We start from the raw sequence: 56,048 nt of genomic DNA, 5'->3' as shown, positions 1-56,048 counted from the left end.
TGCGGTTCCGGTTCAACGAAAAAACTGGAGATAGAAGAAATAATTAAGTACACTTAGAGGCACGAATTCCGATTGTACGGGCCCCCAAGAAGGCCATCATCTGATGACATTGTTCAGATACACAAAGAAACGCGACTGAAACAACTTGTAACACTGCTTGTATCTGAGGTGCGGTAAGGTGTGCGTGGCCTGATGAGAGCGCAACCTCATCGGGTTTGGCTGGGACGCCGTACCTAAACTCCGGCGTCCCAGTCACCGCCTCGGCGATCATCCAGAGCCGCGCCTCGCGCTCGGTGAAGGGCTTCGGCACGAACACCGGATGCTTGGACACGTCGCAATCGACGGCGATGAATCCGCGTATGGTCATGGGAAGCTCTCGCCTATTTGCGACGGTCGGACGATCATGAGACCGTCCGGCAAGGTCACGGCGAGATATGCGGGCCGGAACTGATCCTGGATCATGTCAGCCAACTTCTTCGACGTTCTGGCGGACCTGGATGCCCCCGGCGGCGAGGTTGCGGAAGGAGCAGCCGACGAGCTCGATATAGCCCTGCGAGGGGTTCTCGCCGGCATAGGTGGTGGAGTCGGTCTGGTGTGCCCGTCGCACAGGCGGCGTGGGATCCGCTTGCCTTGTCATCGAGTGCAACCCGTCAGCCCGGATTCTGCTTCTGCATTTCCCGCATCTTGGCGATGGTGAAGGTCTCGTCAGCGCGGCCCCAACCGCCATCGACGACCTCATCGACAAGAACCATGGTGTAGGGACGAACGCTCTCGCCGAAATATTCGACGAACATGGCGGTCGTCTTGTGGATGATCTCTTCCTTCTGCTTCTCGTCCAGCGTTCCCTGCGGAAACTTGAAATTAGCAAAGGGCATGGATGGCACTCTCCTACCTCCATCAGTTGCTCGATTTGACAGCGGCCAGGCTTCGCGGCGGTTACTTGCCACTCTCCTCACAGGATGAAGTCGAAACGTCCGAGCCGGCCGTCGCTGGTATTGCTGATCTCCATCAGCAGACTGTCGTCGAAGATCGGATCGCGGGCATTCCTCGGTTCATCCGGGAAGAAGATTTGGGTCGTGAGGACACTTCCGCCGGGGCGCTGTACCTTGAAGTGGAAGTGGCGCGTGCGTCCGGGATAGAGCGCCGGCACGATGGTGTTGAACCACCAGCGCCCGCGTTCATCGGAGAACTGGTGCCCTCTCAGCCGGAAGCCGATCCGGTCATAGACGCCGCTCTCATCCGCGTGCCAGATCTCGACAAGACTCCCCGGCAGCGGACGGCAGCGGTCGTCGACGACATAGCCGGCGACGGTGATGCGCTCGCCTCCCGGCGATTCCGGAAACAGGTCGTGCCTGAGGGGCGCGTTTGGCTTGAAGAAGGGGCCGGCTTCCCGCTCGAGCGTCGGTTCGTCGTCGTCATGACAGGCACGGGTCAGCGGCAGAGCCGGCAACGCTTGGCCGATGGCACCCGCGCTGCACATCTGAAATAGCGGAGCGGCGAGGAACGCCGAGAGAAGCGACCGTCTTGTCGTATTCATCACATGCTCCTCCGGGTTGCGGTGCAGTCGGTTTCTCCGGGATGCACCCGATCCGCCCCCGCCTCCGGACCCGGTCAGCCAAGCAGCAGGATACCGCGGATAGCGGGATAAATTGCCCAGCCACGTCCATCGCGAGAAGCCGGTTGCGCCTGGATGAGCCGTGCGCCTCAGCTTAACAATCCACCTTCAATTCGACAGAATGTGGTTGCGGTGCGCGAGAAGCTGCACGCGAACCCGGCCCTATTTACGGCTGGGCATCCCGGTGTCTCACCACCGGTCGTCCGCGATCCGCGATCCGACAGCTGGCAACAAAATCGAGAAATGCGCGCATCGCCGAGGGCATCTGCCGGCGGCTGGGATAATACAGATGCCATTCAGGGATGCGCGGGCACCACTCGTCGAGCACCTGAACGACCTCCCCGGCATCGAGGAACGGCCGCGCGTAATCTTCGAGCACCCGCCCGAGGCCGACCCCATCACGGACGCCGCGCGTCACCTGGTGGGCATCGTTCACCGTCAGCCGACCTTCCGGCGTGATGGCAACGACGCGTCCTTCCTTCTCGAAGCGCCAGAGGAACAGCGTCCCGCCGGGAAAGCGCTGGCGGATGCAGTTGTGGTTGAGCAGATCGTCGGGCTCTTCGGGCGTGCCGTTCCGGCGCAGATAATCCGGCGCGCCGATCACGATATAGCGCAGCGGCGGTCCCAGCGGGATGGCGATCATGTCCCGCGCCAGCTCCTCGCCGAAGCGCACGCCGGCATCGAAGCCGCCGTCGACGATGTCGATCTTCGCGGCGTCGCTGATGAGTTCCAGCGCAATATCGGGGTATTCGTCGAGAAAGGCCCTGGCGAGCGGCGCGAGGATGAACTCGATCGCGGGAGAAGGGGCATTGATGCGCACGGTGCCGGCGGGCTTGCGCCGGTAGTCGTTGACGTCGTCGACCGCTTCCGCAACCTCGCGCAAGGCGACGCGCAGGCGGCGCAGGAGCTGCTCGCCCGCTTCGGTCGGCGCCACGCTGCGGGTCGTGCGGTTCAACAGCCTGACGCCGAGCCTTTCCTCGAGATTGCGGATGGTCTGGCTCAGGGCCGACGCCGAGACGCCGCGTTCCGTCGCCGCCCGTCGGAAGCTCCGAGCGTCGGCAACGGCGGCAAACACCTCCAGCTCGGCAAGATTGGCGCGCCTCATTGTTAACCTGACCTAATCATCTCGATAAGAAAGAAGCATATTATCGAACAATCGCACCCGTTCCATCATCAATCCGAATTCTTGCTGGAACTGGATGCAATGACCCCTCCGCCTGTCCGTCGTGACGCGCTCCCTACGCCACTCCCCGGATCCGCACGACGTATCCGGGGCGGCATGTTCGCCTGGGCTCTTGCCGGCCTGAGCGTGCTGGCTCCCCTCGGCGCGCATGCCGAAGAGACTTTGACGCCGGACCGGGCAAGAGCGTTCGTCGCCCCATTCTATGAGGTGCTGACGGCGCGTTCGGCGGAAGCGGTCTCCGAACGGCTGCTCTCGGTGACCACGCCGGCCTGGACGTCCTGCGCGACGAACGAGACATGCGAGCCACGCGATGCCGTGATCGCCCGCTGGTCGCGCCGCATCGCCGTGGTTCCCGACATGCGCTGGGACTTCAAGGAGATACTGGTCGCCGGCGACCGGATCATCGTGCGCGGCGAAGGGACGGGAACGCCCGGCGGCACCTTCCTCGGGGTGCCACGCTCCGGCCGCAGCTTCCGCGTTCTCGCCATCGACATCCATGTCGTGGAAGCCGGGAAGATCGTCCGCACCCATCATGTGGAGGACTGGGCCGGGGCCGCGCGCCAGCTTCGCGGAGAGGGTTTGTGATGACCGAAATCGAGCTCGCCTCGGGTCACGCGCCAGCTTCATCCGCGGTGGATGATGGAGGGCAGCGGCCACAGCACCTGATCCTGCCCTTCCTCGGCCCTCTCTACAGGCGTGCCCAGCCCGTGGCCTATGCGGCCCTGCGCTGCGCGTTCGGCATCGTCGTGCTCACGCATGGCATACCGAAGCTGACGCCTTCCAGCGGTGCCCTGGCGAGCACCACCAACATGATCGCGAACATGCTGCAGCTGCCGTTCGCCCCGCCGCTCGCGTTTTTCGTCGCGCTGTTCGAAACATTCGGCGGCATCGCCATTGCGATCGGTGCCGTCACGCGGCCGCTGGCGGCGATGCTGGCCGTGCAGATGGTCTTCATCGCCGTGGCGATCGGCCCGACTTGGGCCTGGACCCAACGTGGCATCGAATATCCCGTCCTGCTCGCATTCGTCGCCCTGCCCCTCGCTTTCGGCGGCTCCGGCGCCTTGTCGGTCGATCGCAGGATCGGGAAAGAGCTTTGATGAAGGCCCCACGATGACAATGGCATCGACAAGCGCGCGGGTGTTCCTGCCCGTGCTGACGCTACTTGCCTCTTCCGCGTTCACCGACGCCGGCGCACAGGACCTTCAGGGCGAGCGCCTGTTCCGGCAGCGTTGCGCGAGCTGCCACACGCTCCAGCAGGGCCAGAACCGCGTCGGCCCCTCTCTTTCCGGCGTCGTCGGCCGCCCGGCCGGGCAGGTCGAGGACGCCCGCTATTCCGTGGCGCTGCGCGGGCGAGGTGACCTGGGACGAGGCCGCCCTCGATCGTTTCCTGGCCAATCCACGGCAGTTCGCGCCGGGCACGACCATGACGGTGACCGTGCCGAACGCAAGCGAACGCCAGGCACTCATCGCCTTTCTGAAGGCCAATCCATGAGGCGACCGTCCAGTGGCGCCCCGAACGCATATCCCGAGGAATGATCAATGGCCGGCCTGACCATCAATGGACGTACCGTCGACATCGACGCCGACCCGCAGACGCCCCTGCTTTGGGTCCTGAGGGAGCATCTCGGCCTTACGGGCACCAAGTTCGGATGCGGTGCGGGGGTCTGCGGGGCCTGCACGGTTCATCTCGACGGTGAAGCCACCTTCGCGTGCCAGACACCGCTGGAGGCTGCGGTCGGCCACACCGTGACCACGATCGAAGGCCTGTCGCCGACCGGCGAGCATGCGCTGCAGCGCGCCTGGATCACCGAACAGGTGCCGCAATGCGGCTACTGCCAGTCCGGCCAGATCATGCGGGCGGCAGCGCTGCTCAGCGCCAATCCCCAGCCGACCCGCGAGGAGATCGTCGACGAGATGTCCACCAATCTATGCCGGTGCGGCACCTATCCGCGCATCGTGAAGGCCATTGCGCGCGCCGCGCAGGAGGGTTGAGCCATGAACATCGCCGTCAATGTTTCGCGCCGCGCCTTTCTCGGCGGCACGGGCGCGCTGAGCTTCGCCATCCTGGCGGGCGGCGCGCTCGGGGTCTTTCGCGACGAGGCACAGGCGCAAGCCGCCGGTGCAACGACGGTCAATGCCTGGGTGAGCATCGCGCCGAATGACGAGGTCACGATCCGCTTTGCTTCCACCGAGATGGGACAGGGGATCATGACATCGCTGCCGATGATCCTCGCCGAGGAGCTCGACGCGGATTGGCCCAAGGTGCGCGTCGCGCAGGTCGACCAGGGCGATCCGGCGATCTACGGCAACCCGAACACCGGCCGCATCCTGTTCACCGCCGGCAGTTCCTCGATCGAAGGCTATTTCGACATCATGCGGCGTGCCGGAGCCGGCGCGCGGCGGATCCTCGTCCATTCGGCCGCCGCCGCGTGGAGCGTGCCGCCGGCGGACGTGACGACCGAGCCGGGCGCGGTCGTGCATCGCGCGAGCGGCCGGCGCCTCAGCTACGGACAGGTCGCCGGCCTGCCCCGGCTCGTCACCGACGTGCCGGAGATCGCCGATGCCGACCTGAAACCGCGCTCGGCCTATCGTCTGATCGGCACGGATCCCGGCCGCCGCGACATCCCCGGCAAGACGCGCGGCGAGACGACCTATTCGATCGACGTCCGTCTCCCCGGCATGGGCTATGCCGCCTTGCTGCATGCGCCGGTGGAGGGCGAGACGCCGGCCAAGGTCACCGACGGCGCCGCACGGGCCGTGCCCGGCGTGATCGCCATCGTACCGCTGCGCAACGCGGTGGCAGTGGTCGCGGAGCGTTGGGAGACGGCGCTCCAGGCCCGGGACCTTCTCGACGTGGAATGGACGACGACGTCGCCTTTCCGCACCGCCGACAGCGCGGCCGATCTCGCAGCCGAGATCGCGATCGCCCACGACCCCGCCCGGACGGGCACCGCCTGGGAAACCCGTGGCGACGTGGCCACCGCGCTCGCCGCGCCCGGCCGGCATATCGTCGAGGCGGAATACACCACCGAGCATGTCTACCACGCGCAGATGGAGCCGCTCGCCGCCGTCGCCGCCGTGGATCCCGACGGCAAGGGCGCCGAGGTGTGGCTCGGCACCCAGAGCCAGACCCTTTCCATCGCGGCGGCCGCCCAGACGCTGGAGACGACGCCCGACCGCATCCGCTTCCACGCCATGCAGATGGGCGGCGGCTTCGGGCGCCGCACCTTCTTCGCCCGCGACATCCTGCACGACGCGCTGTTGCTGTCCCGCGCCGTCAAGCGGCCGGTGAAGCTGATGTGGACGCGCGAGGACGACGTGAAGAACGGCTGGCTGCGTCCGGCAACGGTCCACACGTTTCAGGCAGCGCTTGACGGTCAGGGGCAGGTCGTCGCCCTGCGCCACCGCGTGACAAGCCCCTCCATCCTCGCCTTCGCCGCCCCGCAGCGCTGGGAGCGCGCCAACAACCGCGACATTCTGGTGATGGAGGGAACGGAAAGCCGCGACTACGCCATTCCCGACTTCCTTGCCGAACATGTCATCACGGAACGACGGGCGCGGGTTTCCGCCTGGCGCGGCATCGGCTGGGGGCCGAACTGCTTCGCGCGCGAGGGCTTCATCGACGAGCTTGCCGAGGCCTCCGGCGATGATCCGGTCGCCTTCCGCCGTCGCCTGCTCGCCCGGAGCCCGCGCGGGCTTTCGGTGCTCGACGCGGTGGTGGCGATGTCGGATTTCGGCAGGCCGCCGGAAGGCCGCACGCACGGGCTCTCCTTCGCCGGCTACAAGACCACGCTCGGCGCCGGCGTGGCGGAGATCTCGCTCGACCGTTCCTCCGGCCAGATCCGCGTGCACCGCTTCTGGGCGGCGGTCGATCCGGGGATCGCGATCCACCCGAAGAACCTCGAGGCGCAGACCGAGGGCGGCGTCATCTTCGGTCTCTCCGGCCTGCTCAAGGAGCGCGTCAGCATCGCGCGGGGGGAGATCGAGCAGAACAATTTCTACGACTACGAGCCGATCCGGCTCAACGAGATCCCGGAGATTTCCGTGCGCATCGTCGAATCCGGCGCGGCGCCGTCAGGGGCCGGCGAAATCGGCGTGCCGATGACCGGAGCGGCTGTCGCCAACGCGTTCTTCGCCCTGACCGGCAAGCGGATCCGCGACATGCCGTTCACGCCGGAGCGCGTGCGCGCGCTGATCGCAGGCTAGGCCGAACTGTCGATGATGGAGGGAGATACGATGGTTCCAGACAGCTTCACGCTGCATCGGCAGAAGCCGGACCGCGCGCCGGACTATATCACCAACCGGATCGCAGCGGCCCCCGATTTCGGCTCGCATTTTGTGGCATGCCTCGTGGTCGGGCTCGCCATGTTCGGCATCGCCTCAATGGCCGAGGCGATCTGCGCCTACAATACGTCGATCGCCTCGGCGTCGCTGGAGCCTGCGCCGGAAGTCACGCCGATCGCCGGCTACTCTCGCCAGATGGCTGACATCTCCGAGCTTTCCATCGATATGGCGAGCATGGTGCCCAGCGGCTTTGGCAAGCCGGTCCCCTGCGCGACCCTCGCGAGTCTCTCGATGCCCGAGGCGCTCTGACGCTCGGCTCGACCGCAGGAGGCCCCGGCCAGTTCGCGCGGTGTGTCGCCGCCCTGCAGATGGACACTTCGCGCGCCGTGTGAGGGGTTATCCGGACGATATTCGGCCTACCGCTCCATAGCGGCATGGAACGCGTCCATCGCGGACGGCGTCAATCTGCCGAGAGGGATGGTTGGCCGTCCTGCCACCGCGCCGTCGACAACCACGGTGCCAGCTATTGAACACCACGCGCGTCGCCCGATGGTTCCTCCAATCGACAGGGCAACGCGCGGCAGCCATGCCCGGCTCGAAAGCTGGGCGAAGATTGCATCTCGCCGCCTCACGCTAGCCGGCCCATTCACCCAGGGATTCTGCGACGTCGCGGACAAGGCCGGGGCCACCCAGCCCCATCCATACGCCAGCGGCGAGCGCCGCAGCCAGTTTCTGCACCCGCATGTCGGTTTCGTCGAACATGTAGCGGGCCTGGGCGGCGGTGTTGAACATGCCGATCACCTCGCCCCTCCACATTACAGGGACATAGACTGAGCAGCCCACGCGGCCGGAGCTCAGTATCTGGCGGAAGATGGCGTCTTCGTCGGTATTCGGGACGACGGCCGCCTGCCTGGTCTGAACCGTGTGGCCGGGCCGGCTGTCGGTGACGCTGATGCGGGCAAAGCGCTGCGTGGCGGGAAAGCCGTTATCGGCAAACAGGATCATGTGATCGCGGCTGGGCGCGATGAAGAAAATCCCCGAGACGACGAACTGCGTTTCGCCCGGCTTCAGCGAGCCGGGGCGCATTGCGGCGTCGGGATCGCCCAGCAACGCGCGCGTTGCGCGGGTGAAATGACGCACGCCGTCTTCGGCATCGGCTTCGCGCCATGCCGCCTCGTTGGCGTCATGGAGTGCCGCGATTGCGCGGGCGTGAAAGTCGGCGGGTCGTGTCATGGGAGCCTCGCAAATGATCAGTGGCTGAAGCGGGCGGGATAGGTGTCGGCCGCGATGTCCATGCACTGGCAGCGGCGAAAGATCCGCTCGTAATGCGGCGATATCCGCTCGACATCGACCTCCGAGGCGGAGAGCTGAGGCTCGATGCGGGCGTGGGCTTCCTGGATCTCCCCGATGATCGCGGCCTCATCGATGCGTGTCAGCTTGCCGTCGCGCTCAATCACTTCGCCATCCACCATCACCAGATCCACCTCGGCGCGGCCGGCGGCATAGACCAGCTGGTTCACCGCATTGTTAAGCGGCGCGAAGGGGATGGCGTCCAGGCGGTAGCCGACCAGATCGGCGATGCGCCCGACCTCGACCGCACCGAGCTCCTCGCTCCGGCCAAGCGCGCGGGCGCCGCCCATGGTTGCCGCGTAGAGCGCTTCGCTCGCGCCGACCCAGCCGGCATGCTCGCCGCGCAGCTTCTGAAGCAGCGCGGTGAGATAGAGCGCGTTCTGCATGTCGGTGCCCTCGATGGAGCCGCAGCCGTCCGTGCCCATGCTGACATTCACGCCGGCGTCGAGCAGCGCGCGGATCGGCGCCAGCCCGGAGCCGACCTTGAGGTTGGAGGGCGGGTTGTGCTGGATCGTCACGCCGGTGCGGGCGAGGATGTCGATCTCGCGCGGGTTCAGCCAGATGCCGTGAATGAACGCGGTCTTCGGCTTCATGAAGCCGATGCGGTCGAGATACTCGACCATGGTGGAGCCATAGAATATCTGGCCCGTCACCACCTGCATCCGGGTTTCCTGCACGTGGATCATCAATGGCAGGTCGAAATCGTCGGCCATGCGCCGGACGTCGAGCAGGAACTCTTCCGTGCAACGCTGGGGCGCCGAGGGCGCGGCCATATAGGCGACGCGATGCTGTGACGGGTGCCGGCTGCGCGCGAGCCCCCGCGCAAAATCCAGCAGTTCGGCACCGGTATACATGCGGGTGCCGTCGAGCTCCGCAAGGAGCGCGGGCGGGAACTCCTCGTCGACGAACGGCACGGCACGGAAGAACGGCCTGTCGAACAGCGTGATGCCGACATTGGCGCGGATGCCGATGTCCTCATAGGCCTGGAACACCTGTTCGACATGCTCGGGGCGGATGCGGGGGCTCTGGTTGGTGTCGTCGCAGAGGGTGGTGGTGCCGCTGCGCACCGCCTCGATCGCCCCGATCATGGTGCGCAGATAGACCTCGCGCGGCGTGAGCTCTATGGGCTTGAGCGGACGCACATAATTCATCCAGAGCTCGAGCGGCAGATTGTCCTTGCGTCCCTTGTAGAAGCCCTCATGGCTGTGGTGATGGCCGTTGATGAGCCCGGCCGCGACCAGCATCCGCTCGCCGGCGATCACCTCACCCTCAGGCACCCGGATGCCATGAGGCCGGATGTCGGCAATGAGCCGACCCTCGATCTCGATGTCCACGAGCCCCTCCGAGGGATGGGCCGCCTCGCCGATGAGAGCCAGGCAGCCGACAATGGTTTTCTTCACGCGGCATCTCCGGTGCTGGTCAGACAATCGCGCAGGTTCGGTGCAGACGGCGGAAGTCGCGCTTCTTCGACCGCGTGGCAGGCGACCCAGGTTTTTCCAACCGGGATCGGCGAGGGGATTTCGCGGGCACACCGCGCGTTCGCGAACGGGCAGCGTGGATGGAAGGCGCAGCCGGAGGGCGGGGATAGCGGGCTCGGCACCTCACCGGAAAGCCGGGGCCGCGCACCGGCGGACCCCTGCGCGCGCGGAGCATGAGGATCCGGCACGGTGTTGAGCAGCAGGCGCGTATAGGGGTGCTGCGGAGTATCGAGGATCTGCGCCGCCTCCCCGCGCTCCACCAGCCTGCCGAGATACATCACGCCGATGCTGTCGGCCATGTGGGCAACGACGGCGAGGTTGTGGGAGATCAGCAGATAGGACAGCCCGCGTTCGCGCTGCAGCTTGCGCATCAGATTGAGGATCTGCGCCTGCACGGAAACATCGAGCGCGGAGGTCGGCTCGTCGCAGACGATGAAAGCCGGGTTCGAGGCCAGCGCGCGGGCGATGGAGATGCGCTGGCGCTGTCCGCCGGAGAACTGATGCGGGAATTTGCGTGCGTCGCTCGGCGCGAGGCCGACGGTAACGAGCAATTCCTCGATCCGACGATCCAGCTCTTGGCCGCGCTTCAGCAACCCGTGCGTGACGATCGGTTCGGCAACGATGCGCCCGACCCGCCAGCGCGGGTTGAGGCTGGCATACGGATCCTGGAAGATCATCTGCAGATTGCGGCGATACGGCATGGAGGCATGCCGGGTACGGAAACCGGCGACATCGATGCCCATGAACGACACGCTGCCCCCGGTCGGGCGCTGCACTCCGGCGATGGTGCGGGCGATCGTCGATTTCCCGCAGCCGGATTCACCCACCAGCGCGAATGTCGTCCCCCTCTCGATCTCGAAATCGACCTCCTCGACCGCGTGAACGGTGCGCCGGCCGCTGCGCGTGAGCAGGCGGGACAGCAAAGGCCGCGATGCGTCGAAGCGCACGGTGAGACGGTCCACCGACAGGATGGTGCCGGGCGCGCTCACGGCCGGCCCTCCGGCAGCGCGGCCGCAGCGCTATCGACCAGCCAGCAGGCCGCGAGCGAGGCACCCGCGACGAAGCCGGGCGGGCGTTCCGTCCGGCAACGCTCCAGCGCCTGCGGGCAGCGAGGGTGAAAGGCACAGCCCGCCACCGGCGCATCCGACCGTGGCATCGCCCCCGGAATCTGCAACAACTCGTCATCCCGCCGCCGCCGCATGGTGGGGATCGAGGCCATCAAACCCCGGCTATAGGGATGGGCGGCGGCCCGCAGCAGGTCGGCGGTGGGGCCGATCTCGACCAGGCGGCCGGCATACATCACCGCGACCCGGTCGGCGGTCTCGGCGATGACGCCCATGTCGTGCGTCACCAGCATCACCGCCGTGCCACGCTCGCGGCACATGCGCTTGAGCAGGTCGAGAACCTGCGCCTGGATCGACACGTCGAGCGCTGTGGTCGGCTCGTCCGCGATGATGAGGCGCGGCTCGCACGAGAACGCCAGCGCGAGCACGATCCGCTGGCGCATGCCGCCCGAGAGTTCGTGGGGATAGCAGTCCAGCCGCTCGCGCGGTGCCGGGATTCCCACTTCCGCGAGCAGGAGCTGGGCGCGCTCGACGGCCTGTGCCCGCGAGATCGGCAGGTGGGTCAGCATCGTCTCGACAAGCTGCCGGCCTATCGTCATCAAGGGATCGAGGCTGGTCAGCGGGTCCTGGAACACGGCAGCGATCTGGCGGCCGCGCAACGCCCGCATCTTCTCGCCGCGCAGATCGTCGATGCGCGCACCGGCGAAGATTATGCGCCCGCCGGCCATGTAGGCGGGACGCTCGAGCAGACCGAGAATCGCCGTGCCGGTCACCGATTTTCCCGCGCCGGATTCGCCGACCACGCCGAGAATCTCACCCTCGGCAATGGAGAACGACACGTCGTCGACGGCCACCAGCGCGCGGGCGCGGGAGGCAATCTCGACCCGCAAGTTCTGAACGTCGAGCAGCGCGCTCATGAGGCAAGCTTCGGGTTGAGCGCGTCGCGCAGCCAGTCACCGAAGAGGTTCACCGAGAGCGACAGCACGACAAGCAGGATCCCCGGGCAGGCACTGATCCACCAGTCGCCGGAGAAGATGAACTCGTTGCCGATCCGGATCAGCGAGCCGAGCGAGGGCTGGGTCGAGGGGATGCCGACGCCGAGGAAGGACAGCGTCGCCTCGGTGAGTATCGCGAGCGCCAGATTGATCGTCGCGATGACCAGCACCGGCCCGACCACATTGGGAAGGATGTGCGAGAGGAGAATGCGCGGCGTGCTGACGCCCGTGACTTTGGCAGCAAGGACATATTCCCGACCGCGCTCCACCAGCACGAGGCTTCGCACCGTGCGGGCATATTGCACCCAGAACGACGCCGCGATGGCCGCGATCAGGATGGGAATGGCGAGTTGCTCATGGGTGGCGCGATCGAGCACGGTGCGGGTGATGCCGTCGATCAGCAGCGCGATCAAGATGGCGGGGAAGCTCAGCTGCACGTCGGCGATGCGCATGATCAACGCATCGATCATGCCGCCGAAATAACCCGCGAGAAGGCCGAGCAGCACGCCGGCCACCGCCGCCAGTGCCACGCTGGAGAGGCCGACGATCAGCGAGGTTCGCAGGCCGTAGATCATGGCGGACAGCATGTCGCGGCCCTGCGGATCCGTACCGAGCAGGTAAAAGTCGCCATAGATGCCGACGCTGCCCGGCGGCAGCCGCGCATCGATGACGTTCGCGCTTGCCGGGTCGAACGCGTCGAACGGCGCGAACACATCGGCGCCGAGCGCGGCAGCGACCAGGAGGAGCGTGACCAGCGCGGAAAGCATGGCGAGCGGCGAGCGCCGGAAGCGATATGCCAGATCGCCGTCCCACCAGACCGCCCGCACCCCGGCCCAGCGGGCACCAATCCCCTGTCCAGCAGCACTCATGTCGCGCCTCGCCCCATGCCGGCGGCCCGCACGCGGGGATCGATGGAGGCGTAGAGGATATCGACCGCGAGATTGATGACCGCGAAGCACAAGGCGATCAGCACCAGATAGGCGGCGAGCAGAGGCACGTCGGCGAACTGGATCGCCTGAATAACGAGAAGGCCGAGGCCGGGCCACTGGAACACGGTCTCGACGATGATCGAGAAGGCGAAGACATTGCCGAATTGCAGCCCGACGATCGTCACCACCGGCACCAGCGTGTTGCGCAAGGCGTGGCCGTATTCGATCGTGCGCGGCCGGAGACCGCGCGCCCGAGCGAAGCGGATGAAATCCGAGCGCATGATTTCCAGCATCTCCGCCCGCGCCAGGCGCATGATCAACGTGAGCTGGAAGACGCCGAGGGTCACGCTGGGCAGCACCAGCGCCTTCAGGCCGCTCCAGGTGAGAAGCCCGGTGGTCCAGCCGCCGACCGACACCACTTGGCCGCGACCGAACGAGGGCAGCCAGCCCAGCCACACCGAGAACACCAGAATGAGCACGATGCCGATCAGGAAGGTGGGCAGCGCCACGCCGATCAGCGAGGCGGCGAGCAGGAACTGCGCCATCCAGCTCCCGCGATGAAGCGCGGTCCAGACCCCGAGCGGGATGCCCACAACGGTGGCGAGGATCATCGCCACCAACGAGAGCTCAAGCGTCGCGGGAAAGCGCTCCACCAGGAGCTGGGAGACCGGCTGGCCAAATCTGTAGGAGATGCCGAAATCGCCGTGCAGGGCACTCCCTAGGAAGCGGCCGAATTGCACGATGACGGGATCGTCGAGGCCGAGAGCGGTACGGATCGCCTCGCGATCCGCCAGGCTCGCCGCCTGTCCCACCATGTTGTTCACGGGATCTCCGACATAGCGGAACAGCGCGAAGCTCACGAAGGCCGCCACAAGCAGGACGAGAATGGTCTGCCCAAGTCTGTTCAGCAGAAAGCTCATGGCGCGCCCTCGCGATCCGGTTCAGTCGAGCGTCACCCATTTCAGCTCGAGGCTGTCGTCCGAGCGCAGCACGACATTGACGCCCTTGCGCACGCCCCAGGCGAGACCGGCCTGGTGCAGTGGGATGTGGCCGTAATCCTCCTTGTCGAGCGTCATGGCCTCGAAGATGAGGGCCGAGCGCTTGGCGGGATCGATCTCGGTCTCGATCTGCGTGGTCAGCGCGTCGATCTTGGGGTTGGAGTAATTGCCGACATTGTAGGTGCCGACCTTGTCCACCGGCGTGTTCATGACGTCCTGGAGCGTCGAGTGGGCGTCATAGCTCAGCGGCTGCCAGCCGAGCATGGCGAACGAGGTGTCGCGCGCCAGCACCTTCTCGAAGAACTTGGTCCGGGTCTGGGCGTTCAGCGTGACCTTGAGGCCGACGCGCGCCAGCATGCCGACGATGGCCTGGCAGATGCGTTCATCGTTCACATAGCGGTCGTTCGAGCAATCCATGCCGAAGGAGAAGCCATTGGGGTAGCCGGCCTCCGCCAGCAGCTTCCTGGAGGCATCGGGATCGTAGGCGAAGCGCTCGTCGAGCTTGGGGTCGTAGCCATTGATGCCCGGCGCGATCATCGTGCCGGCAATGCGTGAGGTGCCGCCCATGACCCGTTCCCGAATGGCCGTCATGTCGATGGCCTGATAGACCGCCTTGCGCACGCGCAGGTCCTTGAACGGGTTCTTGCCCTTCACGTCCGAGGCGATCAGTTCGTCGCGCTTCTGGTCCATGTTCAAGAACATGGTCCTGAGTTCGGCGCCCTTGAGCACGGTGTTGGTGCCGCTGGCGTCGATGCGCGCGGCGTCCTGCTGAGGCACCGGGTAGATCATGTCGACCTCGCCGGACAGAAGCGCGGCGACCCGCGTGGTATCCGCCTGGATCGGCGTGAACACGACCTGGTCGACATTCGACTGCTTCTCGCCCCACCAATTGGCGTTCGGCACGAGGACGGTGCGCACGCCCGCCTGCCGGGCGGAGATGGCGAAGGGGCCGGTGCCATTGGCATTGTTGGAGGCGAAATTCTCCACCTTGGCCTTCACGCTGGCGGGCGAGATGGCGCCGTTCTTCTCGGCCCAGGCCTTGCTCATCATGTAGGTCGAGGTGATCTGCACCGGCAGGATCGGGTTCGGCTTGGCCATCACCAGATCGACCGTGAAGTCGTCGACCTTGCGGATCTCCGTGACCGAGGCGACCGTGTAGGCCATGTCGGAGCCGTCTTTCTTCACGCGCTGCAGCGAGAAGACGACGTCGTCGGCGGTAAAGGGGGACCCGTCTGCGAACTTGACGCCCTGACGCAGGTGAAACCGCCAGACATTCGGTTCGGGCTGCTCCCATTTGGTGGCGAGCGCCGGCACCAGCTCAAGCTTCTTGCCCCGGCCGACCAGCGGCTCATAGACCTGCCCGAGCCAGGACAGCGTGAACGTCTCGGCCAGCGCGTGCGGGTCGAGCGATGCCGGATCGACGCGGTAGGCGTAGCGGAAGGTCTTCATGTCAGTGGGCGCCGGCGCCTGGGCGACGCTCGGCGAAGCCGCGACCAGCAGGACGGAAAGCACGGTTGTCAGCAAGGCCGGGATGCGCATGGCGGAGCTCCATAGCAATTTTGAATTCATTATCGCCTGATCGTGCACCAATTAAGTATTTACTTAAACGACAAATTCTAGGCATCCCGCGCCACCCAACCAGCCCGTTTTGCCGAAAGCCGCGCCAAGCACCGCTCGATTGCTGTGCATAAACCGTATATGAAATCACGCTCGGGTCGCCATCCCGACACGGCTCCGGCGTGAGAAACCACTTGCGCCACCCTCTCGGGCGGTGGCAATTAGGAAGGGGGGAGGCTGCCGTTTCGAGGTGGAATTCCTTTAGCAAAGAGTTATTTTTGCATGCAAAATGATATCCCAGCCAAGCGCCTTATCGGCATGCTGACCCCCTCCTCGAACACGGTGCTGGAGCCCTACACCAGCGCCCTGCTGCAGCCGCTGTTTCCCTCGGTGACGGCGCATTTCGCCCGGTTCAGGGTCACGCGCATCGCGCTCGACGACGATGCCAATGAGCAGTTCCGGCTGGAGCCGATATTGTCGGCGGCCGAACTCCTCGCCGACGCGCGGCCCGATATCATCGCGTGGAACGGCACGGCGGCGAGCTGGCTCGGCTTCGATACCGATGAGCGTCTGTGCCGGGCGATCGAGGATCGCACGGGGGTTGCCGCCACCAGCGCCATCCTCAGCCTGAACCGGCTGCTGAAGGAGCGCGGCATGGAGCGCATCGCGCTGGTCTCGCCCTACACCGGCGATGTCGAGGACCGCATTGCGCAGAATTATGCCGCCATCGGCATCTCGACCGTCGCCCGGCGCCACAGCGGGCTGTCGGACAATTTCTCCTTTGCCGAGGTCTCCGAGCGCGAGATCGAGACGATGTGCGAGGATGTGGCGGCGGCGCGGCCGCAGGCGATCATCATCATCTGCACCAATATGCGCGGCGCGCTCGTCGGCGCGGAGATAGAGCGGCGACTGGGCATTCCGGTGTTCGATTCCGTCTCCTTCACGCTCTGGGGATGCCTGCGGGCGATGGACATGCCGATGGCCGCCCTTGGACGCTTCGGTTCGATGTTCTCCGGCACGATCGCAGCGCCGCCGGCCACAGCGGAGGCCTGAACCTATGCAGACCGACGCCGACGACGCCGTACTCATCGAATCCGGCGGTTTCGAAAACGGCCCGCTGCATGGCCAGATCGTCGGGAAACTGCGCACCCTGCTCCTGAACGGCGAGCTATCCAGCGGCGCGCGCATCCCGGAGGCGGATCTCTGCCGACGCTTCCAGGTGTCGCGGACGCCGCTGCGCGAGGCGCTGAAGGTGCTCGCGACGGAAGGCTTCATCGAGCTGCGGCCAAACCGCGGCTCGGTCGTTGCGCCGATCGACCCGGTCGAGATCGGCCATGTCTTCGAGCTGAAGGGCGGCATCGAGCAGCAGATCGGGCTTCTTGCCGCCGTGCGGGCAACGGTGGAGGACCGGGCCAATCTCGAGCGCGTGCATGCCGCGCTGGGCGCTCTCGAAACGCGCGAACATCCTGCCGCCTACACCGCACTCAACCAGGAATTCCACCACGGCCTGGCCAGCGCGACCAGGAACCCGCTGCTGCTGCAGACCTACGACAATCTCCAGAAGCGGATTCTGCGGCTGAGGTTGGTGGTGAACGAGAATCCGGCACGGCTCGATGCGTCCTTCGTCGAGCATGAGGGGATCATGGTCGCCTTTCGCGCCGGAGCCCGGCTCGACCTCGCCGAACGGCTCGTCGAACACAACCGCCTGACCGGCGAGGCGGCGCTGAAGGCGCTGCTGGAAACCAGCCACTAGATCCAGCGCAGCCTGCACCGGCGCTGGGCGATTATTGAGCAGAGACGCCCCGAAACTGATCGCCCTGCGCCCCAATTGCAAGTTATATCATTTAATATCAATTCTTTATAGAAATTGATCGTGGCGAATTTATCGCCTTTACGCCGGCAGTTCGCCGCCACACACTAATTAAATAAATACTTGATTAAATAGAAATCCAGCGGCTTGCAGGCCGCGGATTCCGCACCGTCGCAACGCAGGCAGATGCAAGGAAAGCTGGCATGTCGTCGATGACCCGCAGAACATTCACGCGTGCCGCGCTGGCGGGTTCCGGCCTCGCCGCCACCGGCCTGCTCGCTCCCGGCCTCATCACCCCGGCGCGCGCCGCCGACCGGCTGCTGGTGGTGCAATGGGGCGCGCAGTGGATCGACGTGTCCAAGCAGATCCTCGCCAAGTACCAGGAAACCCACGACACGCAGGTCGCCTGGGAACTGCACTCCGGCGGCGCCGCCGCCGTCGTCGCCAAGATCAAGGCGACCTGGCCCAACACGCAATACAATGTGCTCTCGGTCTGGGATCCGGTGTTCCGCGCGATGATCGCCGAGGACTGGCTGCTGCCGGTGGACGAGAGCATCGTCACCAACCTTGCCACCATCCCGGACCAGTTCATCCAGAAAAACGCCAAGGGCCAGAAGATGAGCATCCCGCTCAGCACGGCCGGTGCCTTCTGGGGCTATCGCGAGGACCTGCTGCCGGGCGGCTTCGATTCCATCGAGGACCTGCTGCGGCCGGAGTTCAAGGGCAAGCTCTGCGTACCCTACCCGATCAACCTCACCGGCCTGTTCATCGTCAGCTGCGCCATCCAGCGTGGCGGAACCGAGAAGAACGCCGAGGCGGGCTGGGACTTCGTCAAGGAACTCGCCGCCAAGGGACAGATCGGCGAAATCTGCACCAGCAATTCGGAATATATCAACGCCATGGCGACCGGACAATATTCGGTCGGCTTCTGGAACAACGGCGGCTGGTTCGCGACCGCCAAGAATTTTCCGGTCAAGATCAAGAACCGGATGCCCGACAACAAAGGCTTCCTCTACAATGAAGGCTTCTGCGTCCTGAAGGGGGCACCGGAGAAAGCGGCGTTCGAGTTCGCCAATTTCTTCGCCGAACCGAAGATGAACGAGCTGTACAACATGAATCTCGGCTCCGGCCCGACCCAGCCGAGCGCCAAGACGAACCCGATGCTCGACGGCTGGTACTACGCCCCCGACGAACTGGCGAAATACGCCTATTTCGCCGACTTCGCCTATCTCGGCAAAGTCATGAACGAGTGGAATACGCGCTGGGAAAAGGAAATCGTCCCGCTGGTTCGGCGCGGGTGAGACCCGCAATGGTGCTTACGGGGATGAAGCGTCCGAGCCTGACGGGATCGCTCTTGTGGCCGGCGCTGATCGTCATCCTGCCGCTGCTTCTGGGTCCGCTTGTCGTGCTGCTGCTCGAAAGCTTCAAGCCGCATGTCGCCGGTCGCCTCGGCGGCGACGACAATGCCGCGATGACGCTGGCGAACTATGCCGATCTCGCAGGCCCGGAATATGCGCGCTATTTCCTCGACACGTTCAGGATCGGGCTGATCAGCACCGTGCTGGCGCTCGTGCTCGGCTTCCCGATGGCGCACTTCATCGTCCGCCGGGCAGCACCAACCCTGCGCCGCGTGTTGATCGCCTCGCTGATCGGCACTCTGTTCCTCAGCCTCATCGTGCGCATCTATGCGATCGCGATGACCTTCGGCCCACTGGGACCCCTGGCCGGGTTCGGGCGCCTGCTCGGCACGCCGGCATCGAGCCCGGACGGCGCCGAGATGATGGTCGTGCTCGGCCTTCTCAACACCACGATGCCGCTGGTCGCCCTGACCCTGATCGGCACCATCCAGAACATCAATCCGAGGCTTGAAGATGCCGCCCTGTCGCTGGGCGCGCCGCAGTGGAAGACCTTCCTTCAGATCACGCTGGCGATGTGCCTGCCGGGCATCCTCTCGGCCGGCATCATCGGCTACGCCTTCTGCATCAGCAACCTCGTGGTGCCGATGCTGGTCGGCCGGGGCTTCATCCTGTTCGTCTCCAACCTGATCTATTTCCGGTTTTCGGAGATCGCGAATTTTCCCAGCGGCGCGGCGCTGTCCATCGTGATGATGGTGATCGCTCTCGGCATCTTCTACGGGCTGCTGCATCTGGTCCGCACGCAATGGCAGGACGTCGGCAAATGAACAAATGCCTCGGCGACGTCGCTTTCCAGATCGTCTACTTCACGCTGCTGACGCTCTTCATTGCGTTTTCCGCGATCCCGGTACTGGTCGCCGTGATCCTGTCCTTCGATGCGCGCAGCTTCGTCGGGCCATTTCCTCCAACCAGCTTCTCGCTGCGTTGGTACGAGAAATTCATCGCCGAGGACTATTATCATCAGGGCTTGGCGACGAGCCTGATCGTCGCGACGATTGCCACGCTTGTATCCACCGTCCTCGGCACGCTGGCTGCCGTCGGGCTCGACAGGGCGCGCTTTCGTGGCCGGGCCGCGCTGCAGGCCATGCTGCTCTCGCCGCTCGTCGTCCCCAACGTCGTTCTTGGGTTCGGCATCCTGATGTTCGCGAGCCGGCTCGGCATCATCGATGGCCTGCCACGGCTCATCATGGGCCATGTGCTCATCACCTTTCCCTATGTGATGCGGACCACGGCCGCCTCGCTCGTGGGCATTCGCGCCAGCTATTACGAAGCCGCGCTTAGCCTCGGCGCACGGCCATGGCGCGCCCTGCTGCACATCACGCTGCCGCTGGCACGTACCGGCATCGTCGCCGGCGCGATCTTCGGCTTCGTCACCTCGTTCGACGATGTCGGCATCAGCCTTTTCCTGTCGGATGCCTTCACCTTCACCCTGCCGGTGGCGATCCTCGCGCAGATGCGCGCCAATCTCGATCTGACCATCGCCGCGCTGTCGGTCATCTTCATCGTTGCGACGGTTCTCATCATCGTGCTGCTTGATCGGCTGGCCGGCCTCGATGCCGCCGTCGGACGCGGCGTTTACGGGCGCTGACCATGGCCGTTCTGGAACTTCAGCACATCACCAAGAGCTTCGGCGCCACCCAGGTGGTGAACGACGTGACGTTCGAGGTGAACAAGGGTGAGATCGTCGCCTTGCTCGGGCCCAGCGGCTGCGGCAAGACCACCACCCTGCGGATGATCGCCGGCTTCGAGCGGCCGGACGAGGGGCGCATCTTTATCGGCGGTGCCGACATGGAGCGTCGCCCGCCTTATGAGCGCAATGTCGGCCTGGTGTTCCAGGACTACGCGCTGTTTCCCCATATGAGCGTGGCGGAGAACATCGCGTTCGGCATGAAGAACCGGGGAACGCCGCGCGGCGAGATCAAGCCGCGCATCAAGACCATTCTCGAGCAGGTTCAGCTCGCCGGCATGGAGGCGCGCCGGCCAAGCGCCCTCAGCGGCGGGCAACAACAGCGGGTGGCGCTGGCGCGTGCGCTCGTCACCCGGCCGGACATCATGCTGCTCGACGAGCCGCTCTCCAACCTCGACGCCAAGCTGCGGCTCCAGCTTCGGCGCGAGATCCGCAGCATCCTGTCGTCCTTCGAGTGCACGTCCATCATCGTGACGCACGACCAGGAGGAGGCCATGGGCCTGGCGGACCGCATCGTGCTGATGAACAGGGGTCGCATCGAGCAGATCGACACGCCGCTGCGGCTGTACCAGAACCCGGCGACGCTGTTCGCCGCCGATTTCATCGGCCATGCCAACTGGATCGCCGGCACGCTGTCACGCGTCTCCGCGGATGCCGGGATGGTGGCGACGTCCGTGGGCGACATCGCGGTCCGGCTCGCCGGTCCGGCGATCAGCCATGCGGCGGATGGTGCCGTCACGCTGTGCATCCGGCCGGAGCGGCTGGCGGTTACCGACGCCGCGATCACGGAGGATGGCACCCGTCTGACGGCGAGGGTCGAGAACATCGACGCGGTCGGAGCGGATCTGCGCATCTGGGCACGGCTGAGCGACGGCACGCTGGTCCAGTCCCTGGAAAAGAACGTCGGACGCGCCATGCCGGCGCCGGGCAGCGAGATCATGCTCGGGTTCAACCTCGACGACTGCATCGTGCTGCCCGCCGGAGATGTTCGATGAGCGCTGGGCGGCGTCCACTCTCAATCAAGGGCGGCCTTGTCGCGCGCGCCTCGGACGGCGCGATCGGTCCCGCCGATATTCTGGTCATCGACGGCCGGATAGCCGAGGTCGGGCCGCCCGGCTCGCCGGTGCCGGAAGACGCCGAGCCTCTCGACGCCACGGACCGGCTCATCATTCCGGGACTGGTCAACGCGCATACCCATAGTCACCTCGCCATCGCCCGGGGCATCTCGCGCTCATGGACGCTGGAGCTTCATCTGCACAACGGCCCGTGGACCGGCGGCGGACAGCGGTTCGAGGACCGTTACCTGCTGGCACAGGCTTCCGCGGCGGAGATGCTGCTGAAGGGCTGCACCGCCTGCTACGATCTCGTGCTGGAACTGCCGGCGCCAACGCCGGAAGGCATGTACGCGACGGCCGCCGGCTTTTCCGACGCCGGCATGCGCGCCGTGGTGGCGCCGATGATGGCGGACCGCTCCTTCTGGCAGGCCATACCGGGACTTCGCGACGCACTGCCGTCCGAATTGCGCACAACGGTGGACGCCATCGTGACGGCACCGAGCGACACCTCGCTCAGCGCCTGCGACACCATGCTGGCGGAATGGCCGTTCGACCGCTCCGTCGTGCGTCCGGCTCTGGCGCCGACGATCCCGCTGCACTGTTCCGACGGCTTCTGGACCGGCTGCCGCGACCTCGCGGAAAAGCACGGCGCCGGCATCCACGCCCATCTCGCGGAATCGAAGATCCAGGCGATCGCGGGTATGGCGCGCTATGGCAGGAGCCTGACCGCCCATCTCGATGCGCTCGGCATTCTCGGGCGCCATTTCACCGCCGCGCACGGCATCTGGCTCGACGAGCGCGACATCGAGATACTGGCCCGGCGCGGTGCCTGCGTCGCGCACAATCCGTCGAGCAATTTCCGGCTGGGCAGCGGCATCGCGAACGTGCCCGCCATGCGCGCGGCCGGTATCGACGTCGGCATCGGCAGCGACGCCTGCAGCTGCTCGGACCACCAGAACCTGTTCGAGACGATGCGGCTCGCCTGCTACCTTTCGCGCACGGCCTCCTTCGATCCCGACGATTGGCTGACGCCGCGCGATGCGTTCGAGATGGCGACCCGCGGGAGCGCCCGTGCGCTCGGCATGCAGGACGTGATCGGCGACATCGCGCCGGGGCTGGCGGCGGATTTGGTGTTCCTCGACATCACGTCGGTGAACTTTACGCCTTTCAACGACCCGCTCTATCAACTCGTTTTTGCCGAAGAAGGCCGCAGCATCGACAAGGTGATGGTCGGCGGGCGCATCGTCGTCGAGGGCGGCCGGCTGACCACGCTCGACTATGCCGAGCTGCGTCGAAAGCTGAACCACCGCGCTCAGGAGATCTTCGCCGCGAACGCCCCGCGCAAGGCGGCCCTCGCCGCCCTGGAGCCGTTCGTGAAGCACTATTGCGTCGGCCTCGCCCAGGGCCGCATCGAACTGGCACAAGGAGCCCATCCATGAGCGAGGCGCCTCCCGCCATGGCCGCCGCGCTGGCCGACATTCTCGGCCGGTTGATGAGCGCGATGCGGGCGATGCGCTGCACCGTGCGCATCGACCATCCGGCATTGGGACTGAGCGTGAACACACCATGCATCGAAGTGCTCGCGCCCGGCGCGGCCTCCATGCTGCACAATGCCTCCATCGACCACCGCCGGGCGCGCAGCGTCCGCTGGATCGAGAGGAACCGCCGCCCCCTGCTGCAGGAGGATGTCTTCGCCGACCCGGACATGGCGCCGCCGCCCGCACTGGTGCGCGAATTCGGTACCCGCTCCCAGATGGTGGCACCGCTGATCGGCATGGACGACTACATGTTCGGCTGGGTGTCCGCACATTTCTCGGAAGGCCCCCGCCCCTTCACCCCGGCCGATATCGCCGCCATGGACGCGGCACGGCAGGCGACCTTGGCGGTCCCCGGCATGCCGGTGGGCATCTGAATGCCGGACATGCCGACGGCACCCGCACTCGACATCCTTATCGAGGATGTGCTGATCCTGACCGGCAACCCGGTCCGGCCCGTGATCACGCGCGGGCGCATCGGCACCTCCGGCAACCGTCTGGCGCTGGTGGAGCCGATGGACGGCGCGCCGGCTCCATCGGCCGCCACGACGATCGACGGCCGGGGGCTGCTCGCCATGCCGGGCCTGCTCAACGTCCACACCCATTCCGTACTGTCGCTGATGCGCGGCACGGCGGAGGATATGGGCTTCGCGCCGGCCTATACAAAAGGCGTACCGCAGGGCCACACCATCACACCCGAGGAAGCCGTCGCTCTGGCGCGGCTCGGCGCGCTGGAATCGCTGAAATTCGGTTCCACCCTCATCAACGACATGTATGTCCATGTCGAACATACGCTGCCGGCGATGGCGGAACTCGGCCTTCGGGTCGTGGCCAGCGACCGCATCCACGATGTTGACTTCGCCACGGTCTCGCAGGGCATCTGGACCTACGATGCCGGCATCGGCCGCCGCTCGCTCGATGCCTGCCTGGCCCTTGCCGAGCGCTATGACGGCGCGTTCGACGGCCGGGCGAAGGTGGTCATAGGTGCCCATGCGCCGGACACCTGCTCGCGCGACTTCCTCAGGGAAATTCAGGCGGCGAGCCAAAGCCATGGGCTTCCGGTCTCGACACATCTCTCCCAAAGCCAGCTTGAAGTCGATCTCATCCGCGAGCGCGACGGGATGAGCCCGACCGAGTTGCTGGACGATGTCGGGTTGCTCGACAGCCCCCTCATCGCCGCGCATTGCATCGTGATGAGCGACGGCGATATCGCCCGCGCCGGCGCTGCCGGCATCAATGTCGCCCATGTGCCGAAGGGCAATGCCGGCGGCGGCATGATGGCGCCGACGCGCCGGTTGCGCGACGCGGGCGCCAATCTGGCACTCGCGACCGATAATCTCCTGGGCGACATGGTCGAGGCGATGCGCTGGGCGCTCTGCATCGGGCGGCTGCAGACCGGAACGGTCGCGCCGGACTGGCAGCCGGAGGACGTGTTCGCCATGGCCACCATCAATGGCGCCCGGGCGCTCGGGCTCGGCGAGGAACTGGGCTCGCTCGATCCCGGCAAGAAGGCCGACATCGTGCTGATGCACATCGACCGGCCGAGTTTCGTGCCGCTGATCGACCCGCTGGGCAACCTCGTCCATTGCGGGCAGGGGAGCAATGTCCGTCATGTCATCGTCGATGGCGTGCTTCGCGTACGCGACGGCGGCACGGTGGGCATCGACGAGGCGGCGATCATGGCTGAGGCGCAGCTCGCCTCGGAAAACCTATGGCGGCGCGCGGCCGCCTGAAGGCTCGGCCCGCAGCAGGAGTGACGAGAAATGGATCTGATTGTCAGGAATGCCCGCCTCCCCAATGCGCCGGAGCGCACCGTCGACCTCGGCGTCGAGGGCGGCCGCTTCGTCGCCCTCGAGCCGTCGCTGGCGGCGGAGGGCGAGGAGCTCGATGTCGGCGGGCGGCTGGTGTCGCCGGGCTTCGTCGAGACGCATCTGCACCTCGACAAATCCTGCATCCTCGACCGCTGCCACGCCCAGCGCGGCGATCTGCCCGAGGCCATCGCCGAAGTCGCCAAGGCCAAGAAGGGTTTTACACCCGAGGACGTCTATGAGCGCGGCAAGCGCACGCTGGAAAAGTGCATCGCCAACGGCACCACGCGCATCCGCACCCAGCTGGAGGTCGATCCCGGCATCAGCCTGCGCGGGCTGGAGGGCGTGCTGCCTTTGATCGAGGATTATCGCTGGGCAGTCGATATCGAGATCTGCGTGTTCCCGCAGGAAGGCCTGCTCAACAATCCCGGCACCGACGAGCTGATGACCGAGGCGCTGCGGCGCGGCGCGCGGGTGGTCGGCGCCGCTCCCTATACCGACAGCGACCCGCACGGCCAGATCGACCGGGTGTTCGCCATGGCGCGCGAATTCGATGCCAATATCGACATGCATCTCGACTTCGGCCCGACCGCCGAGACGCTGGACCTCGACTATGTCTGCGAACTTGCCGACCGTTATCGCTGGGGCGGGCGCACCGCCATCGGCCACGTCACCAAGTTGGCGGCCGCCAGCCCGGAGCGCTTTGAAGCCGCCGCGCGGCGCATGAGCGGTGCCGGCGTCGCCCTCACCGTGCTGCCCTCCACCGACCTGTTCCTGATGGGCCGCGACCATGAGTGCAACCATACGCGTGGCGTGACCCACACTCACAAACTGCTGCACCACGGCGTGAATTGTTCGCTGTCCACCAACAACGTCCTGAACCCGTTCACGCCGTTCGGAGACTGCTCGCTGATCCGCATGGCGAATCTCAACGCCAACATCTGTCACATCGGTGCCACCAGCGACATTCGCGAGTGCTTCAACATGATCACCGAGCGTTCCGCCAAGCTGATCAATGCCGACGACTACGGCATAGCGGTCGGCAAGTCGGCCGACTTCGTGGTGCTGGATTGCGAAAAGACCGAAGAGGCGGTGGCCGAACTAGCCCCCGTGCTGTTCGCCTACAAGCGCGGCCGCCGCACCGTCTCCCGCCCGGCCGCGACGATCCATCGGCCGAACTGAGAGCCTGACATGTCGGATGATCCGCTCGGCGCGTTCTGCCGCGACAACAACGTCACCCGTGCCGGCGCCGCGCAAGGGCCGCTGCGCGGCCTCACCTTCGCGGCGAAGGATGTATTCGATGTCGAAGGCAGCCGCACCGGCTTCGGACATCCCGCCTGGCTGGAATCCCACCCGCCCGCGATCCGGACGGCAAGTGCCATCACCCGCCTGCTGGACGCCGGCGCCGATCTCGCCGGCCGGACCATCAGCGACGAGCTTTGCTACTCCATCGCCGGCGAGAACGTCCATTACGGCACGCCGACCAACCCCCGCGTCCCGAGCCGCCTGCCCGGCGGCTCCTCCAGCGGCTCGGCGGTCGCGGTCGCCGGCGGGCTGGTGGACTTTGCCCTCGGCACCGATTGCGGCGGCTCGGTGCGGGTGCCGGCGAGCTATTGCGGATTGTTCGGCCTTCGCCCGACCCATGGCCGCATCCCGCTCGACGGCGTTTCCCGCTTCGCCCCGCGCTTCGACACCATCGGCTGGTTCGCCCGCGATCCCTCGACGCTGAAGCGCGTCGGCGAGGTGCTGCTGGGCGGCGCGTCGGGGCATGGCTTCGAGCGCATGATCGTGCTGGACGATGCCTTTGCCCGTGCCGACGCGAGCGTGCGCACCGCGCTGGAGACCGGCCTCGACCTGATCGAGGCGCAACTGGGCGCCCGCGCTCATAGAACGCTCGCGCCGGATGGGATGGACTCGTGGCTGGAGAGCTTCCGCGTGGTGCAGGCCAGCGAGATCTGGGCGTCGCTCGGCGACTGGATCGCGCTGCATCGCCCGGTGTTCGGCAAGGGTGTCGGCGAGCGGTTCGAGGTCGCCTCCAGGGTCACGCCGGAGGTCGCGGCTGTCGCCCGCATCGAGGCCGACGCCATCGCCGCCCAGCTCGCCGGGCGCATCGGCGAGCGCGATCTGCTGTGCCTGCCCACCTCGCCCTGCATCGCGCCGCTCCGCGGCACGGCGTCGGATGCGGTGGAGGTCGACTATCGCCGACGCACCATGGCACTGCTCTGCGCGGCCGGCCTCGGCGGACTGCCGCAACTGACCATCCCCATCGGCACCGTTGAGGGAGCGCCGATCGGCCTGTCGATCATGGCGCGGCGTGGCAGGGATATCGACCTGCTGGACTTCGCCGCGAACACGTTCGCTTCTATATCGGCGGTTCCGCACCTGGCTGAATCGTCGTGATATCGTCCGAGGACACATGAAGACGCTCTTGCCGGACACCACCGAGACCGCGACGGAACCGCCGGGTGCCAAGCCCGTGGTGACGCCGGCGCGCGGCCGTGCGCCCAAGCGCAACGCCGCCGCGACGCGCCAGCGCATCCTGGACGTCGCGATGGCCGAATTCGCCGAGCACGGCTACAGCGGCAGCCGCATTGACCGCATATCGGGCACGGCCGACGTCAATGTCGGCATGATCTATCACTATTTCGGCAATAAGGACGATCTGTATCTGGCGGCTCTGGAGGCCTCCTACAAGATCATTCGCGATCGTGAAAAGACGCTCAACGTAACCAATGCCGACCCCATCTCCGCGATGCGGCAACTCATCGAGCTCACATTCGACTTCCTCAGTACAGATCCTTACTTCGTTCGCTTGATCATGAACGAGAACCTCATGATGGGCAGCATGGCCAAGCGATCGGCCACCATCCCGGATATGACGCAACCCTTGCTCGATTCCCTGCGGACGATCCTCAAACGGGGCCAGGCAGAGCACGTGTTCCACAAGGAAATCGACGCGGAGAATTTTTACGTCTCGATCCTGGGCCTGTGTTTCGTCCACGTCTCCAATCGCTACACGCTCGGCAGCATGTTCCAGCGCGATTTCGCCGACCCTTTATGGCTCAAGGAACGCAAGATAATTGTTACCGATATACTGACGAGTTACCTGACGGGGTGATTTGATACGGTTTTCCCGAACGTTCCGGCGCTGGCCGGCCCAAAATCGGGAGCACCACACTGGCAACCCCTGTCGCAATTGCCGGCAGGGGTTGCGCGATCTCCGACGAGGTCGGAGCGGTCAGGACGGCCGGGAGCAGCAGGGCCAACCGCGCTCAACCGACGTCTGGTCCCGCTCGCCAAACAAGCCTAGCATCCCGCGAGAAACGGCGTTGCGTGTCGACATTGGGACAGGTCCACTCATTTCACGCCGCGGCAGGAGATCAATCGCAATTCCATGGCGGATGTAATGTATGAAAGGCATAATTTCACGTCGCGCCACGCGTTCAAGCACGTCTGGCCTCTCCTCGTCGAGCAGCGGGCGGGTGCCCTGGAGCGACTGAAATGCTGGCTGATCCCCTGACCGCTCTCTACGAGCCCTTGCTGCGACGTCCCGGCCCCAAACCTTTCATCATTGCGCAAATTGGTCAGTCGCTCGACGGCCGCATCGCAACACCGACAGGAAAATCAAGAAATATCAACGGCTTTGCTGGACTCGACCACCTGCATCGATTGCGCGCGCTGGTCGATGCCGTCGTAGTTGGCGTCGGCACGGTGCTGGCCGACGATCCCCAGTTGACGACGCGGCGCGTCGAAGGCCGCAGCCCGACACGGGTCGTGATCGATCGCAGCGGCCGCTCCTCGCGCGATTCCAAGTGGCTGCGCCAGGATGGTTGCTATCGCATCGTTTTCTCGGAAAATCCGACAGGATGGCCGGAAACGGTCGAGCGTATCGGCACGGATCTCGAGCCGGACGTCTTCGAGCCTGCAAAGCTGGTCGCGGCGCTGGCGGCGCGCGGCCATCACAGGATTCTGATCGAAGGCGGAGCGGCGACGATCTCCCGCTTCATCGACGCCGGCATGGTCGATCGATTGCACATCTGCCTCGCTCCGATGATCTTGGGCTCCGGGCGTTCCGCCCTCGACCTCCGACCGATCGACAATCTGTGCGATGCGCTACATCCTCGCGCCCGTCCGTATTTGTTGGACGATGGGAACGTCGTTTACGATTGCGACTTGCGCAGCGATGCCGACGGGGGGACCCTTGATGACGCCTGATACAGCCGTCAGCGCGCAGGCCTCGGCTGCGCGCTACAGTTTCGCGGCGCGCGCGCTGCATTGGACCGTCGCCGCCTTCGTCGTCTGTCTGGTTCCGCTGGGGCTCTATATGGTCGCTCGCGGTGAGGCGACAAATTTCGATGCGCTGACGGGACAGCTATACGATCTGCACAAGCTGGCAGGCTTCATCGTGCTCTGGCTGATCGTTTTGCGCATCTTTGTCCGGGTCAGGCGCGGTGCGCCATCGCCTTTGGCGACGCTGACGCCGCTGGAGCGCATCGCCTCCGGCGCCGTGCATCATCTGCTTTACCTTTTGCTGCTGATCGTGCCGGTGCTCGGCTGGGCCGGGATTTCCGCGTATCCGGCGCTGAATCTCTTCGGTCTGTTCAATCTGCCGGGCATCCTGCCGGCCAATGAGCAACTGGCGAACAAGATCCTTGGCGTGCACGGCCTGCTGGCGCAGTTTCTGGGCATTCTGGCGCTGGTCCATGTCGCGGCGGCGCTGTTTCATCGCTTCGTAAAGCGTGACGGTTTGCTGCGGCGCATGTGGCCCCTCGACTGAGTGGCTTGAGGACGGCGTCCCGCCCTCAAGCCACGGCGAAGATATCCTTGTGTCCGATCATCACCTCCCCGGCGTTGGCTCGTTCACACGCCCAGGCCGTGAAGGCATCCGTCATTTCGGGTTCGATTTCGGCCGCGGCGGTGGCAAAGCCGGCACTGAGGGCCCCGACGAGCGACCTGTCGCCAGCCTCCAGCCGCCAGGGGCTGTCTCCCTGCCAGCTGCGATAGCCATGTTTGGCAAGCAGCGTGGAGAAAGCGCCGCTCGCGGTGGGGCCAAGTGCTGGCCCAAAGCCCTTGTCGCTGCGCTGGTGTCGGTTGAAGGCGGCCACGATGCGCTCGTCGAGCGATGACCCGGGTCGCCACCTGGCCAGACCGTCATAGTTCAGCACGGCGTAGAGGGGCACCCGGCGCCGGGCGCAGGCAGCAACGAGACGCTCCAGCCATCCCAGCGAAACCAGGTCGAACAGCGCTGCCGCCGTGACCAGATCCGGGGTGACTTCGCTGAAATGCAGATCCCGCGCCGTCAGGTCGGCGCATTCGAAGCTGACGCGGATCCGGCGACCGTCCTTGTCGAGCTGGATCCCATGATCGGTATCGCGCGCGCCGTCGGCCCAGGTGGCGAGGCTGCGTCGCGCCTCCACAAGAAGCCCGGCGTCGCCATCGACGAGATGCCAGTGCTGCCACGGCGGCAGGGACGGCGCGAGTGCACGCAGATTGGAGCCGGTGCCGCAGCCCAGATCGACGACCGTGAGCGAAGTCCGCTCCGCGAAATGCTCGCGGACCATGCCCTCGACCTCTCGGTTGCGGGCAGCATGGTCGATCGGCTCGCGCAGCGCCAGCCAGCCGGGATCGAAGCCGCTCATCCCGAGATGTCCCGCATGGTCGCCATGACGATAGCTGCCGTCTCCGGCCATCTCGGCAGCGCGTGCGCCTGTTCCCACGCCGTGTCCGCCATCATTCGGCGCCGGTGCGGTTCGTCCAGCAATCGGCCGATGGCCTCGGCGAGGCCACCGGCATCGCCCGGGGAGACCAGCACCGCCGTATCCGGCGGCAGGGTTTCCTCAATGGCGCCGGCGCGGGTCGCCACAATCGGCAAGCCGCGCGCGACGGCTTCGGTCAGCACCATGCCGTAGCCCTCGAACAGGGAAGCGGAGACGAAAATATCGGCCGCGTCATACTCGCCTTCCAGCGCCGCATCGGGGACTGCGCCGGTCAGGACGATCCGGTCCGCCAGTCCGCGCGCCGTGATCCGGGCTCGCAGCGCATGAGGCTCCCCGGGGTCGCGGTGCGTTGCACCGACGATATGGCAAATCCAGTCTCGAGAACGCAGGGCATCCAGCGCTTCGACGAGCACGTCATAAGCCTTCCGCGGGACTACCGCGCCGACTGCGAGGATGCGCGTCGGCGTCGACGTGCCCCTCGCCCGCGCGGCCGGCTCGGTGCCCGGCACCGCGACGACGAGCTTTTCCCGGCCGACCGCATAGTCCCGTACCAGCAGCCGGGCGGTCGTGGGGCTAGTGGCAATCACCGCCGTCGCTTCAGCGAGTGCCGCACGCTCGCTTGCGAGCAGATGTGCCTGCTGCACCGCGTTCAGCCCGGTTTCCAGGGCGAGCGGATGATGGATGAGCGCCGCCAACGGACGACGGAGCTCACGCAGCGTCTCGGGCGGCAGCGCGCCCATGGCAAGCCCATCGACGAGCACCGCCTGCCCCGCCGGCAGGGCATGCAGAAGGGCCTCGCTGCGCGCGAGCGCCTCCGGCGAGGGAAACGGAAATCCATCCGGCAGGGCCAGATGCATCGCATTGCAACCGGCACGCCGGCATTCCGCCATGACGCGTCGATCATAGGCATAGCCGCCGGTGGGAAGGCCGAGATCGCCGGGAATTGCGAACGCAAAATCCTTCAAGCGATATTGCCCTCATAGCTGGCGCGCGCGAGGTCGGTTTCATGCAGGGTGACGCGGATCCTCGCCAACCCCTGCCCGTCTTCGCCCAGGGCACCGTCGCGGGCGGCCGCGGCGATTGCATCGAAGATGTGCTTGGCAATGAATTCGGTCGTCGTGAGCTTGCCGGCGAACATCGGCAGCGCGTCGAGGTTCTGGTAGGCGAGCGGCCGCAGGGTCTGCTTCAGGACGTCGAGCGCGGCGCCGATATCGACCACCACGTTCTTCGCCGTCAGCATTTCGCGGAAGAAGGCGACATCGACCACGAATGTCGCGCCATGCATGCCCTGCGCCGGGCCGAAGAACGCATCGGGCAGCGAATGGGCGATCATGATGCGATCGCGGACTTCCACACAGAACATCGCCAGCCTCCTGCTTGCCATCAATCATAGGTGAGCAGGATCGCCAGGGCGTCCGGCTCGTCATTCAAAAGTTGCGGCAGTCGCGCAGGGGCCTGCGCGAACGGCACGCGGTGCGTGATCAACCGGTCGAAACGCGCATCGGCGAGCAGGGAGAGCGCCTTGGCGAGCCGGCGAGAATGAGACCAGCGTGGCCGGCGCTCCTGCGAAACCGCGCCGACCTGCGAACCGATCAGGCGCAGGCGCCGGCTGTGGAAGCTGCCGCCCAGTCCGACCGTCGCTGCGCGCGCGCCGTACCAGCTCACCTCCACGATCTTCGCTTCGAAGCCTCCCGCCGCCAGCGCGGTCTGCAGGCCGTCGGCGCTTGCACTGGTGTGGAAGACGATGTCGGCATCGTCGCCAATCTCGGTCGGCAACGCGAAATGCGCGCCGAATGCCGCCGCGACGCCCGCCCGCTCGGGCCGCACGTCCACCAGCGTCACGTCCGCGCCCGGGAGACCCGCCGCGAGTGCCGTCAGCATCAGGCCGACCACGCCGCCGCCGACAATGGTGATCCGGTCGCCGGGTCCCGCACCCGCATCCCACATCGCATTCAGCGCCGTTTCCATGTTCGCGGCGAGCGCCGCCCGCTGCGGAGGAATGTCGTCGGGCACCGCCACCGCGGCCGAGGCGGGAAGGCGATAGACGTCCTGATGCGGATGGAGGGAGAATACCTTGCGCCCCCTGAGCGCATCTGGACCGGCTTCGACAACACCGACGCTCTGGTAGCCGTATTGCACGGGGAACGGGAATTCCCCCTGCTGGAACGGCGCCCGCATCCGCTGGAATTCGCTTTCCGGGACATCGCCCTGCAGCACCAGGCGCTCGCTGCCGCGACTGACGCAGGAGGCCAGCGCCCGCACGGTCAGCAGGTCGGCTTCCGGTTCGGCCAGCATGCCCGTTCGCAGTTCGTAGCGCCCCGGCGCGATGCACCAGAGCGACTGCGCCGATATAGGGTCAGGTGCTGGCATCGGCGGCCGAATTCCCTTACCGAGCGGACCTTCGCATCGCGGCAGCAGACGATGCGATGCTCTCGACAACATGATGCACCACCAGCATCCGGTTTCGTATAAACCAAGTCGGGTCGCCCGCAAGTTTCACATCGTTCATTCGCAGAGTCTGTCGGCATGAGTCAGGGTGAAGAGTTCGCGGCGGTCCTGTCGCCGGCGAACGCGATTGCGGCCGGACTGACCCCCACCGGTGTGCAATCGTCACGGCTGCTGGCTCGTCGGCGGGCCCTCGTGGCCGCGCTCAACGTGCTGACATTCGCCGGCCTTGTCCTGGCCTTTTCCAGGCTGCTCGGGGCGGGCGGGTGGACGCATCTCGACATGCTGCTGCTGCTTGCGTTCTGTATTTCGATGCCCTGGACGATCCTTGGATTCTGGAACGCGCTGCTGGGCCTCTGGCTGCTGCATGGATCGGTCGACCCGCGGCAGGCGGTTTTCCCCTATGCTGGCCGGGCGCCTGACGATGGCCCCGTCACGGCGCGGATCGCGATCCTGATGACCCTGCGCAACGAGGATCCGTACCGCGCCATCGCCCGGCTCCGGTTGATGCGGGACGACCTTGAACGCAGCGGCGCCGGCGCGCATTTCGCCTATTACGTTCTTTCGGACACGACGCGTCCCGACATCGCTGCTGCCGAAGAGGCGCTGTTCGAAAGCTGGCGATCCGAGGCCGGCACGGGCGCAAAGCTGCATTATCGCCGTCGCAGCGACGGCACCGGCTACAAGGCCGGCAATATCCGCGACTTCCTCGATCGCTGGGGCGACGACCACGATCTGATGCTCGGCCTCGATGCCGACAGCTATCTCGGGGCGTCGAGCATCCTGCGCATGGTCCGCATCATGCAGGCCAACTCGATGCTCGGAATCCTGCAGAGCCTGGTCGTCGGCATGCCGTCGCGCTCCGCTTTCGCACGCATCTTCCAGTTCGGCATGCGTCACGGCATGCGCTCCTACACGATGGGCGCCTCGTGGTGGGCGGGGGATTGCGGGCCTTACTGGGGGCACAATGCGGTCATCCGCGTCGCTCCCTTCAAGGCGCATTGCCACCTGCCGGTGCTCCCCGGCGATGGCCCGCTTTGCGGTCCTATTCTCTCGCATGACCAGATCGAGGCCGTGCTGATGCGCCGCGCCGGCTACGAGGTGCGGGTGCTGCCGGAAGAGATCGAAAGCTACGAGGAAAACCCGCCGCATCTGACCGAGTTCACCCGGAGGGATCTGCGCTGGTGCCAAGGCAACATGCAGTACTGGCGCCTGCTCGCCATGCCCGGCCTGAAGCCGATGAGCCGTTTTCAGATCGCCTGGGCAATCCTGATGTATCTCGGCGCCTTCACCTGGATCGCGTTCATGGTCCTCGCCACGCTGAAGGTCTTCGATACGGAACCGATCGACGAACCGTTTCCGGCCGCGCTTGGCCTCGGCCTGTTCCTGACCACCTTCGCCATGAGCCTGACGCCAAAGCTTGCGGGCCTTCTCGACGTGCTGCTGCGCCGCGAGGAACGACGGCGCTATGGCGGTAGCGGCGTGCTGATGCGCGGCGCCCTGCTGGAATTCCTGTTCGGCATCCTTCTCGGGCCCGTCATCGCCTTCCGGGTGGCGATATTCATGGTCGGGCTCGCCTGCGGCAAGACCGTCACCTGGGAAGCGCAGGCCCGCGACGCCGAGCGCCTGTCATGGCAGACCGCCCTCGCCGGCCTCTGGCCTCAGTTCCTGTTCGGGCTTCTGCTGGCGACGACACTCTGCGCCTTTGCGCCGTGCGCACTCATCTGGGCCGCGCCGCCGCTCATAGGCCTGCTCTGCGCCGTACCTTTCGCCGTGCTGACCGCCGAGCCATCTGTCGGGCGCTGGCTGATCCGCCACGGCCTCTGTGCAACGCCCGAGGAACTCTTGCCTTCGGCCCAGATCGAGACGCTGACGGGAATGACGAAGCCGGCGTGAGACGCATGCATGGCGACCGGACCGCCTCGCAGGAGCTGAGGCCCAGTTCGTAACCAGGCCCGCCACCATGCCCATCGAAAGCATGATCGGCACCGCGCCCGGTACCCCGATAATTCCGGCAGCAGACGGACCGGCGTTTGTCGTGTTTGTTGCGGCGATTGTCGCATCCGTCCAATCGAGACGGCGCTCATGCACAGGACACTTCCCTAAGTGAAAGGGGAGTGCATGACGCAGAAGCAGCCACGCATCAGGGTCAATGGACTGACCAAGATCTTCGCGGACGACGCGGGCGCTGCGCTGTCGCTGCTGCGAGCCGGCCAGAACCGAGCCGACATCCAGAAGGCGACCGGCGCCGTGGTCGGGCTGCAGGATGTCAGCTTCGACATTGCCGAGGGCGAGATCCTGGTGGTGATGGGCCTGTCGGGATCGGGCAAGTCGACCTGCCTTCGCTGCATCAACCGCCTCATCGAGCCGACTGCCGGCACCGTGCTCGTCGACGATGTCGACGTCACCAAGCTCAACGAGCGGGAATTGATGGATTTCCGCCGCACTCGTTTCGGCATGGTCTTCCAGCAATTCGCGCTTTTTCCCCACCGCACGGTCTTGAAGAACGTCGAGTACGGCCTCGAAATCCAGGGCGTCTCCGTGTCCGCACGCCGCGAGCGGGCGATGGCCGCCCTGGAGACCGTGGGCTTGAAGGGCTGGGACGGGCATTTCCCGTCGCAGCTGTCCGGCGGCATGCAGCAGCGCGCCGGCCTCGCCCGCGCGCTGGCGCTCGATCCCGATGTCCTGCTGATGGACGAGGCCTTCAGTGCGCTCGATCCGCTGATCCGCCGCGATATGCAGCAGGAACTCGTGGCGCTGCAGCGGCGGCTGAAGAAGACCATCGTCTTTGTCAGCCACGATCTCGACGAGGCGATCGCCTTGGGCGGCCGCATCGTGCTGATGAAGGATGGCCGCGTCGTGCAGCAGGGCACGGCGGCAGATTTCCTCGCCCACCCGGCGGATGACTATGTGCGTCGCTTCGTCGAGCATATCGACGTGCTCGGCGTCGTCACCGCGGGCGACGCGATGCGCGCGCCATCGGCCGTGAAGCCCTGGCACAGCACGGCGGCGGAGGCGCTCGCCCGCCTCATCGAGACCGGCGAGCCGGTCGTTACCGTGGTCTGCCAGGACGGTCGCTTCCAGGGGACCGTCGATGCCGGGACGCTGGAGGCAGCCGGCCAGACGGAGCTGCGCCTGCTGCTCAGCGATACCGACGCCTGCGTGCCGATCTCGGCCACCCTCAACGAGACCGTCGCCAAGCTGGCGGCCGGGCGCGGCGAGATCGCCGTCATCGACGAAGACCGGGCGTTGCGCGGGGTGATCGCCAATGCCGACCTTGTGGCCACCCTCGCGCGTCGCCACGCGCACGCGGCACATTGAGGGAGACCGACGATGGCGCTTGAGATTCCCCGCATTCCCCTCGCCGAGTGGTGCGACATCGCATTGGATTGGGCGACCGAGCATTTCTCGGGCGTCACGCGGGCACTCAGCGCCTTCGTCGGCACGGGCATCGAATGGACGACGGACCTGCTGGTCGGCCTGCCGCCCTGGCTGGTGATCATCGCTTTCGGCCTGGCCGTGTGGCGGCTGACCACCGCGCGCATCGCGCTGTTCACCATGCTCGGCTTCGCGTTCCTGTGGAATCTCGAATTGTGGCGCGCCACCCTGCAATCGCTGGTGCTGGTGCTGGTCTCGACGGCGTTCGCGCTCGCCATCGGCATCCCGATCGGCATCGGCGCGGCGGTGAGCCGGCGTTTCTGGCGTGTCGTCGCGCCGGCGCTCGACATGATGCAGACCATGCCGAGCTTCGTCTATCTCATCCCCGCCATCCCCTTCTTCGGCCTCGGCGCGGTCTCGGCGTGCTTCGCCACCATCGTGTTCGCGATGCCGCCCACCATCCGCCTCACGGCGCTCGGCATCATGCAGACGCCGCCCGAGCTGGTGGAGGCGGCCGACGCCTTCGGCTCGAGCCGCTGGCAGAAGCTGTTCAAGGTCCAGCTTCCTCTCGCCATCCCCACCATCATGGCCGGCATCAACCAGACCATCATGCTTGCGCTCTCCATGGTGGTGATCTCCGCGATGATCGGCGCCGGCGGGCTGGGCGGAGAGGTGTGGAAGGCCATCCAGCGGCTGGAGGCCGGCCAGGGCTTCCAGGCCGGCATCGCCATCGTGGTGCTGGCCGTCATTCTCGATCGCATCACGCAGCACATCGCCCGCCACATGCGGCGCGACAAGGCGTGACAACTGCGAACAACGGAAGCGTTTCAACGACTTCCGGCCATCAACATCACCATTCCAGACCGGAGTCAGCTCATGTCCATCCTCGGTAAATTCACGAAGACGGCCGCCCTCGCCGCCACCGCCCTCGGCCTCGCCATCGGCGCGGCGCAGGCGGAGAAGAAGGACCTCACCATCGCCTATGTCGAATGGTCGGACGCGGTGGTCGCGACCAATGTCGTCAAGGCCGCACTGGAGGAGAAGGGCTACAAGGTCAAGATGGTGCCGCTCTCCGGCGCCGCGATGTGGCAGGCGGTCGCCACCGGCGAGGCCGATGCCATGGTTGCCGCCTGGCTGCCGGCCACCCACGCCGCCTACTACGCCAAGCTGAAGGACAAGGTGGTCGATCTCGGGCCGAACGTGACCGGCGCCAAGATCGGCTGGGCGGTGCCGACCTATGTCGACATCGCCACCATTGAGGACATCAAGAAGGATCCGGCCAAGTTCGGCGGCAAGGTGATCGGCATCGACCCCGGCGCCGGGCTGATGAAGGCGTCGGAAAAGGCGATCAAGGACTACGAACTGCCGGTGAAGCTGGTCGAGGGTTCGGATGCCACCATGGTCGCCGCGCTCAAGGACGCCTATTCGAAAAAGGAGCCGATCGTCATCACCACCTGGACGCCGCACTGGATGTTCGCGACCTGGGACCTGAAGTATCTCGCGGATTCGAAGGGTGTGTTCGGCGGCGAGGAGACGGTCAACACCGTCGTTGCGACCAAGCTGAAGGAAGAAGCTCCCGTGGCCTATAAGATCCTCGACAATTTCACCCTCTCGCTCGCCGACGAGCAGGCGGTGATGGTCGAGAACAACAAGCCCGGTGCCGATCCGGCCGCGACCGCAAAGGCATGGGTCGACGCCAACAAGGCCAAGGTCGACGCCTGGTCCAAGTGACGGGAAGGGGCGGCGATCGGGGCGGGCGACCTGCGTCCAGGCAACGATCGCTCCCCGACGCCGGCCCTATTCCGATCGATGACCCCCCGTGACGAACCGGCGGCAGGCGCCGTTGCAGTCACGGACTGGTGATTAGATGACGATCATCATGAAGCCTAGCATTTCGCTGGGAGCGCAGAGGTGTTTGCCATCGGCCGGGAGTTCGATGGCATGCGTCCGCGCGTCCTCATCCCTGAAGGAGAGGGCGACACATGAAATTCACACTCAATGGATCTGAACGCACCATCGAGGCAGATGGGAACATGCCGCTACTATGGGCATTGCGTGACGTGGTCGGACTGACCGGTACAAAGTTCGGCTGCGGCGCGGCGCTCTGCGGCGCGTGCACCGTCCATGTCGACGGCGCGCCCGTGCGCTCGTGCCAGACGGCGCTGTCCGACGTCGAGGGAAAGAGCGTCGTCACGATCGAGGGTGTCGGCGGCGAGGTCGGCACCGCCGTCGTCGTGGCGTGGCGGAAGCTCGATGTCGTGCAGTGCGGGTACTGTCAGTCCGGCCAGATCATGTCGGCGGTCGGGCTGCTCAGCGAGAACCGCAAGCCCACCGACGAGGACATCGATGCCGCGATGGACGGCAATGTCTGCCGCTGCGCCACCTATCAACGCATCCGCGCCGCCATCCACGACGCCGCCTCGAACCTCGCGTGAGCGCCATGCACATCATCAAGCCCGCAGACTACGCCCGGATGCTTGAGCGCCTCGCGCCCGCACCGGCTGTTGCAACTCCGCTCGGCGCCACCTCGCGCCGCGGCTTCCTCAAGGCCGCCGCCGCCGTGTCCGGCGCACTGGTCATCGGCGTGCGCCTCGGCCCGTCCGAAGCCCTTGCCGCCGCGCCGACCGACGGCCCGATGCCGAACGCGTTCGTAAAGATCGCGCCGGACAGCACGGTGACCGTGTTGATCAAGCATCTCGACATGGGTCAGGGCGTCACCACCGGCCTTGCCACTATCGTGGCCGAGGAAATGGACGCCGACTGGAGCCAGATGCGCGCCACCTTCGCGCCGGCCGACGCCCAGCTCTATAACAATCTGCTGTTCGGACCGGTCCAGGGGACGGGCGGCTCGACCTCCGTCGCCAATAGCTGGGAGCAACTGCGCAAAGCCGGCGCCGCCGCGCGCCAGATGCTGATCGCGGCCGCGGCCGAAAAATGGAAGGTCCCGGCCGAAAGCATCACCATCGAGAACGGAACGCTGAAGAGCGGAACCCACACCGCCAGCTTCGGCGAACTGGCGGGCGATGCCGCCCGGCAGCCGATCCCCGGCGAGGTGAAGCTCAAGGATCCGAAGGATTTCAAGCTGATCGGCACGCGCCTGCCGCGTCTCGATTCGGCCGACAAGACCGACGGCAAGGCGATCTACGCGCTCGACATCCGCCGCCCCGGCATGCTCACCGCGGTCATCAAGCGCCCGGATCGCTTCGGCGCGACGGTGAAAACCTTCGACGCCACCGCGGCCAAGCAGGTGCCGGGGGTGGTCGATGTGGTGGCAGTGCCCAACGGCGTCGCCGTATTGGCGCAGAACACCTGGGCCGCGATCCAGGGCCGCGAGGCGCTCGCCACCATCGAATGGGATGAGAGCAAGGCGGAGAACCGCGGCACGGCCGAGCTGTTCGACGAGTACAAGAAGCTCGCCGACACCGCGGGGCATACCGCTGCCAGGAAGGGCGACGCCGCCAAGGGCATCGCCGGCGCCGCCAAGACGGTCGAGACCGAGTTCGCCTTCCCCTACCTCGCCCATGCTCCGATGGAGCCGCTGAACTGCGTGATCGAGAAGACCGGCGACGGCGTCACCATCTGGACCGGCTCGCAGTTCCAGACCATCGAACAGGCGGTCACCGCCGGCATCATGGGCCTCAAGCCCGAACAGGTGAAGATCGAGACCCTGTGGGCCGGCGGTTCCTTCGGCCGGCGGGCCAACACCGCCGCCGACTATGTCGCCGAGGCCGCCACCATCCTCAAGGCCATCGACGGCCGGGCCCCGGTACACCTGGTCTGGACCCGCGAAGACGACATCAAGGGCGGCTACTACCGGCCGATGTTCTACCACAAGGTCCGCGCCGGCGTGACCGCGGAGGGCAAGATCGCCGGCTGGGAGCAGCGCATCGTCGGCCAGTCCTTCATGATCGGCACGCCGTTCGAAGCCTTCGCGGTGAAGGAGGGCGTCGACGGCACCTCGGTGGAGGGCGCGGCCGACACCAATTACGACATCGGCAACTTCATGGTGGAACTGCATTCGCCTGAGGTGAAGGTGCCCACCCTCTGGTGGCGTTCGGTCGGCCACACCCACACCGCCCACGTGGTCGAGGTGACGGTCGACGAGCTGGCCCGCGCCGCCGGCCGCGACCCGGTCGAGTTCCGGCTCGAACTGCTCAAGGACCGGCCGCGCCACACCGCCGTGCTGAAGCTGCTTGCCGAGAAGGCGAACTGGGGCACCAAGCCCGGCACCGGCAAAGGCCGCGGCCTTGCGCTGCACGAGAGCTTCAACACCGTGGTCGGCAGCGTGATCGACGTCTCGGTGGTGAACGGCCAGATCAAGGTCGACAAGGTAGTGTGCGCGGTCGATTGCGGCATCGCCGTCAACCCGGACGTGATCGTCGCCCAGGTCGAGGGGGGCGTCGGCTTCGGGCTCGGGGCGGCGCTGCACGACGAGATCACCCTGGACAAGGGCGTTGTGGAACAGGCCAATTTCGACAGCTACATCCCACTGCGCATGTCGGAGATGCCGAAGGTGGAGGTGCATATCCTGCCCTCCGCCAACGCGCCGACCGGTATCGGTGAACCGGGCGTACCGGGCGTCGCCCCGGCGCTGTCCAACGCCATCTTCGATGCCACCGGCCAGCGGCTGCGGTCGCTGCCGTTCCGGCTCGAGGATTTCAAGGCGTGATCTGAACGAGATGAATGGCCGGCATGTTGCCGGCCATTTTCTTCTGCCCTGCCTGAGCGCCACTGACGTGCTTCGCTCCCTGGCATCCGTCGATTAATCGGATCACGGAATCTCCCGTCAGCTTGAGCCGGCCATGCGCGACGGGCTCGCGGCGCATGGTTTCGCTCGCACGCCACCCTCGCCGCATCGAATGCCTGCCAACAGAATGGCGGACGCGCGGGCGGGCGACATGGGCCTCCCGGACGATGCGCAGAATGCCGTCAGGCCGGGGCCGCCGGGATTCCGGCGAATAATTCATGCGTCTTGCAATAAACCTTATGCGGATCGATGCCTCGCCCTTATTGAACCGGCCATAAGTTGCTCGATCGGCTCGGAACCAAAGCATGCAAACCCCAGCGATGCCCGCACCGCAGAGGCTCGATATGTTCGGCATCATCGAGCAGGTTCAGGGCAGCACGCCCTGGGGCTCCATGCTGGACGCCGGGACAGGCGTGCGATCCGCCTCATGGATGAGCGGCCTACCATCCTCGAAATGGACTCTCGTCAGCGCCGATCCCGAGCATCTGCGCCTCACCGAGGAGGCTGTCTCGGCAAGGCGGAGGCCGCAGGACCGGGCCGTTTTGGGCAACTGGCAGGACGCGGCGCTTCTCGCCGGCGAACGATACGATACGGTTCTGGCCGAATATCTGCTGGGTGCCGTCGAAGGATACGCCCCCTACTTCCAGAGCGAGCTCTTCGCGCGGTTGCGGCCGCTGGTCGGCGGCCGGATCTATGTGATCGGGGTCGACCCTTATATCTTTGGCAAGGCCGACGACGAGGCTGGCCTGCTGGTACAGGCGATCGGCCGGCTCAGGGATGCCTGTGCCCTTTTGGCCGGCGTACTTCCCTATCGGGAATATCCGGCCGAATGGGTCATGCAAAGGCTGGAACAGGTCGGGCTTCGCATCGTCTTCGCCCGCCGCTTCCCGACCCGCTACGACATCAAATGGGTGGATCGGCAATTGCAGGATATCCGGCAGTTGATCGCCCTGATCGACGACGATACCGCCAGGGCCTTGACCGTTCGGATGGACGGCCTGTCCGTCCGAGCGACGCAGCTTCTGGCCACGCGTGACGGGCTGAGCCATGGCCATGACTATATGATCGCCGCGGTGCCGAACTGAGCCGACGCGCCGAAGGTGCCGCCGCCCAGGAAACAGCGGACGGTCGATGCCGGACGGCTTGACGGCGGGCTCGATCGCCGATGCGGCGTCAGTCGCCGAGGTCGACACCCTGATGGCCCAGACGCCAGTAAGCGGCGATCAGGCAACGGCTTTTAGGAAAGCCCCGTTCCTTCATGACGTATCCGCGCAGGGCGCGCGCCGTCTTTTGTTCGCAACCGGCCCACACGAAGGCGTCGTCGCAGGCCGCAGGCCAATCGACAGCCCTCACGGCTTCATCAAGCAAGGTCGTCGTGCCGGGCGCCGCGCCGTCGCGATGCAGCCATCGGAGATCGAGCCGCGCGGTCGAATACAGAGGCTGGCGTTCGCTCTCGCTCGCGACTTCGAGGCGGATGACGGCGTGTGCGTCGGCGGGAAGCGCCGCCGCCATGCGGGCGATGGCCGGAAGTGCCGTCTCGTCGCCGGCGAAGAGATACCAACTCGCCGGCTGAATGCCGGCCCCGCCGGGACCGAGCAAGCCCACGGCATCGCCGGGCGACGCGAGGCGCGCCCAATCCGCGCCGGGGGTGGACGTCCCCTCGTGCAATACGACGTCGATATCGAGCGTGCCGGCCTCGCGGTCGATAGCGCGGATGGTATAGACGCGGCAGGTCAGGGCGTCCTCGCCCTTCGGCCAGACGGTGCGCCCATCCGGGGCGGCGTGCGGCCATATTGGCACGCGGCCGACCGGTGGGATCAGCACGCGCACATGCAGGCCGTCATCCCTGTCGAAATGCGCGATGTCGGCCCCCTTGAGCGTCACGCGCCGCATGCCCGGCGTGACGGAGCGCGAACCGACAATCACCATTTCGCGGAAGAACGGAATGGCGGCAGTCGCCTCGCCCGACCAGACGAAGGAGAGCGCTTTGCCGGGAGCGAACATCACGAGATGGTCGGCGATGGCACTCTTGACCACATAGAGCGCGGTATCGTCGAGGCCGCCGGCGCGCACATGCAGGGCGCCGGGCACCAGTTCCAGCGCGGCAAAGCCGAACTGGTTCTCGATGCGCCCGCCATTGTCGCTGAGCGTGACGGTGCCATGCTCCCCGAAATGCCGGCACAGCATGTCCAGCATGGCGCGGGGATCGGGCAGTTCGATGCGGGTCTCGGCGGTGAGCATGGGTTCAGTCACGTTGCTCGTCTCCGCGCCTCAGCAGCCAGATGAGATAGGGGCCGCCGATCAGCGCCGCGAACAGGCCGACCGGCACCTGATAGGGGAACACCACGACGCGCGACAGCCAGTCCGCCAGAATCAGCAGCGCGGCGCCGATGAGGATGGCGGCAGCCAGCTGGCCGATCCCCCTCGTAAAGCCCAGAAGTCGGGCCAGGTGAGGACCTATGAGGCCGACGAGGCTCAGCGGGCCCACCACGAACGAGGCCATGGCCGACAATGCGGCGGCGAACAGCGCCAGCACGATGCGGGCGCGGCGGGCGGGGACGCCGATGCCGCGGCTCGCATCCATGCCGAGCGGCAATATGTCCAGCCAGCGGCCGAACAGAAAAAGCGGCACGATGAGCACGATGGCGGAGATCGCTGCCGTCCACGCCTCGAACGGGCCGACGCGGTTGGTCGAGCCCGACATCCAGACCAGCAGCAGGTAGGCGGAGATGCCACCGCTCGCCAGCACGGTGGTGAGGATGGCCATGCATAACGACCCCATGGCGATGCCGGCCAGCAAGAGCCGCTCCGGGCCGAGGCCGGAGCGGGCGGAAATCGCTAGCATGGCGAGCAGCACCACAAGCGCCCCGGCCGCCATGCCTGCCAGCAGCATCGAGGGGCTGGAGGCCCCAAGGGTCAGCAGGACGACGGCAAGCCCGACCCCGCCGCCGGCGCTTACTCCGAGCACTTCCGGGCTCGCCATCGGGTTGCCGGTCATGCGCTGCATCAGCGTCCCGGCAGCCGCCAGCATCGCCCCGGCCGCTGCCGCCGCGGTCAGGCGCGGCCCGCGGAACGGCAGCAGTTCGTCGAACAGCGCGCCGGTGGCGATGTGCCAGCCCTCGAAGGAGCGGCCCGCCGCCAGCGCAAAAACGCCCAGCGCGATGCAGAGGACGGCGAGCACCGCCAGCGCCCGGCCGGGATGGCGCCGCCTGACGGTATTGGGCGCACGCAGCGCGTGGCGGGCGCGATCCGTGCCGTGGACGCGGGGCAGCAAATAGAGCAGCAGCGGCCCGCCGAGCAGTGCGGTGGCCGCGCCCGTGGGTGCGAGATCGGCAAAGCCCGAGCCCGCCAGCTGCACCGTGCTGTCCGCCAGCGACAGCACGATGGCGCCGATGAAAGGCGCGACGACAACGATCTGCCGCGACGTGCGTGCGCCCGCCAGCCGGGCGAAGGCCGGAGCGGCGAGGCCGACGAAGCCGACGATGCCGACCTCGGCCGTAACGGTGGCCGCCAGCCAGACCGCGACCGCGACGACCGCGACCCGAGTAGCGAGAAGACCGATGCCGAGGCTGCGGGCGCCTGCATCGTCCAGCCCGAGAATGGCGAGGGGACGCATCAGCAGGAGGGTGGCGAACACGCCGACCCCCAGCCTCGTCCCGATGGTGGTCGCGGCGTCCCAGTTCTGCTGGTTCAGCGCACCGGCGCCCCAGATGAACAGCGACATGACATACTCGCCCCTGGCGAGGATGAGCGCGGCGCCGAGTGCGCCGGCGGTCAGCGAGATCATCATGCCGGCGAGCACGACGGTGACGGGATCGAGTCCACGCCGCCAGCCGAGCGCCAGCACGAGGAGGGCCGCGCCCGTGCCGCCGGCCAGCGCCACGCCCTCGCGCGAGGCTTCAACGAGGGACGGGGCGAAGGCGATGGCGAGGGTCAGCGCCAGCTGCGCACCCGAGGCGATGCCGAGCGTCGAGGGATCGGCGATGGGATTGCGCAACACGCGCTGGAGCAGCGCGCCCGACAGGCCGAGCGCGGCACCGGCAAACAGCGCCGTCGCGGCGCGCGGCAGTGTCGCGTGCCATAGCAGGATGTCGTCGAGGCCGGGGACGGACGGGCGCGTCGCCGCCACCGTGCCGATGGCGAGCGCCGCCATCAGGCCGAGTGCGGCCCAGAGCCTGTTGCCGCGTGCGTCAGTCACCGGAATTGCCCTTGGCAGCATAAGGCAAGGCGTTGACCAGCAGGCGGGCGAGGCGGGCGGCCGCGGGCAGAGCGCCGAACGGGTTGGCGGAAGGCAGCATCAGCACGCGGCCGGCACGCACCGCGGGCAGCGCCTTCCAGAACGCGCCGCGCTCCAGCACCGGCACGGCCTCCGGCGGCACCGGGGCGACGATGACGATCCAAGCCTCCTCATAGCGCGCCAGCGTCTCGATGCCGATGGGTGCGGCGGCGGAATAGCTGGTCGGCCGGTCCCAGGCGTTCTTCAGGCCGAGCTTCTCGACCGCCTGCCCGAAGATGCTGTCGAAGCCGAAAGTACGGAAATGCCGGCTGTCACCGAGATTGATCGGCAGCACCGCCCGGCCGTCGCCGGCGCCCAGCCGCGCGCGCAATCTGGCGAACAGCGCGTCGGTGTCGGCGATCAGCGCCTCCGCCTGCGCGTCGCGTCCGAGGCGCCTGCCGATGGCACGGGTCATCTCCAGAACCGGGCCATAAGGCGACGTGCCGGGCGCGAAGACGGTGAACTCCTCGACGGGCGCAATGCGCGCGAGGCGATCGTTCGACTGGGCGTAGAAATTCGAATTGAAGATGATGTCGGGCCGCGCCAGCAGCAGCGTCTCGAAATTCGCCAGCCCGCGCAGGCCGAGATCGGCGACGGATGCGGGCACGGGGGGCTCGACCACGACCTCGCGGAACTGCAGCAGTTCGGTCGCCGCGACCGGGACGTTGCCGAGCGCGAGCAGGGTCTCCAGGATGGCCCAGTCCAGCGTGGCGGTACGGGTCGGGACGGCGGCGACGGCCGGCAATGCGCGGGTGGCCGCGAGGCCGGCCCCCATCGCCAGAAGCCGCCGGCGGGTCCAGAACGGCGGAGACGCACTCACGCGACGTAGCCGATCGGCTCGCCGCTGGCGGGGTGGTTGAAGATGCCCATCGGCAGGCCGTAAATGCCGGTCAGCATTTCGGGGCTCATGATCTCGTGCGAGCGCGCATGGGCGATGACGCGGCCGCCGCGCAGCGCGATGATCTCGTCGCAGGTGCGCACCGCCAGATTTATGTCGTGCAGAACCACGACGACGGCGATGCCGCTCTCGCGCGCGAGATCGCGGACCAGATTGAGGATGTCGTGCTGGTGGGCGATGTCGAGCGCCGAGGTCGGCTCGTCCAGCAGCAGGCAGCGCGGATCCTGCGCCAGCATCAGGGCGAGCCAGACGCGCTGGCGCTCGCCGCCGGAAAGGCTGTCGACGATGCGGTTCGCCAGCGACTCCAGCCCGGTGCGGCGGATCGCAGCCTCGACCTTGTCGGCATCGTCATGGGTGAAGCGGCCGAGCATGCCGTGCCAGGGATAACGGCCCAGCGCCACCAGCTCACGCACGTTCATGCCGTCGGCAGCCGGGGTGAACTGCGGCATGAAGGCGACGTTGCGGGCGAATGCGCGCTCGCTCCAGCCGGCCAGGGGCTTGCCGGCGAAGCGCACCCTGCCGTCGGCCGGCGGCAATTGCCGGGCGAGGATGCGCATGAGGGTGCTCTTGCCGGAGCCGTTCGGCCCGACCAGCCCGTAGATCCGCCCGGCCTGAAGCGTCAGGCTGAGCGGCGCCAAAATCTCGCGCCCCGGCACGGCATAGGTGATGCCGTCGAGCTGGTAGAGGGGCACGTCGTCTTGCATATGCATGCGGCAGATCAGGTTGGGGCCGGCCGGCACGAAGCCGGCCGGCCGGTGTTACCACTTGTAATGGGCGGAGAGCGTGATGGTGCGGGCGTCGCCATAGCCGCACGTCGAGACGCCCTGGCAGGCGGAGACATAGACCTCGTCGAACAGGTTGCTGGCGTTGAGGGCGACGCCCCATGTTTCCTGCTCGTAGCGGATGGCGGCATCGAACAGCGTGACGTCGGGCACTTCGAGCGTGTTGAGGTTGTCGACCCAGGACGAGCCGATATAGCGGATGCCCACGCCGAAGCTGACGCCGGCGAGAGGGCCCGTGTCGAACTTATAGTCGGCCCAGGCCGAGGCCAGCACATCCGGCACCGTCATCGGCGCATTGCCGATCAGTTCCGGGTCGAGGTCGTCGGTGATTTCCTGGTCGAGCACGGTGACGCTGCCCAGGATGCGGAAATTCCTGGTGATGTTGGCCTTGCCTTCGATCTCGAAACCGTTGGTGCGAACTTCGCCGAGCTGCTGGCTGATGAAGGGTGGCAGCGGATCGCTGACCAGCACGTTCTGGCGGTAGATCTGGAACACCGAAGCGGTGATCAGGGCATCCATGAAGGCGGGCTCGTATTTGATGCCCGCCTCGTACTGGTAGCCTTCTTCGGGCTTCAGGCCCTGATTGGTAAGGGCGCTGACGCCGACCACCGGGTTGAAGAAGCTCGACACGCTGACATAGGGCGTCACCCCATTGTCGAACTCGTAGCCGAGGCCGGCGCGACCGGTCCAGGCCGAGTCGTTCGACTTGTAATTGGGTGAGAACGGCAAGGTCGCCGGGCTGTCGGATTTGACGTTCAGGTAATCGTAGCGACCGTTCAACGTGAGGATCCAGCCATCGCCGAAGCGCATCTGGTCCTGCAGATAGCCCCCGAGCTGCTGCTGGGTCAGTTCCTGGTCGAGATAGACGAAGGTTTCGCCCTGCGGGACGCCATAGACCGGGTCGGTGGCGCTGATCGGCGTGCCTCCGCCCGATGCCTGGAGGTTCGACAGCCTGTACAGGGTGTAGTCGGCGCCGGCGACGACGTCGTGGTCGATCGGGCCGGTGGAGAACTTCCTGCTGAAATTATTGTCGGTCGCGAACGAATCGACGTGGCTCGTGCCCTCGAACCCGATGCGGTAGAGCAGGTTGTCGGGGGCGACCGGCGTCTCGCCGCCGCCGAAGCCGAAGGGGCCGGGATAGTAGCCATAGGGATACGGCCCGATCTCGTGCTTGTTCAGGTAGCCGTAGCGGGAGGCCGACTTGAAGGTCCAGTCGTTCTCGAACTGGTGCTCGAACTCGTAGCCGACGAGAACCTGCGTCGAGCGGCCATTGTCGAGATCCGGCTCGCCGAAGAAGGCGTCGCGGGAGATCTTGCCGAAGCTCGCCGGCACCACGGTACCGACATAGGGCAGGAAGCCGCCGCCGACATGGGTCTGATCCAGCGCCGAGAACTGCGTGTAGACGTTGATCTTGGTCTGCTCGGACGGCCGGTAGGTGATCTGCGGCATGATGGTGCCGCGGAAATCCTCGCCATAGTCGGTGTAATAGTCACCGCCGGCGATGCGGCCGGTGACGCGATAGGCCCAGACCGGATCGCCGCCGACCGCGATGGGCGCGGCCTTGCCGATGATGGCCGGGTTGGTCGCGCCGCCGACGAGGCCGCCGAACACATCGTTTATATCGAACGAGAAATAGGCGTTGCCGAAATTGTTGACGCCCACCTCGGCATAGCCGAATCGCGCGTCGACCGGGCGCTTGCTGATCATGTTGACCAGGCCGCCGGGGCTCGATCCGCCATACAGCACCGAGGACGGGCCCTTGAGCACTTCGATGCGCTCCAGCATGAACGGGTCGATCTGGAAGCCGCCGAAGGCGTAGCTGGCGAGCGAGAGATTATCGAGGAACACGCCGGACTGGGTGGCGTTGAAGCCGCGAATGTAGAACCAGTCGGTGTCCGGGTCCGGCCCATAGGGCGCCGCGAACACGCCGGCGGTGTAGCGCAGCGCCTCGTCGAGCTTCAGCGCCTTGCGGTCGTCGATTTCATCGCGACCGATGACCGAGACCGACTGCGGGATGGCGGTGATCGGCACGTCGGTCTTCATGCCGGTGGTGGTCTGGGTTGCGACATAGCCGTCGACCGGGCCGGTGCCGGTTTCCTGCTCCCCCTGAACCTGAACGGCGTCGAGCTCGATCGTCCCGGACTGAGAGGACTGCGTTTGCTGGGCAAGGGCGACGCCGGAATAGGGAAGCATCACCGCCATGGCGCCACCTAGAAGAATAGAATTCAGACGCTTCCCATACATTGCAATCATTCCAATTAAGCGGGGTGGCTGCATCGTACTTAGGAAATATTCGAAATAGCAGAGATCGAGAACTCCCAACAATGCACGATACATCAACTAACAATTGATTTTCCTGGATGATTGTTCATTCTTGTCAGGGATAGGACATTTTTGGTCATTTGCGGAGCATGGCCTCTAGCCTTTCGGGGCGTGAGGCACAGGAGCCGCAATAGGCAATAGGCGGCACGTGCGCCTGATGCGGAGACTGGTGAATGGCGGAAAGGTTCTCGCCAAACATGAAATCCCGGCGCGAGGGCATTTCCGTCATCGGGAACGGCCATCGCGGCTCCTGGAGCGGGGTGCTGGCGGAGTTGTGGGAGGCCGAGGGCGCCGATGGCGCACGGGGAGAATATGTTTCCGAACATCCCCGGCTTTTCGTACTTCTGGATCAGGCGGGCGGCGACATCGAACTGCTGCTGTCGGCCAGCCGCGCCGCCCTGCCCAAGCGCCACGCGCCGCGCCAGATCAGCTTCATCCCGGCCGGCGTGCCGCTGTGGTCGCGCTTCGAGCGGCCGACCTATATCCGCCATCTCGATCTCCACTTCGATATGGAGACGTTGCGCGAGCGGCTCGCCGACGATTTTTCCCGCGAGTCGTTCGAGACGCCGCGGCTGATGTTCACCAATGAGCGGATGCTGAATTTTGCCAATCTGATCGCAGCGGAATGCGCAAGTCCCGCGGCGTTCCACGAACTCTACGGCGACAGCCTGACGACCGGCCTCTTCATCGAGTTCCTGCGCTCGGGCGGGCGACCGGAACGCAAGCGCACCGCGCTCGCGTCATGGCAATTGCGCCGCGTGACGGAATTCATCGAGAATAATTGCCTGCGCAGCATCACGCTGCAGGAACTCGCCGAGCTGGTGGGATTGTCGGCTTCCTATTTCAGCCATGCCTTCAAGGCCGCGACGGGTGTGCCGCCCTATCAATGGCATATGAGGGCGAGGATGAAGCGGGTTCAGGACATGCTCTCCGACCCGGAGCTGCCGCTCATACAGATCGCCGTCTGCTCCGGCTTCGCCGACCAGGCCCATTTCACGCGCGCCTTCCGCCAGTTCACCGGGATGACACCGGCGGCGTGGAGACGTGCCCATCACAGGTAGGGACACGCCCGTTCAATGGGCGCCGAACCCTGGCCCTAGCCCGGCACGACGAAATCGGCCGTCACGCTCCGCTCGCGAACCAGCCTTCCGTTCGGCAGATCATTGGCCTCGACCTTGCGGATGACGGTGTCCTGCGGCAGTCCATGGGATTGCCAGCGCTCGACGAGGCGTTGGCGCAACAGGCTCTCATCGACATCCAGCATCACCGACATGTCGAAAATCTCGCGCAGGCTCGACCAGGGAGCCTGGTCGAGCAGCAGGTAATTGCCTTCGACGATCACGTAGCGGACGGACGGCGGCACGATCCGCGCACCGGCGCGAGCGATTTCCAGATCGCGGTCGAAGATCGGCACCGCGATCTCGTCCTCGTTCGCCTTGAGCCGCTGCAGCATGTGTCGCAGCCCGGCGACGTCGAACGTGTCAGGTGCCCCCTTGCGGGCGCGCAGGCCGCGCGCCTCCAGCACCGCATCGTCGAAATGGAAGCCGTCCATGGGGACGATGGCGGCGCTGCCGGACGCGCCGGCATCGAGCGCGCGCGCCAAGTGCTTGACAAGCGTCGACTTTCCCGACCCCGGCGCTCCGACCACCGCAACCAATATCCGGCGCGACGCAGAGTGGCGCTCCACCAGCGCGGCGAGTTCATTCAGAGCAACGAGGCGTGGGCGGTCAGTCATTTGCGAACATGTCTCCGGCGCAGTTGCCGATATCCATCCTCCCTCGTTCACGCCGCCGCAACCGGCCGGCCATAATCATATCGATCGACACTTCCAGACTCTCCGGTGGCAGCCGCGGCTTTTGCCGGGATCGGCGAGCGATCAAGGCGCCCCGACGCCGCCGGCTCCGGCATAGGCCGCGCGCAGCTTGTCGAGTTCCGGGCAGCCGGTGGAGCAGAATATCTTCAGCGTGACGATGTTTTCCTTCGCCTTGTCGAGACGTCCGGTCGCAATGAACAGCTCGCCCTGATATTCGATGGCCTGACGATGCGTGGGATCGAAGTAGAGCGCCTCGCGATACCAGCGGTCGGCCTCGTCATAACGCTTCAGGTTGCGCAGGCTGAAGCCCAGAAGGTTGAAGACATCTGCATGACGCACCCTGGTCGCGAGTTCCTGCAATTCGACCGTGGCCTTCTCGTAATCGCCGGAATAGATCAGCGCCCGGATCGGGGCGAGGTCCGGCAGGGCGTCGGAGGGCGGGGTGTCGACCGCCTCCGCCACGGACACGGTGCCGAGCGCCAGGGCCAGCACCGCGCCCCGCAAGAATGCCCGCCGACCCGTCCCGACGGCAGTGCAGTGAGGTGTACGATGAGCCCGATCGGAGCCCAGAATCGTCCGCCGGCTCATGCCGCCTGCCTCGGCACCGCATAGTCGCCCATCTCACGCAGGATGTCCCGCTTGATGGCGGCGAAGGCGGCGCTGCCGCGGTCGCGCGGATGGGGGAGGTCGACGGCGATCTCCTCGACGATGCGGCCGGGATTGGCGGTCATCACCAGGATCCGGTCGCTGAGATAGATCGCCTCGTCGACGTCATGGGTGACGAGGATCATGGTGGTCCGCTCGATCCGCCAGATGCTGAGCAGTTCCTCCTGGAGGCGCAGCCTCGTCAGCGCGTCGAGGGCGCCGAGCGGCTCGTCGAGCAGCAGGATCTCCGGCCGGCTGACCAGGCCGCGGGCGATGGCGGCGCGCTGCGCCATGCCGCCGGACAGCTGGTAGGGGTAGACCTTCTCGAAGCCGCGCAGCCCGACCAGCGCGATGTGCTCGGCGATGGTGCGCTTCTTCTCCTCGCCGCTCCAGCCGGAATTCTCCAGGCTGAGGCCGATATTCTCCTCCAGGTTCAGCCAGGGCAGCAGCCGATGGTCCTGGAACACGATGCCGCGTTTGAGGCTGGTGCCGCGGATCGGCTCGCCATGCAGGCGGATCACCCCGGAATAGTCGTCGTCGAGCCCGACGATCAGCCGCAGGATGGTGGATTTGCCGCAGCCGCTCGGCCCGACAATGGTGACGAACTCGCCATTGGCGACGTCGATGTCGATATGGTCGAGGATCTTCAGCTGGCGCCCGTCGACGTCGTAATGCTTCTCGACGTCGCGGATTTCGAGGTTGCCGGGTGCGGTCATGAGGAAAGGGACTCCAGCGCTTCGTCGAGATAGGAGGCGTCGGCCCAGCCGCGGCTGTCGAAATCGCGGCTGATATAGCCGTGGTCGAGCAGGAAGCGCTTCTGCAGGTCGATGCCGGCGAGCTTGCGGTCCGACAGCGTCGGCAGGAAGTCGGTGCCGGCAATGGCGGCGGCGGTGTCCGCGACGCGCGGATGGTAGGTGACGCGGTGCAGGATCGCCGCCCCGGCGGCGCGATTGGCATCCAGCCAGCGCGCGGCACGCACCGACGCCCGCAGGAAGGCGACGACGATGTCGCGGTTCGCCTGCGCGAAATCGGTGTTCACCGTCAGCGCATAGGGGCTGTTGGACACTTGCAGCGTCCAGTCCGGGTGGCGGGAGAAGTCCTCCACCTGCTTGAACCGGCCGGTACGCTCCAGCCCCAGCGCGCGGCCGTGGCTGGCGAAGATGGCGTCGACCTCGCCTTCTTCCAGCACCCGCGCCTCCGGGGTGAAGACGAGGTCGCCGCGCCGCTGCGCCCACAGGGCCGAGGGACGCGCGGCCTCGCCGAAGCCCCGGTCCTCATTGGCGATGTCGACAATCTCGACCTCGCCGCGCGACAGGCCGGCCAGCCGCAACGCATTGAGGATGCCCTGCTCGGAAGTGGCGCGCCACCAGTCGACCTTGGCAGCGTTGGCGCTCTTCGACAGGCCGACGCGCCGCCCCTTCAGCGCCGCGACACTGCGGGCCGGATCGTCGGCGCGCACCACGATGGTGCCGCCATGCCGGGCCTCGGTGAGGCCGATCAGCGTAGTGTCGACATTGTCGGCCTTGGCCCAGATCGAGGGGATGTTGCCGCCGTCGCGGAACAGGTGCTCGAAGCGATGGCTGAAATGCGGGAGATAGCCGAAGGCGACCGGCAGCGAGCGCAGATAGGACAGCGAGGCGCCGATCCCGCGCAGTTCCTCCTCGATCCAGCCGAATTCCTGCGCGACATTGGAGGCCACGAAGGTCGGGCAGATGGTGTACCAGGCCTCGCGGGCGCCAACCGTGGGCGGGGCGGAAGCGGCGGAAGCGGCGACGGGGCGTTCGAGAACGTCGACCATGATCACGATCCTCCCGGCTCAGACGGCGCGCAGCGAGGCATGGGCTTCTTCCAGATAGGAAGCATCCGCCCATTCGTTCACGTCGACATCGTTCTTGATGTAGCCGTGGCCACGCAGGAAATCGGTCTCGAGGCGCAGGCCGGCGAGGTTCTGCGCCGACAGGTTCGGCACCAGGTCGTAATCGCGCAGCGCGCGGGCGATGGCGTCGCGGTCGGCATAGATGGTGGTGCGGTAGAAGATGTCCGCCGCCGCCTCCGGGTGGGCGTTGATCCAGCGGCCGGCGCGGATGGCGGCGCGCAGATACGCCACCACCACGTCGCGGTTGGCCTGCGCAAATTCCCGGCTGACGGTGATGGTGCGCGGGGCATTGGCGATGCGCAGCGTCCAGTCGGGATAGCGGTCGAGATCCTCGATGACCCGGAAGCGCCCGGTCTGGGTGAGGCGGATGTCGACGCCGATGGAATAGTCGTAGATCGCGTCGACGGTGCCGGCTTCCAGCGCGCGGGCTTCCAGCGTCAGCTCGTCCTGTCGGGTGGCGCGGCGCTGCGCCCAGATGCCGGCCGGGGTGTCGGCGAGGCTCTCGGCATGGGCGTCGGCATCCTCGATGTCGACGATCTCGACGTCCGAACGGTCGAGCCCGTGCAGCGCCAGCGCGGCGAGGATGCCGTGCTCGCCGGTGGCGCGGCGATGGTCGATCTTGTCGTTGCGCTGACTTTTGTAGAGGCCGAGGCGGCGGCCCTTGAGGTCGGCGACGCGGTGGATGTCGGCATCGGTGCGCACGATGACCTTGCCGGCCGGCTGCGCCTGGGTGAGGCCGAGCAGCACGGTCGGCCGCAGGTCGGCCTTCGACCAGATGGCGGGGCTGTTGCCGCCGTCGCGGATCAGCCGGTCGGAATCGTGGTTGTAATGCGCCGGCCAGGCGACGTCGGAGGTCGCCGAGCGCAGATAGGTGGGCCGGGCGCCGACGCGGGCGAGCTCGTCATGGATCCAGCCGAGCTCCAGCGCCACGTTGGACGCCACCAGAACCGGGCAGATCGTGTAGAGCAGCTCGCGCAGCAGCGGGGTCGCGTTGGTCTCGATGGAGCGATCGACGGCGATGGTCATGGCGGTGTGTCCTGTGAAAGTGGGAGCCTCCCTCTCCCCAACGGGGAGAGGGAAAGACAGAAGGTGCTGCTCGGCGTCTCAGCCGTTGAAGCCCTGCTTCCAGCGCAGCACGAAGCGTTGCAGCAGCAGCATCAGGCGATCGATGAAGAAGCCGACGAGGCCGATGATCACCATGCAGACGATGAGCTGGTCGGTCATGAGCAGGTTCTGCGCGCGGAAGATCAGGTAGCCGAGGCCCTCCTGCCCGCTCAGCCCCTCGGCGGTGACCACCAGCGCCCAGGCGACGCCGGCGGCGTAGCGCAGGCTGACCATGATGCTCGGCACCGCGCTCGGCAGGATCACCCGGCGGATGAGCTGCGAGCGGGTGAGGGTCAGCACCTTGGCGAGCTCGATATGGCTCTTCTCGACATTGCGGATGCCCTGCAGCGTGTTGAGGAACACCGGGAAGAACACCGACTTGCCGATGACCAGGATCTGCGCCGGGGCGCCGAGGCCGAGCCACAGCACGATGAGCGGCAGCCAGGCGACGCCGGGAATATGGCGGATGCTGTCGAAGGTGGGGCCGAAGAAGCGTTCCACATTGGCGGAAAGCCCCGCCGCCACGCCGAGCACCACCGCGGCGATGGAGCCGTAGACGAAGGCCTGGCTGACGATGTTGATCGAGCGCAGGAAGTCCACATGCAGGGACTGGCGCGTCACCATGGCGGCGAAGGCTTCCACCGTCGCCAGCGGCGAGGGCAGGAACACCGGCGGCACCCAGACCAACCAGGTCGCCAGCGACCAGAGCGCCAGCAGCCCGAGCGGCAGGATGGCGCCGATAGTGTGCCGGGAGGCGAGCCGCCACGCCGGCCGGTGGGGCGACTGGGTGCGCGCGCCGGGAAAGGGCGTGCGGACGGCGAAGGTGGAGTTGGTTGCGTCGGTCATGATGCGTTTGTCCTGCGGGCCGGTACGTCAAGCTGCCGCGTGAAGCTGCGACCCTGGCACCGACACCGCGCCGCCGGCGGGGGATCCCGCCTTCGGCGCGGCGCGGTCCGGTTTTCGTCAGTAGATCGAGTATTCGCCACCCTTGAAGAACTTGCCGTCGACGAATTCGGCGATCTGCTGCTGGTTCAGCTTGCGGTCGACGAAGACGTCGTCGCCATGGGCGATGTACCAGTCCTGGAACTCGCCGATGGCCTTGCGGACGTTCTCGGCGGAGGTGTCGCCCTTGATGAACTCGTAGCCCGAGGGATCGACGATCTGGAACTTGGCGATCTCCACCGGCACGCGGGTGCCCCTGGAGATGATCTCCGCCGACTCGTCGACATTGTCCTGGATCCACGCGGTGGCGCGGCGATAGGAGATGAGGAAGGCGCGGACC

The 56,048-nt window shown here is 66.3% G+C and carries 56 protein-coding genes and 1 pseudogene (1 of these 57 cut by a window edge); 29 read left to right on the top strand and 28 right to left on the bottom strand.

Annotated features, from left to right (window positions below):
- Positions 1 to 463 precede the first annotated feature (463 nt).
- The 4 genes from AC1RU4_RS22865 to AC1RU4_RS22850 all read right to left on the bottom strand — a co-directional run bounded on the left by AC1RU4_RS22865 (position 464) and on the right by AC1RU4_RS22850 (position 2,720).
- Complete coding sequence (locus AC1RU4_RS22865; protein ID WP_492893543.1) at positions 464 to 637, bottom strand: hypothetical protein; 174 nt, start codon at positions 635 to 637, stop codon at positions 464 to 466.
- A gap of 13 nt (positions 638 to 650) precedes the next feature.
- On the bottom strand, positions 651 to 875 hold the full coding sequence (locus AC1RU4_RS22860) for a tautomerase family protein (RefSeq protein WP_492893541.1): 225 nt from the start codon (positions 873 to 875) through the stop codon (positions 651 to 653).
- Positions 876 to 952: 77 nt separating this feature from the next.
- On the bottom strand, positions 953 to 1,537 hold the full coding sequence (locus tag AC1RU4_RS22855) for a dioxygenase family protein (protein WP_492893551.1): 585 nt from the start codon (positions 1,535 to 1,537) through the stop codon (positions 953 to 955).
- Positions 1,538 to 1,781: 244 nt separating this feature from the next.
- Positions 1,782 to 2,720, bottom strand: coding sequence for a LysR family transcriptional regulator (locus AC1RU4_RS22850; RefSeq protein WP_492893539.1), 939 nt, complete (start codon positions 2,718 to 2,720; stop codon positions 1,782 to 1,784).
- Between the two features lie 174 nt (positions 2,721 to 2,894).
- On the opposite strand from AC1RU4_RS22850, the gene AC1RU4_RS22845 reads away from it, so the two are divergent.
- From AC1RU4_RS22845 to AC1RU4_RS22815, 7 genes and pseudogenes are all read left to right on the top strand, one after another.
- Entirely contained in the window at positions 2,895 to 3,383 is a 489-nt protein-coding gene (locus AC1RU4_RS22845; protein ID WP_492893537.1) for an ester cyclase, read from the top strand.
- Entirely contained in the window at positions 3,383 to 3,895 is a 513-nt protein-coding gene (locus AC1RU4_RS22840; protein WP_492893535.1) for a DoxX family protein, read from the top strand. Before AC1RU4_RS22845 ends, AC1RU4_RS22840 begins: the two co-directional genes overlap by 1 nt.
- Positions 3,896 to 3,908: 13 nt before the next feature.
- Positions 3,909 to 4,079 (top strand): annotated as a pseudogene (locus tag AC1RU4_RS22835) (hypothetical protein); the annotation flags it as partial.
- Between the two features lie 73 nt (positions 4,080 to 4,152).
- The gene (locus AC1RU4_RS22830; RefSeq protein ID WP_492893553.1) at positions 4,153 to 4,290 is read left to right on the top strand and encodes a c-type cytochrome; all 138 of its coding nucleotides are present in this window, start codon (positions 4,153 to 4,155) and stop codon (positions 4,288 to 4,290) included.
- Between the two features lie 47 nt (positions 4,291 to 4,337).
- Positions 4,338 to 4,790, top strand: a complete 453-nt coding sequence (locus AC1RU4_RS22825) for a (2Fe-2S)-binding protein (RefSeq protein WP_492893533.1) — start codon at positions 4,338 to 4,340, stop codon at positions 4,788 to 4,790.
- Between the two features lie 3 nt (positions 4,791 to 4,793).
- Positions 4,794 to 7,004 (top strand): xanthine dehydrogenase family protein molybdopterin-binding subunit, encoded by a 2,211-nt coding sequence (locus AC1RU4_RS22820; protein WP_492893531.1) that lies wholly within the window; start codon positions 4,794 to 4,796, stop codon positions 7,002 to 7,004.
- A gap of 12 nt (positions 7,005 to 7,016) precedes the next feature.
- Positions 7,017 to 7,391, top strand: coding sequence for a hypothetical protein (locus tag AC1RU4_RS22815; RefSeq protein ID WP_492893529.1), 375 nt, complete (start codon positions 7,017 to 7,019; stop codon positions 7,389 to 7,391).
- Positions 7,392 to 7,715: 324 nt separating this feature from the next.
- Here AC1RU4_RS22815 and AC1RU4_RS22810 read toward each other — a convergent pair whose 3' ends face one another.
- The 7 genes from AC1RU4_RS22810 to AC1RU4_RS22780 are packed head-to-tail and all read right to left on the bottom strand — an operon-like array spanning position 7,716 to position 15,435.
- Positions 7,716 to 8,315: a GAF domain-containing protein gene (locus AC1RU4_RS22810; RefSeq protein ID WP_492893527.1), complete on the bottom strand. Its 600-nt coding sequence runs from the start codon at positions 8,313 to 8,315 to the stop codon at positions 7,716 to 7,718.
- Between the two features lie 17 nt (positions 8,316 to 8,332).
- Positions 8,333 to 9,832, bottom strand: a complete 1,500-nt coding sequence (locus AC1RU4_RS22805) for an amidohydrolase family protein (protein ID WP_492893525.1) — start codon at positions 9,830 to 9,832, stop codon at positions 8,333 to 8,335.
- Entirely contained in the window at positions 9,829 to 10,899 is a 1,071-nt protein-coding gene (locus tag AC1RU4_RS22800) for an ABC transporter ATP-binding protein (RefSeq protein ID WP_492893523.1), read from the bottom strand. Before AC1RU4_RS22800 ends, AC1RU4_RS22805 begins: the two co-directional genes overlap by 4 nt.
- Positions 10,896 to 11,891 carry an ABC transporter ATP-binding protein gene (locus AC1RU4_RS22795; protein WP_492893521.1) on the bottom strand — a complete coding sequence of 332 codons (996 nt, stop codon included), beginning with the start codon at positions 11,889 to 11,891 and terminating at the stop codon, positions 10,896 to 10,898. Before AC1RU4_RS22795 ends, AC1RU4_RS22800 begins: the two co-directional genes overlap by 4 nt.
- Entirely contained in the window at positions 11,888 to 12,838 is a 951-nt protein-coding gene (locus AC1RU4_RS22790) for an ABC transporter permease (protein WP_492893519.1), read from the bottom strand. Before AC1RU4_RS22790 ends, AC1RU4_RS22795 begins: the two co-directional genes overlap by 4 nt.
- Positions 12,835 to 13,818, bottom strand: coding sequence for an ABC transporter permease (locus AC1RU4_RS22785; protein ID WP_492893517.1), 984 nt, complete (start codon positions 13,816 to 13,818; stop codon positions 12,835 to 12,837). Before AC1RU4_RS22785 ends, AC1RU4_RS22790 begins: the two co-directional genes overlap by 4 nt.
- 21 nt (positions 13,819 to 13,839) lie before the next feature.
- Entirely contained in the window at positions 13,840 to 15,435 is a 1,596-nt protein-coding gene (locus tag AC1RU4_RS22780) for an ABC transporter substrate-binding protein (RefSeq protein ID WP_492893515.1), read from the bottom strand.
- Between the two features lie 300 nt (positions 15,436 to 15,735).
- Here AC1RU4_RS22780 and AC1RU4_RS22775 point away from each other — a divergent pair, with 300 nt between their 5' ends.
- The 14 genes from AC1RU4_RS22775 (at position 15,736) to AC1RU4_RS22710 (ending at position 29,540) form a co-directional block, all read left to right on the top strand.
- Entirely contained in the window at positions 15,736 to 16,506 is a 771-nt protein-coding gene (locus tag AC1RU4_RS22775) for a maleate cis-trans isomerase family protein (protein WP_492893513.1), read from the top strand.
- 4 nt (positions 16,507 to 16,510) lie between these two features.
- A complete protein-coding gene (locus tag AC1RU4_RS22770) occupies positions 16,511 to 17,206 on the top strand; it encodes a GntR family transcriptional regulator (protein WP_492893511.1) in 696 nt (231 codons plus the stop codon).
- A 260-nt stretch (positions 17,207 to 17,466) separates the two neighbouring features.
- On the top strand, positions 17,467 to 18,564 hold the full coding sequence (locus tag AC1RU4_RS22765) for an extracellular solute-binding protein (protein WP_492893509.1): 1,098 nt from the start codon (positions 17,467 to 17,469) through the stop codon (positions 18,562 to 18,564).
- 8 nt (positions 18,565 to 18,572) lie between these two features.
- Entirely contained in the window at positions 18,573 to 19,445 is an 873-nt protein-coding gene (locus tag AC1RU4_RS22760; protein ID WP_492893507.1) for an ABC transporter permease, read from the top strand.
- On the top strand, positions 19,442 to 20,266 hold the full coding sequence (locus AC1RU4_RS22755) for an ABC transporter permease (RefSeq protein WP_492893505.1): 825 nt from the start codon (positions 19,442 to 19,444) through the stop codon (positions 20,264 to 20,266). The genes AC1RU4_RS22760 and AC1RU4_RS22755 overlap by 4 nt, the downstream gene beginning before the upstream one ends.
- 2 nt (positions 20,267 to 20,268) lie before the next feature.
- The gene (locus AC1RU4_RS22750) at positions 20,269 to 21,360 is read left to right on the top strand and encodes an ABC transporter ATP-binding protein (protein WP_492893503.1); all 1,092 of its coding nucleotides are present in this window, start codon (positions 20,269 to 20,271) and stop codon (positions 21,358 to 21,360) included.
- A complete protein-coding gene (locus AC1RU4_RS22745) occupies positions 21,357 to 22,859 on the top strand; it encodes an amidohydrolase family protein (protein WP_492893501.1) in 1,503 nt (500 codons plus the stop codon). Before AC1RU4_RS22750 ends, AC1RU4_RS22745 begins: the two co-directional genes overlap by 4 nt.
- On the top strand, positions 22,856 to 23,332 hold the full coding sequence (locus tag AC1RU4_RS22740) for a GAF domain-containing protein (protein WP_492893499.1): 477 nt from the start codon (positions 22,856 to 22,858) through the stop codon (positions 23,330 to 23,332). Before AC1RU4_RS22745 ends, AC1RU4_RS22740 begins: the two co-directional genes overlap by 4 nt.
- 9 nt (positions 23,333 to 23,341) lie before the next feature.
- Complete coding sequence (locus AC1RU4_RS22735; RefSeq protein WP_492893497.1) at positions 23,342 to 24,688, top strand: amidohydrolase family protein; 1,347 nt, start codon at positions 23,342 to 23,344, stop codon at positions 24,686 to 24,688.
- 30 nt (positions 24,689 to 24,718) lie between these two features.
- Positions 24,719 to 25,945 (top strand): amidohydrolase family protein, encoded by a 1,227-nt coding sequence (locus AC1RU4_RS22730; protein ID WP_492893495.1) that lies wholly within the window; start codon positions 24,719 to 24,721, stop codon positions 25,943 to 25,945.
- 9 nt (positions 25,946 to 25,954) lie between these two features.
- Positions 25,955 to 27,163, top strand: a complete 1,209-nt coding sequence (locus AC1RU4_RS22725; protein ID WP_492893493.1) for an amidase — start codon at positions 25,955 to 25,957, stop codon at positions 27,161 to 27,163.
- 16 nt (positions 27,164 to 27,179) lie between these two features.
- Positions 27,180 to 27,881, top strand: coding sequence for a TetR family transcriptional regulator (locus AC1RU4_RS22720; RefSeq protein ID WP_492893491.1), 702 nt, complete (start codon positions 27,180 to 27,182; stop codon positions 27,879 to 27,881).
- 383 nt (positions 27,882 to 28,264) lie between these two features.
- Positions 28,265 to 28,978, top strand: coding sequence for a RibD family protein (locus AC1RU4_RS22715; RefSeq protein WP_492893489.1), 714 nt, complete (start codon positions 28,265 to 28,267; stop codon positions 28,976 to 28,978).
- Entirely contained in the window at positions 28,968 to 29,540 is a 573-nt protein-coding gene (locus tag AC1RU4_RS22710; RefSeq protein WP_492893487.1) for a cytochrome b, read from the top strand. The genes AC1RU4_RS22715 and AC1RU4_RS22710 overlap by 11 nt, the downstream gene beginning before the upstream one ends.
- A 25-nt stretch (positions 29,541 to 29,565) precedes the next feature.
- Here the strand turns inward: AC1RU4_RS22710 and AC1RU4_RS22705 are convergent, their stop codons facing one another.
- The 4 genes from AC1RU4_RS22705 to AC1RU4_RS22690 are packed head-to-tail and all read right to left on the bottom strand — an operon-like array spanning position 29,566 to position 32,850.
- Positions 29,566 to 30,402, bottom strand: a complete 837-nt coding sequence (locus AC1RU4_RS22705; protein WP_492893485.1) for a class I SAM-dependent methyltransferase — start codon at positions 30,400 to 30,402, stop codon at positions 29,566 to 29,568.
- Entirely contained in the window at positions 30,399 to 31,445 is a 1,047-nt protein-coding gene (locus tag AC1RU4_RS22700; RefSeq protein ID WP_492893483.1) for a glycosyltransferase family 4 protein, read from the bottom strand. The genes AC1RU4_RS22705 and AC1RU4_RS22700 overlap by 4 nt, the downstream gene beginning before the upstream one ends.
- Positions 31,442 to 31,843, bottom strand: coding sequence for a 6-pyruvoyl trahydropterin synthase family protein (locus AC1RU4_RS22695; RefSeq protein ID WP_492893481.1), 402 nt, complete (start codon positions 31,841 to 31,843; stop codon positions 31,442 to 31,444). Before AC1RU4_RS22695 ends, AC1RU4_RS22700 begins: the two co-directional genes overlap by 4 nt.
- Positions 31,844 to 31,863: 20 nt before the next feature.
- Entirely contained in the window at positions 31,864 to 32,850 is a 987-nt protein-coding gene (locus AC1RU4_RS22690; RefSeq protein WP_492893479.1) for a zinc-dependent alcohol dehydrogenase, read from the bottom strand.
- Between the two features lie 156 nt (positions 32,851 to 33,006).
- Here AC1RU4_RS22690 and mdoH point away from each other — a divergent pair, with 156 nt between their 5' ends.
- From mdoH to AC1RU4_RS22660, 6 genes are all read left to right on the top strand, one after another.
- A complete protein-coding gene (gene mdoH, locus AC1RU4_RS22685; protein WP_492893477.1) occupies positions 33,007 to 34,821 on the top strand; it encodes a glucans biosynthesis glucosyltransferase MdoH in 1,815 nt (604 codons plus the stop codon).
- 225 nt (positions 34,822 to 35,046) lie between these two features.
- The gene (locus tag AC1RU4_RS22680; protein WP_492893475.1) at positions 35,047 to 36,246 is read left to right on the top strand and encodes a quaternary amine ABC transporter ATP-binding protein; all 1,200 of its coding nucleotides are present in this window, start codon (positions 35,047 to 35,049) and stop codon (positions 36,244 to 36,246) included.
- A 12-nt stretch (positions 36,247 to 36,258) separates the two neighbouring features.
- On the top strand, positions 36,259 to 37,107 hold the full coding sequence (locus AC1RU4_RS22675; protein ID WP_492893473.1) for an ABC transporter permease: 849 nt from the start codon (positions 36,259 to 36,261) through the stop codon (positions 37,105 to 37,107).
- Between the two features lie 72 nt (positions 37,108 to 37,179).
- Positions 37,180 to 38,034: a glycine betaine ABC transporter substrate-binding protein gene (locus AC1RU4_RS22670; protein ID WP_492893471.1), complete on the top strand. Its 855-nt coding sequence runs from the start codon at positions 37,180 to 37,182 to the stop codon at positions 38,032 to 38,034.
- Positions 38,035 to 38,285: 251 nt separating this feature from the next.
- Positions 38,286 to 38,738, top strand: a complete 453-nt coding sequence (locus AC1RU4_RS22665; protein ID WP_492893469.1) for a (2Fe-2S)-binding protein — start codon at positions 38,286 to 38,288, stop codon at positions 38,736 to 38,738.
- A 5-nt stretch (positions 38,739 to 38,743) separates the two neighbouring features.
- Positions 38,744 to 40,972, top strand: a complete 2,229-nt coding sequence (locus AC1RU4_RS22660) for a xanthine dehydrogenase family protein molybdopterin-binding subunit (protein WP_492893549.1) — start codon at positions 38,744 to 38,746, stop codon at positions 40,970 to 40,972.
- Here AC1RU4_RS22660 and AC1RU4_RS22655 read toward each other — a convergent pair.
- A complete protein-coding gene (locus AC1RU4_RS22655) occupies positions 40,962 to 41,129 on the bottom strand; it encodes a hypothetical protein (protein WP_492893467.1) in 168 nt (55 codons plus the stop codon). The genes AC1RU4_RS22660 and AC1RU4_RS22655 overlap by 11 nt on opposite strands.
- A gap of 265 nt (positions 41,130 to 41,394) precedes the next feature.
- On the opposite strand from AC1RU4_RS22655, the gene AC1RU4_RS22650 reads away from it, so the two are divergent.
- A complete protein-coding gene (locus AC1RU4_RS22650; protein ID WP_492893465.1) occupies positions 41,395 to 42,135 on the top strand; it encodes a class I SAM-dependent methyltransferase in 741 nt (246 codons plus the stop codon).
- An 88-nt stretch (positions 42,136 to 42,223) separates the two neighbouring features.
- Here the strand turns inward: AC1RU4_RS22650 and AC1RU4_RS22645 are convergent, their stop codons facing one another.
- From AC1RU4_RS22645 to AC1RU4_RS22625, 5 genes are read right to left on the bottom strand one after another with little or no spacing between them, the layout of a single operon-like run.
- Positions 42,224 to 43,303, bottom strand: a complete 1,080-nt coding sequence (locus tag AC1RU4_RS22645; RefSeq protein ID WP_492893463.1) for a DUF2218 domain-containing protein — start codon at positions 43,301 to 43,303, stop codon at positions 42,224 to 42,226.
- Positions 43,296 to 45,269 carry a Fe(3+)-hydroxamate ABC transporter permease FhuB gene (fhuB, locus tag AC1RU4_RS22640; RefSeq protein WP_492893461.1) on the bottom strand — a complete coding sequence of 658 codons (1,974 nt, stop codon included), beginning with the start codon at positions 45,267 to 45,269 and terminating at the stop codon, positions 43,296 to 43,298. The genes AC1RU4_RS22645 and fhuB overlap by 8 nt, the downstream gene beginning before the upstream one ends.
- A complete protein-coding gene (locus AC1RU4_RS22635; protein ID WP_492893547.1) occupies positions 45,241 to 46,101 on the bottom strand; it encodes an iron-siderophore ABC transporter substrate-binding protein in 861 nt (286 codons plus the stop codon). The genes fhuB and AC1RU4_RS22635 overlap by 29 nt, the downstream gene beginning before the upstream one ends.
- A 41-nt stretch (positions 46,102 to 46,142) precedes the next feature.
- Complete coding sequence (locus tag AC1RU4_RS22630) at positions 46,143 to 46,934, bottom strand: ABC transporter ATP-binding protein (protein WP_492893459.1); 792 nt, start codon at positions 46,932 to 46,934, stop codon at positions 46,143 to 46,145.
- A 48-nt stretch (positions 46,935 to 46,982) separates the two neighbouring features.
- Complete coding sequence (locus AC1RU4_RS22625) at positions 46,983 to 49,259, bottom strand: TonB-dependent siderophore receptor (RefSeq protein WP_492893457.1); 2,277 nt, start codon at positions 49,257 to 49,259, stop codon at positions 46,983 to 46,985.
- A gap of 266 nt (positions 49,260 to 49,525) precedes the next feature.
- Between AC1RU4_RS22625 and AC1RU4_RS22620 the strand changes: the two genes are divergently transcribed.
- Positions 49,526 to 50,389: a helix-turn-helix transcriptional regulator gene (locus AC1RU4_RS22620; protein ID WP_492893455.1), complete on the top strand. Its 864-nt coding sequence runs from the start codon at positions 49,526 to 49,528 to the stop codon at positions 50,387 to 50,389.
- Positions 50,390 to 50,424: 35 nt separating this feature from the next.
- Here the strand turns inward: AC1RU4_RS22620 and AC1RU4_RS22615 are convergent, their stop codons facing one another.
- The 7 genes from AC1RU4_RS22615 to AC1RU4_RS22585 all read right to left on the bottom strand — a co-directional run.
- Complete coding sequence (locus tag AC1RU4_RS22615) at positions 50,425 to 51,063, bottom strand: nucleoside triphosphate hydrolase (protein WP_492893453.1); 639 nt, start codon at positions 51,061 to 51,063, stop codon at positions 50,425 to 50,427.
- A 141-nt stretch (positions 51,064 to 51,204) separates the two neighbouring features.
- Entirely contained in the window at positions 51,205 to 51,645 is a 441-nt protein-coding gene (locus AC1RU4_RS22610) for a tetratricopeptide repeat protein (RefSeq protein ID WP_492893451.1), read from the bottom strand.
- A gap of 80 nt (positions 51,646 to 51,725) precedes the next feature.
- Positions 51,726 to 52,502, bottom strand: a complete 777-nt coding sequence (locus tag AC1RU4_RS22605) for an ABC transporter ATP-binding protein (protein ID WP_492893449.1) — start codon at positions 52,500 to 52,502, stop codon at positions 51,726 to 51,728.
- Positions 52,499 to 53,584, bottom strand: a complete 1,086-nt coding sequence (locus AC1RU4_RS22600) for an ABC transporter substrate-binding protein (RefSeq protein WP_492893447.1) — start codon at positions 53,582 to 53,584, stop codon at positions 52,499 to 52,501. Before AC1RU4_RS22600 ends, AC1RU4_RS22605 begins: the two co-directional genes overlap by 4 nt.
- Positions 53,585 to 53,602: 18 nt before the next feature.
- Positions 53,603 to 54,688, bottom strand: coding sequence for an ABC transporter substrate-binding protein (locus tag AC1RU4_RS22595; protein WP_492893445.1), 1,086 nt, complete (start codon positions 54,686 to 54,688; stop codon positions 53,603 to 53,605).
- Positions 54,689 to 54,766: 78 nt separating this feature from the next.
- On the bottom strand, positions 54,767 to 55,612 hold the full coding sequence (locus tag AC1RU4_RS22590) for an ABC transporter permease (RefSeq protein ID WP_492893443.1): 846 nt from the start codon (positions 55,610 to 55,612) through the stop codon (positions 54,767 to 54,769).
- A gap of 117 nt (positions 55,613 to 55,729) precedes the next feature.
- Positions 55,730 to 56,048 carry the final stretch of an ABC transporter substrate-binding protein gene (locus AC1RU4_RS22585; protein ID WP_492893441.1) on the bottom strand. It continues 812 nt past the right edge of the window, so the window shows 319 of its 1,131 coding nt (coding positions 813–1,131); the start codon falls outside the window, past its right edge; it ends in the stop codon at positions 55,730 to 55,732.

The sequence above is a fragment of the Ancylobacter sp. GW821-FHT10E12 genome (genome assembly GCF_058809335.1).
Note: the sequence above shows the minus strand (reverse complement) of the source record. Positions and strands in the feature narration are given on the sequence as shown.

Bases quoted from the DNA above. Each gene is read 5' to 3' on its own strand.
- AC1RU4_RS22865 (WP_492893543.1), bottom strand. From the start codon at position 637: ATGACAAGGCAAGCGGATCCCACGCCGCCTGTGCGACGGGCACACCAG.
- AC1RU4_RS22860 (WP_492893541.1), bottom strand. From the start codon at position 875: ATGCCCTTTGCTAATTTCAAGTTTCCGCAGGGAACGCTGGACGAGAAG.
- AC1RU4_RS22855 (WP_492893551.1), bottom strand. From the start codon at position 1,537: ATGAATACGACAAGACGGTCGCTTCTCTCGGCGTTCCTCGCCGCTCCG.
- AC1RU4_RS22850 (WP_492893539.1), bottom strand. From the start codon at position 2,720: ATGAGGCGCGCCAATCTTGCCGAGCTGGAGGTGTTTGCCGCCGTTGCC.
- AC1RU4_RS22845 (WP_492893537.1), top strand. From the start codon at position 2,895: ATGTTCGCCTGGGCTCTTGCCGGCCTGAGCGTGCTGGCTCCCCTCGGC.
- AC1RU4_RS22840 (WP_492893535.1), top strand. From the start codon at position 3,383: ATGACCGAAATCGAGCTCGCCTCGGGTCACGCGCCAGCTTCATCCGCG.
- AC1RU4_RS22825 (WP_492893533.1), top strand. From the start codon at position 4,338: ATGGCCGGCCTGACCATCAATGGACGTACCGTCGACATCGACGCCGAC.
- AC1RU4_RS22820 (WP_492893531.1), top strand. From the start codon at position 4,794: ATGAACATCGCCGTCAATGTTTCGCGCCGCGCCTTTCTCGGCGGCACG.
- AC1RU4_RS22815 (WP_492893529.1), top strand. From the start codon at position 7,017: ATGATGGAGGGAGATACGATGGTTCCAGACAGCTTCACGCTGCATCGG.
- AC1RU4_RS22810 (WP_492893527.1), bottom strand. From the start codon at position 8,315: ATGACACGACCCGCCGACTTTCACGCCCGCGCAATCGCGGCACTCCAT.
- AC1RU4_RS22795 (WP_492893521.1), bottom strand. From the start codon at position 11,891: ATGAGCGCGCTGCTCGACGTTCAGAACTTGCGGGTCGAGATTGCCTCC.
- AC1RU4_RS22790 (WP_492893519.1), bottom strand. From the start codon at position 12,838: ATGAGTGCTGCTGGACAGGGGATTGGTGCCCGCTGGGCCGGGGTGCGG.
- AC1RU4_RS22785 (WP_492893517.1), bottom strand. From the start codon at position 13,818: ATGAGCTTTCTGCTGAACAGACTTGGGCAGACCATTCTCGTCCTGCTT.
- AC1RU4_RS22780 (WP_492893515.1), bottom strand. From the start codon at position 15,435: ATGCGCATCCCGGCCTTGCTGACAACCGTGCTTTCCGTCCTGCTGGTC.
- AC1RU4_RS22775 (WP_492893513.1), top strand. From the start codon at position 15,736: ATGCAAAATGATATCCCAGCCAAGCGCCTTATCGGCATGCTGACCCCC.
- AC1RU4_RS22770 (WP_492893511.1), top strand. From the start codon at position 16,511: ATGCAGACCGACGCCGACGACGCCGTACTCATCGAATCCGGCGGTTTC.
- AC1RU4_RS22765 (WP_492893509.1), top strand. From the start codon at position 17,467: ATGTCGTCGATGACCCGCAGAACATTCACGCGTGCCGCGCTGGCGGGT.
- AC1RU4_RS22760 (WP_492893507.1), top strand. From the start codon at position 18,573: ATGGTGCTTACGGGGATGAAGCGTCCGAGCCTGACGGGATCGCTCTTG.
- AC1RU4_RS22755 (WP_492893505.1), top strand. From the start codon at position 19,442: ATGAACAAATGCCTCGGCGACGTCGCTTTCCAGATCGTCTACTTCACG.
- AC1RU4_RS22750 (WP_492893503.1), top strand. From the start codon at position 20,269: ATGGCCGTTCTGGAACTTCAGCACATCACCAAGAGCTTCGGCGCCACC.
- AC1RU4_RS22745 (WP_492893501.1), top strand. From the start codon at position 21,357: ATGAGCGCTGGGCGGCGTCCACTCTCAATCAAGGGCGGCCTTGTCGCG.
- AC1RU4_RS22740 (WP_492893499.1), top strand. From the start codon at position 22,856: ATGAGCGAGGCGCCTCCCGCCATGGCCGCCGCGCTGGCCGACATTCTC.
- AC1RU4_RS22735 (WP_492893497.1), top strand. From the start codon at position 23,342: ATGCCGACGGCACCCGCACTCGACATCCTTATCGAGGATGTGCTGATC.
- AC1RU4_RS22730 (WP_492893495.1), top strand. From the start codon at position 24,719: ATGGATCTGATTGTCAGGAATGCCCGCCTCCCCAATGCGCCGGAGCGC.
- AC1RU4_RS22725 (WP_492893493.1), top strand. From the start codon at position 25,955: ATGTCGGATGATCCGCTCGGCGCGTTCTGCCGCGACAACAACGTCACC.
- AC1RU4_RS22720 (WP_492893491.1), top strand. From the start codon at position 27,180: ATGAAGACGCTCTTGCCGGACACCACCGAGACCGCGACGGAACCGCCG.
- AC1RU4_RS22715 (WP_492893489.1), top strand. From the start codon at position 28,265: ATGCTGGCTGATCCCCTGACCGCTCTCTACGAGCCCTTGCTGCGACGT.
- AC1RU4_RS22710 (WP_492893487.1), top strand. From the start codon at position 28,968: ATGACGCCTGATACAGCCGTCAGCGCGCAGGCCTCGGCTGCGCGCTAC.
- AC1RU4_RS22705 (WP_492893485.1), bottom strand. From the start codon at position 30,402: ATGAGCGGCTTCGATCCCGGCTGGCTGGCGCTGCGCGAGCCGATCGAC.
- AC1RU4_RS22695 (WP_492893481.1), bottom strand. From the start codon at position 31,843: ATGTTCTGTGTGGAAGTCCGCGATCGCATCATGATCGCCCATTCGCTG.
- AC1RU4_RS22690 (WP_492893479.1), bottom strand. From the start codon at position 32,850: ATGCCAGCACCTGACCCTATATCGGCGCAGTCGCTCTGGTGCATCGCG.
- mdoH (WP_492893477.1), top strand. From the start codon at position 33,007: ATGAGTCAGGGTGAAGAGTTCGCGGCGGTCCTGTCGCCGGCGAACGCG.
- AC1RU4_RS22680 (WP_492893475.1), top strand. From the start codon at position 35,047: ATGACGCAGAAGCAGCCACGCATCAGGGTCAATGGACTGACCAAGATC.
- AC1RU4_RS22675 (WP_492893473.1), top strand. From the start codon at position 36,259: ATGGCGCTTGAGATTCCCCGCATTCCCCTCGCCGAGTGGTGCGACATC.
- AC1RU4_RS22670 (WP_492893471.1), top strand. From the start codon at position 37,180: ATGTCCATCCTCGGTAAATTCACGAAGACGGCCGCCCTCGCCGCCACC.
- AC1RU4_RS22665 (WP_492893469.1), top strand. From the start codon at position 38,286: ATGAAATTCACACTCAATGGATCTGAACGCACCATCGAGGCAGATGGG.
- AC1RU4_RS22660 (WP_492893549.1), top strand. From the start codon at position 38,744: ATGCACATCATCAAGCCCGCAGACTACGCCCGGATGCTTGAGCGCCTC.
- AC1RU4_RS22655 (WP_492893467.1), bottom strand. From the start codon at position 41,129: ATGCGCCGCGAGCCCGTCGCGCATGGCCGGCTCAAGCTGACGGGAGAT.
- AC1RU4_RS22650 (WP_492893465.1), top strand. From the start codon at position 41,395: ATGTTCGGCATCATCGAGCAGGTTCAGGGCAGCACGCCCTGGGGCTCC.
- fhuB (WP_492893461.1), bottom strand. From the start codon at position 45,269: ATGCTGCCAAGGGCAATTCCGGTGACTGACGCACGCGGCAACAGGCTC.
- AC1RU4_RS22635 (WP_492893547.1), bottom strand. From the start codon at position 46,101: ATGGGGGCCGGCCTCGCGGCCACCCGCGCATTGCCGGCCGTCGCCGCC.
- AC1RU4_RS22630 (WP_492893459.1), bottom strand. From the start codon at position 46,934: ATGCATATGCAAGACGACGTGCCCCTCTACCAGCTCGACGGCATCACC.
- AC1RU4_RS22625 (WP_492893457.1), bottom strand. From the start codon at position 49,259: ATGATTGCAATGTATGGGAAGCGTCTGAATTCTATTCTTCTAGGTGGC.
- AC1RU4_RS22620 (WP_492893455.1), top strand. From the start codon at position 49,526: ATGAAATCCCGGCGCGAGGGCATTTCCGTCATCGGGAACGGCCATCGC.
- AC1RU4_RS22615 (WP_492893453.1), bottom strand. From the start codon at position 51,063: ATGACTGACCGCCCACGCCTCGTTGCTCTGAATGAACTCGCCGCGCTG.
- AC1RU4_RS22605 (WP_492893449.1), bottom strand. From the start codon at position 52,502: ATGACCGCACCCGGCAACCTCGAAATCCGCGACGTCGAGAAGCATTAC.
- AC1RU4_RS22600 (WP_492893447.1), bottom strand. From the start codon at position 53,584: ATGGTCGACGTTCTCGAACGCCCCGTCGCCGCTTCCGCCGCTTCCGCC.
- AC1RU4_RS22595 (WP_492893445.1), bottom strand. From the start codon at position 54,688: ATGACCATCGCCGTCGATCGCTCCATCGAGACCAACGCGACCCCGCTG.
- AC1RU4_RS22590 (WP_492893443.1), bottom strand. From the start codon at position 55,612: ATGACCGACGCAACCAACTCCACCTTCGCCGTCCGCACGCCCTTTCCC.